This window comes from Cryobacterium melibiosiphilum (genome assembly GCF_003602235.1).
GTDB lineage: Bacteria > Actinomycetota > Actinomycetes > Actinomycetales > Microbacteriaceae > Cryobacterium > Cryobacterium melibiosiphilum.
In genome coordinates this window covers 284,571-329,801 of record NZ_QZVS01000097.1, presented here as the reverse complement: position 1 = coordinate 329,801, position 45,231 = coordinate 284,571, and the positions used below count along the sequence as shown (strand labels likewise).

The following is a 45,231-nucleotide window of genomic DNA, read 5'->3' as shown; positions in this document are numbered from 1 at the left end:
CAGCCCCGCCCGGCGCAGCGCCGTCGTCAGCCCGACCGCCAGCGCGGCCCGGTCAGCCACGCTCGCCACCGGGAGCATGCAGGGGAGCGCCGGCCAGCCAGGCCGCGCCGCGCGCGCCGGCCAGCTCGAGGTCGTCCCGGTTCTTCAGCACCATGCCCCAGGTCTGCTCGACGTGCGGCGCCGCGAGGTGGTCGACGCCGAGCACGGCCAGAGCGGACACCCAGTCGATCGCCTCGGCGATACCGGGCGGCTTCACGAGGTCGAGCGAGCGCAGCCTGGTGATGGCGGCGGCCGTTTCGAGGGCAAGTGGCGCCGAACTGCCCGGCACCCGGCGCCGCACGATCGCCGCGACGCGCTCCGGTGTGGGGTAGTCGATCCAGTGGTAGAGGCACCGCCGGGTGAGGGCGTCGTGCAGGTCGCGGGTGCGGTTGGAGGTGAGGATCACGATCGGCGGATGCGACGCGCGTACGGTGCCGAGTTCGGGGATCGTGACCGAGGCCTCGGCGAGAAGCTCGAACGTGAAGGCCTCGAACTCGGCATCGGCCCGGTCGATCTCATCGAGCAGCAGCACCGCGGGGAGCGGGCCGGCATGCTCGACCGCCTGCAGCATCGGGCGGTGCAGAAGGTAGTCGGCGCTGAACAGCTCGTGTTCGGTCAGGGTGTCGCTGCGGGCCTCCGCGACCCGGATGCCCAGAAGCTGGCGCGGGTAATTCCACTCGTAGAGGGCTTCACCGGCATCGATCCCCTCGTAACACTGCAGGCGAAACAGCGGCGTGCCAAGCACCCGCGCGAGCGTCTTGGCCACCTCGGTTTTACCCACGCCCGGTTCCCCCTCGAGCAGCAGCGGCTGTGCGAGGCTGAGCGCCAGGAAGACCGCGGTAGCGAGGCCCTCGTCGGTCAGGTAGTCGTCGGCATCGAACGCGCGCTGCAGGGCCTCGACGTCGGGGATGAGGCGGCGCACCGCGGGCCCCGCCCCGCGCCGCGGCCGGTCGTCGTGCCCGGAACCGCTCATGTGGCGTGCTCGAGCGGGGCCCCACGGGTGACGTAAGCGGTGCGGCATCCGTCGGAACAGAAATACACCGCGCCGGTCTCGGTTTCGAGATGGATCGAGGCCGGCACCGCGGCGACGGACATGCCGCAGACCGGGTCGATCGCGTCGGGCGACGGATACGACGGGGCGGGCCGGACCGGTGCAGGCCCGGAGTGGTCGTGGGCGCGCGCGGCGGCGCGCAGTTGCACGAGCTGGGCGAAGACGGACAGGGCGATCTCGGCAGCGGTGCGCGCCCCGAGATCGAGACCGGCCGGGCTGACAACCTGAGCGCGCTGCTCGTCGGTGACGTCGAGAGAATCGAGAACCGCGCGGCCCCGGGTTCGGCTGGCAACCAGCGCAACATAGGGCACTCCCGCACGCAGGGCCCTGCTCAGGGCGGGTTCTTCCTCGCGGCCGTGGGAGGCGACGATGAGTGCCGCATCGTCGCCGAGCGGCGCGGCTGCCGCGCCGTCGGTGAGCACGGCATCAAAGCCGAGGGCGGAACCGAGCGCGGCCAGGGCCTGCGCGACGGGGGTGGCGCCGACCACGATGATGCGTGGCAGCGGGATCTGCGGTTCCAGGAAAATCTCGATGGTGCCGCCGCTCAGGCAGGGGTTCGTCACCTGCACCGCGCCGTCCTGCACCGCGCCGTCCTCCGCCGGGGCATCCGCGGTGACCGACCCGCCCGTGGACCCCGCGGCACCACCACCGCCGGGGCCGGGCACAACCCGCAGCAGCAGCGGCTCCCGCGACGCGAGCACTTGCAGGCCGTAGGTGCGCACCGAGGCCTCGACACAGGCACCACCGACGAACCCGTCGATGACGCCTGAGCCGAGTATGAGGGCCGTGTCGCCGGCGTGCGCGCTCGTGGGGCGCTGCGCACGAACCACGGTCGCGCGCACAAAGGGCTCGCGGCGTGCGGCGAGCTGCTCGGCATGCAGGATTGTCGACATCGGGCCCCTTCTAGATCGGCGGGCGCGGTCGGCCCTGCATGGCCTCCCACACCCGGGCCGGCGTGCACGGCATGTCCATGTGGGTGATCCCGAACGGGGCGAGGGCGTCGACGACCGCGTTGACAATGGCCGGCGGGGAGCCGACCGTGGCCGATTCGCCGATACCCTTGGCGCCGATCGGGTGGTGCGGCGAGGGGGTCACGGTGAAGCCGGTCTCCCAGTCGGGCACCTCCATCGCGGTGGGAATGAGGTAGTCCATGAAGGAGCCGCCGAGGCAGTTGCCCTCGGTGTCGAACTCGATGATTTCCATCAGGGCCATGCCCACGCCATCCGTCAGCCCGCCGTGCACCTGGCCCTCGATGATCATCGGGTTGATGCGGGTGCCGCAGTCGTCGACCGCGATGAAGCGGCGCACCTTCACGTGCCCGGTGCCGGGATCGATGTCGACGACGCAGATGTAGGCACCGAACGGAAAGGTCAGGTTCGGCGGATCGTAGGTGACCTCCGCGTCGAGGTTGCCGTCAATGCCCTCCGGCAGGGCGACGGTGCCGTGGGCGCCCATCGCGATCTCGGCGACGGTCTTGCCGATGCTCGGGTCGCCCTTGACGAACCAGCGGCCCTTCTCCCACTCGAGGTCTTCCGGCCGGGTTTCGAGCATCGCGGCCGCGATGAACCTCGCCTTCTCGCGCACCTTGCGGGCCACGAGGGCGACGGCCCCGCCGCTGACCGGGGTCGAGCGGCTGCCGTAGGTGCCGAGGCCGAACGGCGTCTGGTCGGTGTCGCCGTGCACCACGTCGATGTCCTCCGGCGGGATGCCGAGCTCTTCGGCGACGATCTGGGCGAACGTCGTCTCATGGCCCTGGCCCTGGCTCTGCACCGAGATGCGCACCACGGCCTTGCCGGTGGGATGCACGCGCAGTTCGGCGCCGTCGTTCATGCCGAGGCCGAGAATATCCATGTGCTTGCGGGGTCCGGCGCCGACGGTCTCGGTGAAGAACGAGATGCCGATGCCCATCAGCTCCCCGCGCTCACGCTTCTCTTTCTGTTCCTGGCGCAGCTCGTCGTAGCCGGCCATCTGCATGGAAAGCCGCATGGTGGGCTCATAGTTGCCCGAGTCGTACTCCCAGCCGGTCTTGTTGGCGTAGGGAAACTGTTCGGGCTTGATGAAGTTCTTCAGGCGCAGCTCGGCCGGGTCCATGCCGAGCTTCGCGGCGAGGATGTCGACCATCCGCTCGACGAGGTAGACCGCTTCGGTCACCCGGAACGAGCATGCATAGGCGACCCCGCCGGGGGCCTTGTTCGTGTAGACGCCGGTGACCGTGCAGTGTGCGGCCTTGAGGTCGTAGCTGCCGGTGAAGATGTGGAAGAAGCCGGCGGGGTATTTCGTGGGCTGCGCCGTCGCGTTGAACGCGCCGTGGTCGGCGAGCACGTTCGTGCGCAGGCCCAGGATCGTGCCGTCTTTCGTGGCGGCAATGGAGCCCTGCATGATGTAGTCGCGGGCGAACGAGGTGGACATCAGGTTCTCGGACCGGTCTTCGACCCATTTCACCGGTTTGCCGGTGACGATCGAGCCGACGACCGCGAGAATGTAGCCGGGGTAGATGCCCACCTTGTTGCCGAAGCCGCCGCCGATGTCGGGGGAGACGACGCGAATCTTGTGCTCCGGGATGCCGGCGACCATCGCGAACAGCGTGCGGTGGGCGTGCGGGGCCTGGGTGGTCTCGTAGAGGGTCAGTCGGCCGTCGATGGGATCGAAGTCGGCGACGGCGCCACACGTTTCCATGGGCGCGGGGTGCACCCGCGGGTAGATGATCTCCTGGCTGACGACGACATCCGCTGCCGCGAAGACGGCGTCGGTCTCGGTGGCGTCGCCGGCCTCCCAGTCGAAGATGTGATTGTCGGTGCGGCCTTCGAGGTCGTCGCGAATGACGGGAGCACCGGGGTCGAGGGCGGTGCGGGCATCGATCACCGGGGGCAGCAGGTCGTAGTCGACTCGGATCAGTTCGAGCGCGTCGCGGGCGGCGTAGCGGTCGTCGGCGACGACGAACGCGACCTCCTGGCCCTGAAAGCGCACCTTGTCGGTCACGAGCACGGCCTGTACGTCCATCGACAGGGTCGGCGCCCAAGCCAGGCCGAGGGCCTGCAGGTCTGTTCCGGTGATGACGGCGTGCACGCCCGGGTGGGCGAGGGCCTCGCTGGTGTCGATCGACACGAGCCGGGCGTGGGCGACCGGGGCGCGCAGGATCGCGCCGTGCAGCATGCCGGGCAGCACGATGTCGTCGACGTAGTGGCCCTTGCCGCGCACGAAGCGGGGGTCTTCTTTGCGCTGTATGCGGCCGTAGCCGATGGGCCGGTTGTCGTCTCCCGCCGCCGGATTGGTCGGGCGGTCTTCGAGGAGGGTCATGCGCGCACCTCGTCCGCGGTCGCGCCGTGCGCGCTGTCGGCGTCGGCGTCGCTGTCGGTGTCGGTGTCGGCGTTGGAGAGGACCGGATGCTCGGCGGCCCATTTCACGGAGCGCACGATGGTGGCGTAGCCGGTGCAGCGGCAGATCTGGCCCGAGATCGCCTGGCGAATCTCGGTGTCGTCGGGGTGCGGATTGTGGTCGAGCAGGGCGCGAGCGGTGAGCATCATGCCCGGGGTGCAGAATCCGCACTGCAGGCCGTGCTCCTCCATGAAGCCCTGCTGCACGGGATCGAGTACCGCCCCGGTCGCGAGGCCCTCGACCGTCGTGATCGAATGCCCGTCGGCCATCATCGCGAGCACGGTGCAACTCTTCACCGGCTGGCCGTCCATCAGCACCACGCAGGTGCCGCAGTTCGACGTGTCACAGCCCCAGTGCGTGCCCGTCAGGCGCAACACGTCGCGGATGAAATGCACGAGCAGTACTCGCGGTTCGATCTCTTCGGTGATGTCGGTGCCGTTCACCGTCATGGTGACCTGCATGGTGTCAGCCTTCCTGAGTCGCGGGTGCGGGGGCGTTCGGGCCTTCGCTGGCGGCCGCGCGAGCGAAGGCCCGGCGCAGCACCCGGCGGGTGAGTTCGTCGGCGAGGTGCCGCTTATAGTCGATCGGGCCGCGCTGGTCGGCAATGGGGTCGCAGGCGACGGATGCGAGGCGCCCGGCCTCCACGAAGAGTGCCTCGGTCGGTTGCCGGCCCACCAGTACGGCGGCCGCTTCGGTCACGGTGCCGGTCTGTCCGACCGCGGTCAGCCCGATGGCGGCAGCCTCGATCGTGCCGTCGGGGGCCAGCGTGAGGGATGCGCCGGCGGCGGCGACGGCCCAGTCACCGACTCGCCGCTCGACCTTCTCGTAGGCGCTTCCGGTGCGGGAACGCACCGGAAGGCGGACTTCGCACAGGATCTCGTTGTGCGCGACGGCGGTCTCGTAGGGGCCACGGTGAAACTCGTCCATCGAGAGCAGGCGTTGCCCGCCGGCCCCGCGAATGACCGCGATCGCTCCGAGCACCTCGCAGACGGTGGACAGGTCTTCGGCCGGGTCGGCCTGGCAGAGCGACCCGCCGATGGTGCCACGGTTGCGCACGATCGGGTCGGCGATGACTTTCTCGGCGTCGGTGATGATCGGGAACAGCGCCTCGATCTGGGCGGATTCGAGCAGGGTCGTGTGCCGGGTGAGGGCGCCGATGCGGAGGGTGCCCGCGTCCGGTCCGCTCGTGTCATGCACGACGAAGTCCAGCTCGAACAGGTCGTTGATGTCGATGAGCCATTCGGGCCGGGCCAACCGCAGCTTCATCATCGGTAGCAGGCTGTGACCACCGGCGAGGATGCGTGACTCGGGTCCGTGTCGCTCGAGAAGGGCCAGGGCATTGTCGACGGTGCTGGCCCGCACATAGTCGAAGGCGGCCGGAATCTGCACAGTTCACTCCTCATCGTTGAGGTTCCTCCGCGAATCGAAGGATCGGGCCCGGAAGCCGGAACCGTGCCACATCATGCTCTGAACCTGAGGTTGTGTCAACGACCAATCATGTGCCGACGACCAATCAGACGACCAATCAGAGGGCGCGCAGGAGCGCACGCCAGTGCCGGCGGAAACGCACCTCGGCCGCCGTGGCGCGCATCTCCTCGAGGGCATGAAGCCGGCCGAAACCGAAGGCGTCCTCGCCGCGAGCGTGGGCCTCGGCGCCGAGCCGAACCAACACGGTCCGGGCCACAACACTGTCCTGGTGCTCGCCGAGCGCCTCCTGCAGGCCCCGGGCGAGGGCGACCATGCGGGATGCCCGTTTGGGGTCGACCGTGACCGCAGCTTCCGCGGCGTACCGCAGGCGCTTGGCACGTTTGCGCACGTCGTGCAGGGCCCGGTCCCGTTCCGTGCCCGCGGGCAGGGCCTGCGCGGTGCCGACGGCACGGCGCAGGCGTGTGACGTCCGCGTCGATTTCGTTGCGGGCGACGCGACGCGACGGAAGGTTCGCCTCCGAGCTCAGCGGTGGGTTCTCGAGCAGCTCGGCCAGGGACGCGAGCAGCTGGAAATAGCGCTCCGAGTTCAACACGTCGAGCACGGTCAGTTGCGCGCTCTGCACGCCGGAGGCCAGGAGCTCATCGATCGCGTTGGCGGTGGCCCCCGTGCTGGCCCCGGCGCCGAGCCGCGCGCCGCGCCCGGCCGGCTCCTCGGTGACCTCATCACGCAGGCGCTCGTGCAGTACCTCGGCGTCGCGGGCGATGCCGAGCACACCGGCCAGCCAGCGCAGCTCGTCGCGCAGCCGATCGGCGGTCTCGGGGTCGAGCAGGCTGCGGTAGCTCGCCAGCGCCGAGCGCAACCGCCGGGTGGCGGTGCGCATGGTGTGCACGGCGTCGGGGGCGTTCTCGCGCACGCGGGGATCCTGCTCGTGCAGCACGTGCACCTGTTCGTGCAGGTACTGAAGCAGCGCCCTGCCGGCCGAACCCTCGCGGGTGACAGGGCGTGGTCGTCGCGGGGCGACTGAGGCGTGATCGCCGGTCGTATTCACTGCATCGGTCATAGCTGCAGCTTAACCGGGTCGCCCTGCACCGGGTCGCCCTGCGCCGGGTCGCCCTGCACCGGGTGAGACGACGACGGTGCCGCCGGCCACGTGGAGGCGTGGACGGCGGCACCGATGACGCGACCCGCGGGCCGGGTCAGGTTTGTCAGGCAGACGCGAGCCACAGGTCGGGGCCGAAGACCTCGTAGTGGATGTTGGCGGCCGGCACGCCTGATTCGAGCGCTTGCGTGCGGATGGCGCGCATGAAGGGGAGCGGTCCGCACAGGTAGACCGTGGCATCCGTCGGGATGGTCACGTTGTCGAGGGACATGTAGCCGAGGTGGGCGCCGTCGTCGGCGCCGGCGACGGGGTTCTCCAGCCAGAGTTCGATGGCCGCGAAATCGAGCTGCTCGACGTCGTCGTTCATCTGCTCGCGCAGGGCCCAGCGGTCGAGGGTGCTCTCGGCGTGCAGCACGGTGACCTGGCGCTTGGAGTCCTGCTCGGCCAGGGAACGCAGGATCGAGGCGGCGGGGGTGCAGCCGATGCCGGCCGAGGCCAGGATCAGCGGGCCGTCGCTGGCGGGGAGCGTCACATCGCCGCAGGGGTGGGACAGAATCAGGGTGTCGCCGACCTGCACGTCACGGTGCAGGGCCGGGGATACCTCGCCGGCGGGGTCGAGCTTCGTCGTGAAGACGCGCACGTCGGTGCCGGTACCGGCCGACAGCGAGTACTGCCGAACCTGGGTGATGCCGTCGGGCATGACGACCGACACGCCGACGTACTGGCCCGGAAGGGACGCGGTGACCGGGGTGTCGTCGCCGGGCACGAGGGTGAAGGTCACGGCGTCGGTGCCGGCGGCTTCCCGCTTGGTCACGGTCCAGGGGGCGAGAGCGATGTCGCTGGCCAGCCCGGCGTAGAGACCGTTTTCGAGCTTGATCAGGGCGTGTGCCATGAGCCAGTAGACCTCGGTCCACGCGGTGGCGATCTCGGCGGTGATGACGTCGCTCAGTTCATCGGCGATGGCCTCGAAGAGGTACTTGTAGACGATGTCGTACTGCTCGGGGCGGATGCCGAGCGAGATGTGCTTGTGGGCGATGCGGCCGAGCAGCTGCTCCGGCAAGGTTCCGGGGTGGGCGAGCAGGTGGGTGGCGAAGTGCGCGACGCTGGCGGCGAGGGCCTGCTGCTGAGCGCCGCTCTTCTGGTTGGAGCGGCTGAAGAGTCCATCGTAGAACTCGGGGTGTGCCGTGAGCATCCGGCCGTAGAAGTTGCGCGCGATGGTGGGCATCCGCTCACCGACCGTCGGCAGGGTCGCTTCGATGAGGGCTGTGGATGATGTCGAAAGCATGCGTTCTCCTTATGTCGGAATGTCGCGGTACTTTTTAAAAGTAGCATCAAATATGCCAGAATAAGCACGTTCTTCTACATTGCGTAGAAAATGGATGCCGTCAGGCGCGGCTGTGGGCGCCCGGGCGGTCGCTTCAGGCCGGACCGGTGCTGAGCCCGACGAGGACCGGGCCGGAGACCCGACTGTGGGGGAGGGACGCAATGACCAGGCCGTCGAGCTCGCCGTAGAAGGCCTCCCGGGCGCGGCTGAGCGCCCCGCGCAGGCCGCAGCCGGCCAACAGCGGGCAGGGGCCGTTCGGAGATTCGCAGGCCGCGACATCCGTTCTGGTATCGAGGCGGCGCAGCAGCCAGCCGACCGTCACCGTGCGGCCCGCCTCGCTGATACTCACACCGCCGGCCCGGCCGCGCACGACGGTGACGAGGCCGAGTTCCCGCAGCCGGATGATGGCCTTGCTGACGTGGTTGTACGGCGTGCCGACGCCGTCGGAGACAACCTGCGCGGTGGTCAGGGCGGAATCCGGAACCGCCGCGAGCAGCATGACCACGCGCAGGCAGACGTCGGAAAACGCGGTGATTCTCATGACTCCAGCCTAGATCTGTGTGTCGCGGGGTGTCGCCCGCGCACGGGGACAGCAGGACGTGCGAGAGAATAGGGCAAGTGACACCTGCAGCTCTCACCCTGGACACCGCCGCCCTGAACGACGTGATTCTCTCCGTCGACCTGGCCGGGGTCTTCGCCAACGCCATTTTGGGTGGCGTTGCCGCACGCACGGCCCGGCTCGACATCGTCGGCTTCGTGGTTCTCGCGATCATGTCGGGCCTCGGCGGCGGCATGATTCGCGACACGCTGCTGCAGCAGGGCATGCCGGTCGCCCTCAGCGACCCGGCCTACCTCATGACGGCCGTTTTCGGCGGGGTGATCGCCTACTTCGTGACGTTCAACGGGCGCTGGTCGCGGCGGGTGCTGCTCTTGCTCGATGCGCTCGCCGTGGGTTGTTGGTCGTCGGTGGGAGTGCAGCGGGCCCTCGAGGCGGGTCTCGGCTGGATGCCCGCGATTCTGCTCGGCATCATCACGGCAGTCGGTGGCGGGATGGTGCGGGACATCATGCTGCTCAAGGTGCCCTCGATTTTCGGCGGCAATACCCTCTACGCCACGAGCGCCCTGCTCGCGAGCAGCCTGATGTGGGTGCTCAGCACCCTCGGGCTCGTGGTCGTCGGGTCGTTCGTGGCGATCCTGAGCGGCGCGGCGCTGTCGCTGCTGGCCAAACGCTACGGCTGGATTCTGCCGACCGGCTACGCGCTGCGCATTCCGAAGCCGATCCTGCTGCTGAACCCGCGGGCCTGGCGCGAACGCCGCCGCCGCGCCCGCGCCGACGACCTCGACGAAGACTAGCCCAGCGCGGTGCGTTCGACGGGCGCGCTCGGGGCGAGCGCGGCGAGGGTCACGGCGTGCAGCGGAGCGTTCGTCGCCAGCGCGCTGCCGTGCCACGGGCCCGGCTGGCCATCCACCGAGGTGAACACGCCACCGGCCTCCTGCACGATCGGGATCAGCGCGCCCATGTCGTAGGGCTGCAGGTCGAACTCGGCCACGATGTCGAGGTGTCCCTCGGCGAGCAGCATGTATGACCACATGTCGCCGTACGCGCGGGTGCGCCACACCCGTCGCGACAGCGAGACGAGCTCGTCGAGGTGCCCGGTCTGGTCCCACTGCTGGATGCTGTTGTAGCTGAGGGACGCGTCGGCGAGCTCGGCCACGGCCGACACCTGCAGGCGGCTGGGTGCGGCGTGCGGCGTGCGCTCATCGCTCGACCAGGCGCCTGCGCCGACGGATGCCCACCAGCGCTTTCCGAGGGCCGGTGCGCTCACGACGCCCACGACGGGAACCCCATCGACCGCGAGCGCGATCAGGGTCGCCCAGATCGGGATGCCGCGCAGGAACCCGGCCGTGCCGTCGATCGGGTCGATGATCCACTGGCGTTCGGTGGAGCCCTCGGTGCCGAACTCCTCGCCGAGGATCCCGTCGCCGGGGCGCCGCTCGGCCAGCAGCAGACGGATGGCCCGCTCCACGGCCTGGTCGGCATCCGTCACCGGGGTGCGATCGGGTTTCGTCGTGATGACGAGGTCGAGTGCGGTGAACCGAGCACGGGAGATCGCGTCGGCCGCATCGGCCAGCTCGAGGGCGAGCCGCAGGTCGGCGGCGATATCGGTAGCGTGTGGGCGGGGAATCTGGGGGTGCTGCAGGGGCTCGGTCACCCTCTCAAGGATAGTAATGACGGCTCCACACGCCGCACTCTCGGCTCGATTGGCATTGTGGCGCTTCGGGGTGTTAGGGTTACACGTTGCCGCGGGTTGAATCGCTGCCTCACATGCACCTCTAGCTCAATTGGCAGAGCAACTGACTCTTAATCAGTGGGTTCCGGGTTCAAGTCCCGGGGGGTGCACCACCAGCCCCGTTTCATCGGCATGCCGCCGCTGAAACGGGGCTTTTTCGTGCCTGCACGCCCGGGCTGGGTCTGAGACCCCGTCGCTCTGCGCTCGAAACTTAGCTCGTGCGCCCGAAAATTGCGCGCTTCTGCGGTCGTGCGCCTGAAAGCTGCTGGTGCTCCGCACACGTGCACACTCTGGTGCGCTCGAAACCTGCTCCTGCGCCCGATACGGGCCTGCTCACGGGTTCATGCGCTTCACAACTGCTCGTGCGGGTGGCAGGCCAGGCGCACGAGCAGTTTTCAGGCGCACGGGCCGATCAGAACGAGACTCGTGCCGCGACGTGTCACAGATGGCCCCATGGTGTCGGCCTCCGGCCACGAAGTGTCACAGATGGCCCCTTCAGAGTGGCTCGAGCTCATCGCCAAGGGGCGATCTCTGCCACTTCGCCCGCGAAGTGTCACAGAACGCCCCTTGACGAAGAAATACGGCCGCGAAGTGTCAGAGATGGCCCCTTCGTTGGCCTTCATGGGGCAATCTGTGACACCTCACGAGCACCATGGGGCAATCTGTGACACCTCGTGCCCGCGAGCCCGCGAACCAGCCCGTTGGTCGCGGTACTTGGGCCAACGCTCCGGCCCGTCGGCGAGCGAATCCCCAGCGCCCTTCGTTCCTGCTCCAGGCCAGGACTCGCGCACCACCGTGATCCGCCTGACCTGCCTGACCTGCCTGACCTGCCTGACCTGCCTGACCTGCCTGACCTGCCTGACCTGCCTGACCTGCCTGACCTGCCTGACCTGCCTGACCTGCCCGACCTGCCTGACCTGCCCGACCTGCCCGACCTGCCCGATCACACTGATCTCAACCGAGCCCGCAGGTGGCCGCCAACCCTGCGAAAATGGATGCACCACCACGAGCAGGTCAGAGGGAGTCCCCATGAGAATCACCATCACGAGCGTGCTCGTCGACGACCAGGAGAAAGCCCATCGGTTCTACACCGAGAAGCTCGGCTTCGTGACGAAGCACGATGTTCCCCTGGGCGAGGATCGCTGGCTGACCGTCGTGTCCCCGGACGACCCGGAGGGCACCGAACTGCTCCTCGAGCCGAGCGGACACCCCGCCGCGAAGCCGTTCAAGGACGCCCTCGTCGCCGACGGCATCCCCTTCACCCAGTTCACCGTTGACGACGTCGCCACCGAGTACGAGCGGCTGCTCGCCCTCGGGGTGCGCTTCACGCAGGAGCCTCTCACCATGGGGCCGGTGACCATCGCGGTGCTCGATGACACCTGCGGTAACCTCATCCAGATCATTCACCAGGCGGGTTAGTGGCCCTCAGGCCCGCCATCGGTACTCGTTCTCGGGGCGGCCCGGGGTGCCGTAGCGCGGCGACCGCAGCACGCTGCCCGAATCGGCGAGGTACTCGAGGTAGCGACGGGCCGTGACCCGGCTCATGCCGAGCTGGTCGGTGATCTCCGACGCCGACAACGGTTCGTTCTGCTGTTGCAGGAAAGCGACGACCCTGGCGAGGGTGTCATCGGCGAGGCCCTTGGGCCGGGTCGCGCTCGCGGGGGAGCGCAGGCTCGCGAAGGCCTGGTCGACCTCGGACTGGTTAGCGACCGTTGCGTGCGCGTTCAGCTGCGTGCGAAACTCGCGGTAGCTCGTGAGCTTCTTCGCGAACGTCGCGTAGGTGAAGGGCTTGATCAGGTACTGCACAACACCCGCGGCGATGGCGTTGCGCACATTGTCGAGTTCGCGCACCGCGGTGATGGCGATGATGTCCGTGGTCAGGCCGGCCGCGCGCATCCGTCGGCTGATGTCGAGGCCGTGCTGGTCGGGCAGGTTCATGTCCATGAGCACGAGGTCGATCGGCGTGCCGGCCGCCTCGGCGGCGGCGAGCTGGCGCAACGCCGCCTGCCCGGTGGCGGCGGAGCCGGCCAGCACGAACCCCTCGAGGCGCCCGATGTAGACGGCGTGGGCCTCGGCGGCGAGGGGTTCGTCTTCGACGACGAGCACCCGGATCAGGTCGGCCGCGCCCGCCGTTCCGGCTGACCCGGAAACGCCGGCGGTCCCGGCCGCTGCGGACAACGTGGGGTCAGACGTGTCGTCAGACATGGGGGATCTCCTCGGGAACGCCGACGCGGGCCGCCGCCGGGATGGTGACCGTGAAGACCGCACCCGTCAGGGCGTCGCTCATTCCGCGGCCGATGGTGAGCGTGCCACCGAGACGAACCACGGCCTGCCGCACGAGCGCGAGGCCCAGCCCGCGGCCATAGCTTCCCGGCTCCTTCGTGCTGAACCCCAGCCGCAGAATGTCCTCGGCCGCCTGCGGATCGACGCCCGGCCCGCTGTCGCCCACCTCGATGATGACGGCGCCGTCGGTTTCGCTCACCCCGACGTCAACGCGGCGCGGCCGGACCCCCGAGGCGGCAGCGGATGCGGCGGCATCGAGCGCATTGTCGACCAGATTTCCGAGCACGGTCACGAGGTCCTGCACCGAGAGGCCCGAATCGGTGAGGTTGCCGGACGCGGTGACGTTCAGCGCGATGCCCAGTTCGTTGGCCTGGGCGGCCTTGCCCATGATCAGGGCGCTGATGACCGGTTCATCGACGGAACTGAGCATCTCGTCGGTCAGCTGCTGGCTGAGCTCGAGGTCCTGGGTCGCGAACTCGAGGGCTTCCTCGGTGCGCCCGAGCTCCATGAGCGACACGATCGTGTGCAGGCGATTCGAGTGCTCGTGGGTCTGCGCGCGCAGGGCTTCCGACAGGGTGCGCATCGACTGCAGTTCGTTGCCGAGGGACTGCAGGTCGGTGTGGTCGCGGATCGTGACGACGCGGCCCATCGGGGCCGGGGCACGGCGCATCCGCTTCGCCCAGCCCCAGCCGCTGACCCAGCCGCTGCGGCCCGACGTCTCGGCGGGTTCCTGGCTGACGACGAGAACGCGGGTCGCCGTCAGATGGATTTCGTCGTGGGCGGCCCGTCCGCTGCGCAGCAGTTCGTCGAGGCTGGCCGGCAGGCCGAGGTGCGGCAGGCTGACCGGAATGCCCGCGGAGGGCGTGCGCGGCGCAATTCCGAGCAGCCGGGCGGCCTGGTCGTTATAGAGCAGCAGGGTGCCGTTCGGGTCGACGAGAACGAGTCCCTCCCGCACCGAGTGCAGCACCGAGTCGTAATAGACGAAGAGTTGCGCGAGCTGCTCGGGCCCCCACCCGAGAGTCACCCGGCGCAGGTAGCGGCCGAGCAGCAGGGACACGATCGACCCCGCCGCGAGCAGGCCGAGCGACAGGCCGAGTACGGCTGGAAGCCGGGCGTTGAGGGCGATCGTCACGCTGCTTGTGGTCGTGCCCGCTGCGACCAGGCCGTGCACGATCCCGGCGTCATCGACGATCGGCACGACCGCTCGTACCGACGGCCCCAGCGTGCCGGTGCTGACCTCGGTCAGCGGATTTCCGGCGAGGGCGGTGTCGATCGCGCCGATGTACGGCTTGCCGATTTCGGATGCCGTCGGGTGCGTCCATCGGGTACGGTCGGGGGCCATGATCGTGATGAAGTCGAGCCGCGCATCCCGGGTGACCTGGAGGGCGTAGGGCTGCAGGGTGCTGCTCGGATCGCTCGACTGGCTCGCGGCGAGGGTCAGCGGGCTGTCGGCGATCGACGTCGCGATCGCGAGCATGCGGCTCTCGGCGTCGTCGAAGCCGCGGTCGCGGGCATCCACGAAGGCTGCCGTGCCCACGAAGGCCGTGAGCACCACGATGAACAGCGCGTGCGCCCAGAACAGGCGGCGCGCAATGCTCCAGCCCTTCACCACGATGCTCCCTATGCCTGAACGTGCCCGCCTGAACGTGCCCGACTGAACGTGCCCGACTGAACGTGCCCGCCGAACGTGCCCGCGTGAAACTGTCCGCCGTGACCAATACGACCGCAACCGTGACGGATGCCGCCACCTCGACCACTGTATAACCCAGTAGCAGCACAGCATGGAGGTTCCACTCGGAACGCCCTCAAGCCTAGACAAAGGAGTCTGCCATGGCATCGTCAGCATCCGCTCGTACGACCGAGACCGGCGGCAAGAAACCCCGCAAGCGCCTCGACTCGTCACACTTTCTCTACATGGCCGTCATCGTCGCCGTGGTGCTCGGCATCGCGGTCGGCCTCATCTGGGGCGGCCCGGAGGGCTTCGCCGTCGGCCTCAAGCCCCTCGGCGACGCGTTCATCGCTTTGATCCGCATGATGATCTCGCCGATCATCTTCTGCACGATCATTCTCGGCATCGGTTCGATCGCCAAGGCCGCGACCGTGGGCAAGGTGGGCGGGCTCGCGCTCGGCTACTTCATCGTCATGTCGACCTTCGCACTCGGCATCGGCCTGGTCGTCGGCAACCTGATCCACCCCGGCGAGGGACTCAACATCCAGGGCGCGACCTACGAAGCGCCCGAAGCGGCTGACACCGAGGGCTTTCTGCTCGGGATCATCCCGACCACGCTGGTCTCGGCCCTGACCGCGGGCAACATTCTGCAGACCCTGTTCGTGGCCCTGATCGCCGGCTTCGCCCTGCAGAAGATGGGCCCGGCCGGACTGCCCATCCTGCGCGGCATCGCCCACCTGCAGGCCCTCGTCTTCCGCATCCTGATCATGATCATGTGGCTCGCCCCGATCGGCGCCTTCGGTGCGATCGCCGCGGTCGTCGGCGCGACCGGCATCCAGGCCATCATCAGTCTCTTCACCCTCATGATCGCCTTCTACATCACCTGCATCCTCTTCATCGTGGTCATTCTCGGCGGCATGCTCAAGATCGTCACCGGCGTGAACATCTTCAAGCTCATGCGCTACCTCGCCCGCGAGTACCTGCTGATCTTCTCCACGAGCTCGTCCGAGGCAGCCCTGCCGCGCCTGATCGCCAAGATGGAACACCTCGGCGTCTCGAAGCCGGTGGTGGGAATCACGGTTCCGACCGGGTATTCCTTCAACCTCGACGGCACGGCGATCTACCTGACCATGGCGTCGCTGTTCATCGCGACGGCGCTCGGCCAGCCGCTCAGCCTGCCGGAGCAGATCGGCCTGCTCGTCTTCATGATCATCGCGTCGAAGGGTGCCGCCGGCGTCAGCGGTGCAGGCCTCGCCACCTTGGCCGCCGGACTGCAGGCCCACGCCCCGCAGCTCGTCGATGGCGTCGGCTTCATCGTGGGCATCGACCGCTTCATGAGCGAGGCCCGCGCGCTGACCAACTTCACCGGCAACGCGGTGGCTACGGTCGTCATCGGCAAGTGGACCAAGGAGATCGACATGCCCCAGGTCGACCGGGTGCTCAACAAGCTCGAGCCCTTCGACGAGTCGACGATGCTCGCGCACAGCCACTTCACCGAGCCGGCCGCGCACGCCGCAGCCGAGCCCTCCGAAGCGGATGCCTCCGCCGCGTCGAAGAAGGTGACCGCCGGCGTGTAAACGCCCCGCGCTCGAACCCCGTAAGACCAGTGGATGCCGTCCGGTGCAGTGACCCGGGCGGCATCCGCTCTGTCGGCGTGAGGCACCCATTTTTTCGGTGCACCGAAAATGTTTCCCGGCGTCGAAATGTGACTGTGCTAACTTATATATGTACCAACACGAATTCACCGAGGACGCGCAGGCGTAGCCCCCATTTTCATGGAACAGCCGTATGCGTATGGTGAGGACCTGATGAAGTGATCCCATGATCGCTCCTGCTTCGCCGGTGGCGCCGAGGCAGTCAGCGCCTACCCGTCCGACACGAGCGAATGCCGCGACACCCGCACACGGGTTGTCTGCGTGCCCTCAGAAACCCGTGAGCGACATTACCCACACTCCCGAAACCGTGCCCGCGACCCCTGTTGCACCATCGGAGATCGCCGTGAAAGCGGATCACCTCTACAAAGCGTTCGGGCGACGCCCGCACGAGATGGTGAAGAGAATCGCCGCCGGCGCCAGCCGCTCCGACGTCTCTAACCTCGGAGTCGCAGCCGTCATCGACGCCTCCTTCGAGGTCAAGCGCGGCGAGATCTTCGTTGTCATGGGCCTGTCCGGCTCGGGCAAATCGACCCTCATCCGCATGCTGAACGGCCTGTGGGAGACCACGAGCGGCACCGTGACCGTCGGCGGCACCGACATCACCGGTATCTCCGCCGCCGAACTGCGCGACGTGCGCCGTCAGAGCATCTCCATGGTCTTCCAGCACTTCGCCCTGCTGCCGCACCGCACCGTGATCGACAACGTCGCCTACGGCCTCGAAATCCAGGGCATGGGGCGCGTCGAACGCCTCGCCCGGGCCCAGACGATCATCGACCTGGTCGGACTCGGCGGCTGGGCCGACAACCTGCCCTCGGAACTGTCCGGCGGAATGCAGCAGCGCGTCGGCCTCGGCCGGGCCCTCGCCGCCGACACCGACGTGCTGCTGATGGACGAGGCGTTCAGCGCTCTCGACCCGCTCATCCGCCGTGAAATGCAGGAACAGCTCATCGAGCTTCAGGAAGCCCTCGGCAAGACGATCATCTTCATCACCCACGACCTCAACGAGGCCATGTTCCTCGGCGACCGGATCGCGGTCATGCGAGACGGCCGCATCGTGCAGATCGGCACCCCCGAAGAGATCCTCACCGACCCGGCCAACGACTACGTCGCCCAGTTCGTGCAGGACGTCGACCGCGCACGGGTGCTCACCGCCACGAGCGTCATGGAGCCGGTGCGTTCCGTCGTCACCAAGACCGCCGGACCCCGGGCCGCACTGCGCACGATGCGCGACCTGCAGACATCCGTTGTCTTCGTGCTCAACCGTGATCGCAGCTTCGCCGGCATCGTGCGGGACCGCGACGTGCTGAAGATGGTCAAGGCCGGCGACACCGACCTGCGCACGATCATTCGGGACGACGCCACCACGGTCTCGCCCGACACCGCGCTCGTCGACCTGGTCGAGCCCTCGGTCGGCAGCGACCTGCCGATCGCCGTCGTCGACGCGAAAAACCGCCTGCTCGGCGTCATTCCGCGCGTCACCCTGCTCGCCGCCATCGGCAACGTCACGACCAACACGGGCACCCTGCCCATCGTCGAACCGCCGTCGACGGTGTCGATCAGCATCATCACCGAAACCCTGCGCGATACCGAAACCCACACCGAAACCCATACCGAAGCCCTGACCGAAACACCCCGCGTCACAGAAACTCCGCGCGATACCGCGCTGGAAGGAGCCGAAGCGTGAACGACTTCAGAATTCCCCTCGGCACGTGGATCGCGAGCTTCATCGACTGGATCACGGTCACCTTCGGGTTCGTCTTCGACTTCATCAAGGTGATCGTCGACGGCGCCTTCGGGGGCGTCAACTTTCTGCTCGTTGCCCCGCCGTTCTACGTGATCATCGCGCTCGCGGCGGCCCTGGGGCTCGCGACCCGCGGCTGGAAGTTCGCGGTCGGAACCGTGATCGGCCTCGGGCTCATCCTCGGCGTCAACCAGTGGGAGAACGCGATGGCCACACTCGCTCTCGTTCTCGTGGCAAGTATCATCGCCATCGCCATCAGCATCCCGCTCGGTGTCCTCGCGGCCAAGTCCTCCGCCGCGTCGAGCATCATCCGGCCGATCCTCGACTTTCTGCAGACCATGCCGGCCTTCGTCTATCTGGTTCCGGCACTGATCCTGTTTCGGGTCGGCGAGGTTCCCGGCATCGTGGCGACCATCATCTTCGCCATGGCCCCCGGGGTGCGGCTGACCGAACTCGGCATCCGCGGCGTCGACAAGGAGGTCGTCGAGGCCGGCCAGGCCTTCGGCGCGAGCCCGTGGCGCATCCTGCGTCAGATCCAGTTGCCGCTGGCGACGCCCACGATCATGGCCGGCATCAACCAGGTCATCATGCTGTCGCTTTCGATGGTCGTCATCGCCGGTATGGTCGGCGCGGGCGCGCTCGGCGGCGAGATCGTGGCCAGCCTGTCGCGCCTCGATGTCGCCCTTGGGTTCGAAGCCGGTTTCGCCGTGGTGATCCTCGCGATCTACCTCGACCGCATTACGGCCGCGCTCGGCACGGGGGACACCCCGCTCGGGCGCATGCTCGCCCGGCGCAAGGCTCCGGGCCTGCCTGCGGCATCCGTGTCGGCACCCGCACCCGCCCTGGTCTAGAGCCCTGGTCTCGAGCGCGATATCGAGCCTCTCCCATACTGACGGATGCCCCGCATCCGTTTCCCCTGTGCGCCGGCTCCCTGCGAACCGGCGTACGCACCAAGAGTCAATCCCCAGTCACCCGCAGCGGGTGGCACGAAAGGTAGACACATGAAAATTCGTTCAACACCCCTCATCGCGCTTGGCGCGGTCTCGCTCCTCGCCCTCGCGGGCTGCTCGTCATCGGCGGAAGCCGAAGTGGAGACCGCGTCCAACGGCGACCAGCAGGACATGAGCCTCGCTGTCTTCAACGGTTGGGACGAGGGTATCGCCGTCTCCGAACTGTGGAAGGCCATTCTCGACGAGAAGGGCTACAACGTCGAGCTCGAGTACGCCGACGTCGCCGCCGTCTACGAAGGCCTCTCCTCGAGCGACTATGACCTCACCATGGACATCTGGCTGCCCGACACCCACGGCGAGTACCTCGAAACCTACGGCGACGAGATCACCGACCTCGGCGCCTGGAACAACGAATCCAAGCTGACCATCGCCGTGAACGAGGATGCTCCCATCGACTCGCTCGCCGAACTCGCCGAGAACGCGGACCTGTTCAACAACCAGATCGTGGGCATCGAGGCCGGGGCCGGCCTGACCGCCGCGACCGAAGACCGCGTCATTCCGAGCTACGGCCTCGAGGGCATGGAGTTCACGACCTCGTCGACCGCGGCCATGCTGACCGAGCTCAAGGCAGCCACGGACGCCGGCGAGAACGTCGTCGTGACCCTCTGGGAGCCGCACTGGGCATACGGTTCGTTCCCGATCAAGAACCTCGAAGACCCCGAAGGCACCCTCGAGTCCGTCGAGAGCCTGCACTCCTTCGGCAGCGCCGACTTCTCCGAGAACTTCCCGGAAGCCAGCGGCTGGATCGAAGGCTTCGAGATGGACCTCGAGCTGCTGTACACGCTCGAGGAAGCCATGTTCGTCGACTACGACGGTTCGGACTATGCCCCCATCGTCGCGCAGTGGATCGAAGACAACCAGGAGTACGTGGACGGCCTCACCAGCTAGTCACCGTTCGTAGCTCAATCAAAAGGCCCGCGTCGAGTGACGCGGGCCTTTTCGTGCGTGCTCGGGCGCGGTTACTCGCGCACGACCTTGCTCCAGCCGCGCCCGTCGTGCCACGACTCGATCACGAGGTGCGTGTTGCTCGCGTCGACGTAGGTGAGCGCGACCTCGTCGAGGTCGACGGTGAAGCTCGACGCCCCGGGCGGTTCGTCCGGTAGGGCCGCAATCGCAACGAGCCGTCCGGCGATTTTGGCGTCGCCTTCCCACGCCGAGGGCTCACCGGCCGGCGGCTCCAGCGTGGGGCAGTGGATGGCGACGCGTGGGTCCCGCAAAACGTCGTGCAGTTTATGGGAGTGCGGCATCATGCCGAGGGTGATGCGCCCGTCGCTGAAGAGGAGCTCGGTGCCGCTGATACGCGGCCCGCCGTCTTTGCGCAGCGTCGCAATGGTTTTGTTGGTGCCCGCGTCGAAACGTTCCTGCACCCGGGCGGCGAACGCCGGGGCATCCGCTTCTACCTGCTGCCATGTTGCCATCGCCGAATCCTACGCCTACTCGTGGGCCAACGCGCAGGTCTACGACTGCGCGTAGTTCGGCAGTTCCTGCAAGGCCCAGGTATTGCCGTCAGGATCGGCGAAGTAGACGAAACGGCCCCATTCCTGCTCGTCGACCTCGCTCGCCTCGACGCCGCGGGCGAGCAGGTGGGCGCGCGCGTCGTCGGCGTTCGGGATGACGACCATGAGGTCCCGCTGCGAGCCGGGGGTCATGGTCGTCAGGCCGGTGCCGATGACGATGGAGCAGGCCGAACCGGGCGGGGTCAGCTGCACGAAACGCAGGTTCTCGTTCACCTGGTGGTCGTGGTCGGCGGTAAAGCCGACCTGGTCGACGTAGAAGGCCTTGGCCCGGTCGACGTCGGTGACCGGGATCGAGACGACCTCGATGCGCCAGTCCGTGATCGGGGCGGTTGCAGCGGCGCTCTGCCGCAGGTCCTCGTCAATCATGCGGTCCATGATGATCCTCTCGGGAACTCGTCAAGAGGACAGTATTGCCCGAGTGAGCGCGAGCCGCTAGGACGCGTTGAGCTCGCGCAACTGGCGCAGCCAGTCATCGAACAGGGCCGCGTCGACGTCGTCGGCGACGCGCAGTTTGACCGAACCCATTTCGGCCCCGCCGCTCGCATCGAGCTTGCCCGAGGCATCCTCGATGCGCTGGCCGCGCCAGAGCAGCAGGGTGACGAAGTTGGCGTACGCCTTGAACCCCGCGACGGGAACTCCGTCAGCCAGCCAGACCGGATGTCCATGCCACAGTTGCGCGGTCGTTCCCGGCAGTCCCTCATCGAACTTCGCGCGCAGCGTTGCGGCGATGGAACCGAGCGGCTCGGCGATGGCGGCGATATACTCGTCGATCGTCTCGGGCTTGGGGGTGGCCGGGATTGCGTTCATGGTCTCAGTCCGTGTGGTCGGGGTCGGGGTCGTCGTGACGTTGGAGCTCAGGGGGTTGCCTCTTTCAGAGTGTTTCAGGGTATTACAGAGTGACTGGCGCGGCACCCGAATGGGTCGCGCTCGTCTCTCCACCCTGTCACGTTCCGGGCCGCCTGTCACGGCGGGCGGCCCGGAGTGGCGCTCACGCGCCGGGTCGTGTGGCTCTTCGCCGGCTGTTATTCCGTGGTGGCGGCAGGGTACGTGACAGCCACGATATCGAGCACGAAGACGAGCGTGTCGGTGGCGCTAATCAGGTCGCCGGAACCCGCTTCGCCGTAACCCTGGTCGGGGGGAATGACGGCGAGCACCTGCGAGCCGACGGTCTGGCCGACCATGGCCGCGCCGAAGCCCTCGACCACGCCGGTGGTCGGGAACTGCACGAGCCCGGCGTTAGCCCAGGACGAGTCGAACTCTTCGCCGTTCTTCCAGAGCACGCCGGTGTACTCGAGGGCGACCGTATCGCCCGAGGCGACGACGGCGCCGTCACCGGTCTTGAGGGTCTCGATCTTCAGGTCGGTCGGTGCCTCGGCGTCGGGGATCGTGATGCTCGGTGCGCCATCTTCGGCCAGTTCCACGGTGGGGAGGCCGTCAACGGCGGCCTCGTCGGTTCCGGTCGCCGTCTGGGGCACGATGCTCTTGACGTCCATCACGAAGACCATGGAGTCGTCGGCGGTGATGCCGAGGTCGGTCTGGCCGGCCGTGCCGAAGGCATCGGCCGGGGGGATGACCACGGTCACGCGGTCGCCGACGACGGCGCAGTTGACGGCGCGGGCGAGGCCCTCGAGCTCCTGCGTCTCGTCGACGTTGATGTAGGCCGAGGTGGCGGTGTCGTCCCAGCCGCTGGTGATGATGGGTTCGCCCGTGGTGGCGCTGAAACCGATGAGGGAGACCTCGACGAGCCGGTGGGTCGACGCCTCTTCGGTGCCGGTGCCGGCAATGGTGACCGTGCGCTCGGTGTCGGTCGCGGTCAGCGGGGATTCGAAGCTGACGACCGGTTCGGCGCCAAAGTCACCGGTGACGTCGATGGAGTCCGAGGCGGAGCCGCTCTCGGTGCACTCCTCGGTCGACGCGTTCGCGGCCGCGTTCGTCGTGGTGTCGGTGCTCTCGGTGTCGCTGGTGCAGCCGGTGAGAACGAGAGCCACCCCGAGGATGGTGGCGATGGCGGAAATCTTTAGGGCAAGTTTGGGCACGACATTCTCTCTGCAGAGGGCGGGTGAGGCTCCACTACCCTGTCACGTTCTGGCTATGAGTGGGCTGAGGGTGCCTGGGGCGGTGGCTGGGGTGGGTCAGTCGTCGACGCCCCGGGCCGCGAGGGCCTCGCCGAGGGCATCCGCGGCATACAGGGAGCGCACGATCACCGGAACGGCGAGGGCCCGCAGGGTGCCGCGGGTGCCGCGGGCTGTGCGGGCTTCGAGAACCTCGCTCACGATCTCGGTGACGAGCGGAATGCAGCGGATGGTCAGCGCCACCAGCAGACCCACCCGCTCGGCGTCGATCCAGCGCGAAAACGGTCGCAGCAGCTGGTCGAAGGCCTCGAGCACCGCCGTGACCGTGGTCGTGAGGGTGAACAGGGCGGCGAGGGCGACGGCGATCAGCAGCCGCCCGGCCATCAACCCGGCGACCAGCCACCCGGCGAGCAGGGCCTGAACGGGGACCGCGAGCAGCAGCATCCATAAAATCGGGGCGATCTGGCGAACGGATGCCTTCAGCGGTACCCCGGCGATGATGAACAGGGCGACGACCACGATCAATGCGACGCCGAGCTGGCGGGGATCGCCGAACAGGGCGACGACTCCGACGCCGAGGGAGAGCAGCAGCAGTTTCAGCAGGGTGGGGGCCCGGTGGATCAGGGAGGTTCCCGGGCTGTAGAGGCCGATCACGAGAGCAGGGTTGTCACGACAGCAGGGTTGTCACGACAGCAGCGCGCGGTAGGCGCCGAGGGCGATCGCGGGCCGGTCGTCGGCGACAACCTCGCCGTTCTCGACCACGATGACGCGGTCGAAGTCGTCGAGCAGGTCGAGCTGGTGGGTGACGACGATGAGTTGCTGGCTGAGGGTGCGCAGGAGTTCCTGGATGCGACGGGTGTTACGGGCGTCGAGCAGGGTGGTCGGCTCGTCGGCGACCACGATCGCGGGCTCGGCGACGAGTACCGCGGCGAGGGCGAGCAGCTGCTTCTGTCCGCCGGAGAGCCGGTGCGCGGGGCGGTCGGCCAGCGCGGTGAGGCCGAACCTGTCGAGCGTGCGCGCGGTGCGTTCGGCGATCTCGGCGGCGCTCAGGCCGCGGCGGCGCAGGGTGAAAGCGACATCCTCTTCGACCGTGGGCATGACGATCTGGTTGTCGGGGTTGGTGAAGATGAAGCCGACCCGGCGCCGCACCTCGCGGGCCTGCTTTTTCACGCTGAGGCCGTCGACGGTCACGCTGCCCTCGGTCGGTGTGACCAGGCCGTTGATCATGCGCACGAGGGTGGACTTGCCCGAGCCGTTGGCACCGACGATGCCGATGCGGCTCTCGGTGAGGGTCAGGCGGATGTCCCGCAGCGTGTACCCGGACGCGGCTGCGCCCTCGAAACGGTGCGAGACCCGGTCGAAGGTGATCGAACTCACGCGGTGGTGCTTGTGCTGCCGGTGGTGCTGGCGCTGCCGGTGGTACTGCCGGCGTCGGCGGGGTTCCGGGGGCGGCCGATGCGGGCGATGAGTCCCGGGTAGGCACGGTGCACCTGGCCGGCGACGAGCACGGTGACGACGACCTTGATGAGGTCTCCGGGGATGAAGGCGACGTTGAGGCTGGCCGCGGTCCACAGTGGCAGGCCGAGGTTGAAGGCCATGACGGGGATGCCGAGCAGGTAGACGGCGCCGATGCCGCCGAGGATCGTGGCCCCGAGGGCCGGCCAGAACGGGTATTTGGGCATCAGCCGGGCGGTGAGGTGGCCGATCACGAAGGCTCCGAGCAGCCAGCCGTACAGGTAGCCGGCGGCCGGGCTGACGGTGAAGGGGCCGATTCCGCCGCGCCCACCGGCGAGCAACGGCAGTCCGACCGCGGTCAGGGCGAGGAACAGCAGCAGCGCGAGCGTGCCCTTGCGCGGTCCGAGGATCGCGCCGGCAAGCATCACGCCCATGCTCTGCAGTGTGATCGGCACCGGGCCGATGTTGAGGGGGCCGGCCAGACCGAGCGCGGCGATCAAAGCGGCGAAGATGGCGATCTGGGCGAGGTCGCGGGCAGGCAGCACGCGGCGGGCGCGGCTGGGGCGGTCACTGCGAGCGTGGATGGTGTCGGTCATGGTTTCCAACTTAGAATTCGACCGGCACCCGCCGCTGAAGAATACCTACAACAAAAGGTGCTGATCTGTGGAGGTCGTCATCTGGGGAGCGGCGCCGGCGGCGATGGCATCCGCTGCCCGCACCAGCGCGAGGTGGGAGAGGGCCTGCGGGGTGTTGCCCATCTGGTGGCCGCCCGGCACGTCGTACTCCTCGGAGATCAGGCCGACATCGTTGACGAACCCGAGCAGTCTGCTCATGAGCGCGTTGGCGTCGTCGGCGCGCCCGGACCGGGCGTACTGCTCGACGAGCCAGAACGAGCAGGCCAGAAACGGATGTTCCCCCGGCGGCAGGCCGTCGACGGTCGCGTCGGGCTGCGTTTCGGAGTCGGTGCGGTAGCGCAGCAGCAGACCGTGCCGCAGCAGAGTCCGCTCGAGGCGGGCGACGGTTCCCAGCATGCGCGGGTCGGTGGGCGCGCAGAAGCCGACCTGGGCGAGCACGAGCAGGGCGGCATCCGCTTCGGTGCTGCCGGGGTCCTCGGTGCTGCCGGAGTCTTCGGTGCTGCCGTAGTACTGCGTGAAGCTGTTCAGTTCGGTGTTGAAGCCATTCTCGTCGATGTCGCGTCGCACCTCGTCGCGGAGGGCCGTCCAGCGCTCCAGCGGGCCGGGCAGGCCGCACTCGGTGATGCCGCGCACCGCACGGTCGAAGGCCGCCCAGACCATGACCCGGGAATGGGTGAAGTGGCGTGCGGGGCCGCGCACCTCCCAGATGCCCTGGTCGGGGCGGCGCCAGTTGTCCTCGAGAAATTTCATCAGGGCGCGCTGCAGCGGCCAGGAGAACTTCGTTTCGGTGACTCCGGCGGCGCGGGCGGAGTGCAGGGCGACCATGACCTCCCCGATCACGTCGCTCTGAAACTGGTCGACGGCGCCGTTGCCGACCCGCACGGGCGCGGCGCCACGGTGCCCGGGCAGGCTCGTCAGGGAGCGCTCGGGCAGGTAGCGCTCGCCGGAGAGCCCGTACATGATCTGCACGTCGTTCGGGTCGCCCGCGATCGCGCGCAGCAGCCAGGCCCGCCACTCCTCGGCCTCCTCGGCGTAGCCGTGGGAGAGCAGCACCTCGAGGGTCAGGCTGGCGTCGCGCAGCCAGACATAGCGGTAGTCCCAATTGCGTACGCCGCCGGCCTGCTCGGGCAGAGACGTCGTCGCCGCGGCGACGATGCCGCCGGTCTCCTCATGGGTCAGGGCGCGCAGCACGAGCATGCTGCGCACGACCTGGTCGCGCAGCGGGCCATCGTGGCTGCAGGTGCGGGCCCAGCCTTCCCACCAGGCGGCGGTGGTGCGCAGGGCCGCGTCGACGTCGATCGGGAACGGGATCGGCTGGTGGGAGGGATACCAGGCGAGCTGGATATCAACCGTCTCGTTGGCGGTCACCGTGAACGTCGAGCGGTGCCGGTGGTCGTCGGCGTGCATCTTCGGCCCGCGCACGACGATCGCGTCGGGGCCGGCGACGGCAATCAGGCCGTGCCCGTGGGGTCCCGGGGAGGCGCCTTCGCTGTGGTCGAGCTGGCGCACCCACGGAACGCTCGTGGCGTATCCGAAGCGGATGCGCAGGTCCTGCGTCATCTCGACGGTTCCGCTGATGCCGCGCACGCGCCGCACGACGTCGGCCCGGCCGTTGCCGTGCGGCATGAAGTCGGTGACCTCGACCCGGCCGGCGGGGGTGGTCCAGACGGTGGTCAGGATGAAGGTGGTGCCGCGGTAGGCGCGGGTGGCGGTGGTGCCCGCGGGCGGGGCGGCGGCATCCGTCGTCAGGGCGGAGGTTGGCGCGAGCTGCCAGCGCCCGTGGTTCGGGTCGCCGAGCAGGGCGCCGAACATCGAGGCGGAGTCGTAGCGGGGCAGGCAGAGCCAGTCGATGCTGCCGTCGCGCCCGACGAGGGCGGCCGTATGGCAGTCGCTGATCAGGGCATAGTCCTCGATGTTGAGTGCCATGCAGCTATTGTGCCTCAGGGGGCACCGTGAGCGATGCGGCGGGGCCCGCCCGTGTCGAAAAGCGGTGAATTCGACGCCAAGTCGCTGAATAGCGGTTCAACTGGCGGGTATTTGTCGGCCTATCCGCTTCTCGTGCGCGGTGCCTGCCACCGTTAGCGCCCAGTCGCCCCAGCGCGCACGGGAGCGAGGGCCCGAGCCGAATCCGGTTCGGCCCAGTGCGTGACCGGGCGCGGGGCCCACGGCAGGGCTGTCGGCTCGGCGGGCTCGGTGATCGGGGTCGTCAGGGTCGACGTCGAGACGGGCGCCGCAGTGGGGGGAACGGCGTCTGACGCGGTGTCGCGGGCTGGCACCGCGGCGGAGAGAGCGGGGGCCGGAGCCACATCAGCGCTGGCACGCGCGGTAGCCGTCTGCAGGGCGGAGCTGAGCAGACGAGCGATTTCCTGGGCCTGGAGCTCGTGAAAAAAGACCTCGGTGTCGTCGCTGCTGCGGGGAACGAGCGTCCAGATGCCGTCGGTGCCGATGAGGTGGTTCAGCTGGCGGTGCAACAGGTCGGTGACGGCGTCGGCGCTGAGATCCACGGTCGCCGGGTCGGGCACCGTCGAAGCAAATGCAGGCGAAGCGGATGCCGGCGAAGCGGATGCCGGCGGCTCCGGCTCGGTGAGCTTGAGCGCGCCCAGGTTCAGGGCGCGCAGCTCGAGTTCCCGCGCTTCGGCCGCGCGGGCCGCTCGTCGTCGTCGACCAAACATGAGGGACCCCTTTCACGCGGCAGATAACCACTGTGTCCCAGTGTGCGCCACGGATGCCTCAGGGACGGCAGACACGCCGCGCCGACCCGCGAGTGGCTATACTCAGCACTCGCTTGTCGGGGCCTCGTGTCCCGAGCCCCGCGTACCGAGCCTCGTGTGCCGGGCGGCTACTTCTTGAGCGGCTTCTTGTTCTCGGTGTCCGCGCGGCGCTCGTTGGACTCGTCGATGACGGTGCCGACGGCTGCGGCGACGCTCAGCAGCCAACCGGCCCAGAGCAGCGCGAGGCGCCAGTCGCGCGGGCCGCTGCGGGTGGCCTGAATGGTGTTCCAGCCACCGGCAATTACGCCGATCATCGCACTATTAAACAAAAACTTTCGCATGTGGGCCTCCGCGTCCACCGTACCCGTTTGAGCCGAAAACCCAAGGCCTTGGCGCACCCATTGCGACCGCGCCGGGGACGTTACCCTTGACGCATGGAATTCTTCTTCGGACTCTTTCTGGTGGCCGTGCTCTTCTACGTGCTGTACGTCGTGGTGAGAAAAGCCGTCGCGGCCGGAATCCGCGATGCAGACGAGTCGCGGCGCGAGGACGTCGAAGTCCGAAACGAGGCCGGCACCTTAGGCGAGCGACCGTAGGTAACGTCTCCGCGCGACCCGTTGCGCGACCCGAAGTAGCGGGTAGAGGGCTCGCCATGGCTGCTGGGGGGCCGCCCGGGTGAGCGATCGCACGGTGAGACGCACCTCGTCCTCGTGGCGGTGCACAATGAACGCCTCCTCACCGCTGACCGGATGGCCGGGCAGGGTGCGGTAAGCGAAGCCGACCCGGTCTGGTTCCACGACGACAGCGACGACCTCCACCGGCTCCACGACGGTCACCCCGAAGGCCCGGGCCGTGACGATCACCCGGTCACCGGGCGAAACCGCGCCGGTGCAGTCGACGGAAAACCCGCTCGCGGTCTTGACTCCCCAGCGCAGCACGCCGTGGGAGGCGCGCTCCCACAGGGCGCCGCCAGTGCCGACGACCGAGGTCGCCTCGGAGCGACGGTACCGAGGATCGCTCCCGGACCACTCGACACGGTCAGGATTGGTCATGGGGCCTATCTCGTGCAGGTCCACGGTGGCTACTCGGGGAGGAGCACGATTTTGCCGACGTGGCGGCGGGCGGAGAACTCGGCCTGGGCATCCGTTATCGCCGTCAGGGCAAAAGTTGCGCTGATCTGGGGGCGGATGCCGCCGATGCGAGCGAGGTCGACCAGACCCCGAAAATGCACCCGCGTGTGCATTGATGAGCCGATCAGCTGGATGTTGTGCAGGTAGAGGCGGCGCAGGTCGAACTCGATCACCGGCCCGGCGACCGCGCCGGCGATCACCCAACGGCCGTTGTCCTGCAGCAACGGCATGAGCGCGGCGACGCCCGGGCCGCCGGCGATGTCGGCGACCACGTGCAGCCCGTCGGGGGCCGCGGCGCGGATCTGGTCGGCAACGTGGCGGGAGTCTCGGCTGAACGTCAGGGCTGCCCCGTTGGCGAGCACGACATCCGCTTTGGAACCGCTCGTGATGGCGAGCACGTGGGCGCCGCGAGCCGACGCTAGCTGGACGAGGGCGAGGCCGACCCCGCCGGATGCCCCGGTCACCAGGACCGTTTCGCCAGGCTGGACTCTGGCGCGGTCGAGCATGGCCATTGCGGTGCCGAAGGCGACCGGCAGGCAGGCGAGCTGTTCGTCGGTCAGCGGCGAGTCGTGCACGTCGTGGGCGTGCGCCGCGTCGACGGCGACGTACTGGGCGAAACCGCCGTCGGCTTCGCTGCCGAGGTAGCCGGTCGGGGAGGCATTCTCGTCGTCGGTCGGGTACAGCGCGGGGTCGATGAGCACCCGGCGGCCGAGCAGCTGGTCGCCCACGTTCGCGCCGACCTCGGTGACGACGCCGCAGATGTCCCCGCCCTGGATGCGCGGAAAGTCGAAGTCCCCGAGCCAGCCGGCCAGCGCCTTCGGGTCTTCGGGCCGGCCATAGGCGCCCTGACGGGTCCACAGGTCGGTGTTGTTGACCGCTGCCGCGGTGACCTTGACGAGCACCTCGTTGGGTGCGGGTTGTGGCCGAGGCCAGTCCTGGTGGAGCTCGAGTACCTCTGGGCCGCCGAACCTCGTGAGTACGACGGCCATCATGGTGTTTGTCTCGGTATGTGCCATTCGACAAGCCTGCCAGTGTCGGCGGACGCGTGTGCGGCCGAGGGAGGATGAGACGCCGAAAATTGGTCGAATCGTCCTCCCTGCGACGACAACCGGTGACATCGTCCTCCCCACGACACTGGCGGGCAGCGGATGCGGCGGGTCAGGGCAGCTGGTGCCCGGCTGCGGTGAAGAGGCGGTACCACTCGGGACGCGTGAGGGGGATATCGGAGCCGGCGGCGGAGTCGAGCAGGTGCGACACGTTGGTGGTGCCGAGGACGACCTGGATGTGGGCCGGGTGGCGGGTGATCCAGGCGACGGCGATGGCAGCCGGGGACACATCGTACGCGGTCGCAATCTCGTCGAGCGCGGTGTTGAGTTCGGGGTACCCGACGCGGTCGCCGAGGAACACCCCGTCGAAGAAGCCCTTCTGGAACGGCGACCACGCCTGCAGGGTGATGTCGTTGAGGCGGCAGTAGTCGAGGATGCCGTTGTCGCGGTCGACGGACTGGTCGAGGCCCGCCATGTTCGCGGCGACGCCGGCGGCGATGAGCGGCGCGTGGGTGATGCTCAGCTGCACCTGGTTGGCGATGAGCGGCTGGGTCACCGAGCGCTTCAGCAGCTCGATCTGGCCGGGCGTGTGGTTGGAGACGCCGAAGTTGAGCACCTTGCCGGTGCTGTGGAGCTCGTCGAAGGCGGCCGCGACCTCGTCGGGCTCCACGAGGGCGTCGGGGCGGTGCAGCAGCAGCAGGTCGAGGTAGTCCGTGCCCAGCGCGGCAAGGGACTCGTCGACCGTGCGCAGGATGTGTTCGGTCGAGAAGTCCCAGAAGCCGGCGCGCAGTCCGACCTTGGACTGGATCGTGACGCTCGCTCGTTCCGCGGCCGAGAAGGTGATCGCGTCGCCGAAGCGCTGCTCACACTCGTGCGGGTGGCTGCCGTAGACGTCGGCGTGGTCGAAGTGGGTGATGCCGGCGTCGCGGGCGGCACCCACGAGCGAGCGAATCTGCTCGTCGTCCAGGGGGACGATGCGCATCAACCCCAGGATGATGTTGGAGACTTCGAGGTTCGTGTTGCGTAACGTCATTGTTTTCATGGACCCAGTCTGCACGGTTCCCTCCTGCGTGCAGCCTGTACGGCCCGCCGGTGTGCGCCGTTAGGCGACGCGCACGTCGATCTCGCCGACGTCCGCTCCGTCGGCGCCGAAGACCAGGTAGCGGTTGGCGATCTTGTCGCTGAAGAAGCGGTCGTGGCTGACCACGATCACGGCGCCGGGAAAGTGCACGAGGGCGCGTTCCATCACCTGGGTGCTCGACATGTCGAGGTGGTTGGTGGGCTCGTCGAGCAGCAGCACAGAGGCGCCCGAGAGCAGGCACTGGGCCATCGCTACGCGGGCGCGCTGCCCGCCCGAGAGGTTGCCGATCTTCTGCTTGAGGTCGGCCTCACTGAACTGGAACATGGTGAGGAACCGGTTCACCGATTTGCGCGTCGACGTCAGGGCGAGGCTGCCCGGCATCGCGTTCACGGCGTGGCTCACGGTGTCGGTCTCGTCGAGCTCGTCGAGCACCTGGTTGTACGACACGACGGCGGCACCGGATGCCCACGCCACCTCCCCGGCATCGGCTTTCTCTTCGCCGGTCAGTACCCGCAGCAGCGAGGTCTTGCCACTGCCGTTCGGGCCGAGCACGACGATGCGGTTGCCACGGCGCACCTCGAAGCTGAGGCCTTCGAACAGCAGTTTGTCGCCGTAGCTCTTGGCGAGGCCTTCGACGCGGCAGAGCACGTCCTTGACGTGCAGGCCGCCATAGATGTCGGTGATGATCGTGTCGACTGGCCGCGGGGTGCGGCTCTTCTTGATGTGGGCGAGCTGGTTGCCCAGCTGCCGGCTCTCGGCCTTCGCGGCCTCACGGCGGTCGGCGATGCCCTCGGCCTCGAAGGCGAGCAGCTCGGATTCGTGCACGAACTGGGCCTCGAGGGTCTTGAGCCGGAACTGCTTCTGCACGATGTACTCGCCGAAGTTGCCGGGGTACTCGTGCAGGTGAAAGTTTTCGACCTCGATGATGCGGGTGACGACGGCGTCGAGAAACTTGCGGTCGTGCGAGACGACGATGGCCGCGCCTTTAAAGTCGCGGAACCAGGCTTCAAGCCACTCGACGCCGGCGACGTCGAGAAAGTTGGTGGGCTCATCGAGCAGCAGAATATCGGGGGCCTCGAGCACGATCTTGGCGAGGGCGGCCCGGTTGCGCCATCCGCCCGAGAGATCGTCGATCGCGCACACCCGGTGGGCGGCGTTGAAGCCGAGGGTGCTGAGCGCGGTGTCGATGTGGCGCTTGTAGTCCCAGCCATCGAGGCGGTCCATGTCTTCGAAGAGTTCAGACTGGCGGTGGATCAGCGTGTCGAGGGCCGCGCTCGCCGAGGAATCCGCGGCGATGGCCACGTCGATGGCGGCGAGCTCGGCCTCGACGGCCTTGACCTCCACGAACAGGGCATCGAGCACCTCGGTGATCGTGGACTGCCCGTTGAGTTCGGAGAACTGCGAGAAGTAGCCGATCTTGACGCCCGGTTCGAGGGTGATGGTGCCGGTGTCGGGGGAGACCTGCTCGAGGATGAGCTTGAGCATCGTCGACTTGCCCGAACCGTTCTTGCCGATCAGCCCGACCCGGTCCTTTGGTTCGAGGCGAAAGAAGGCCTCGCGCAGGATCTGGGTTTTTTCAAAACTGATGCTGACGTCGTTCAGCCTGATCAGGCTCATGCTGGTCCTCCCGGGAGTGCCGCGAGGGTGTCGCGAGTCCTGATTCTACCGAAGCCTGATTTGGGTGTCGAAATTTTGGGCGCCGAATCTGTCTGACCAATCTGGGCAATCTGGGCAATCTGGGCAATCTGACCGATCGTGCAGATTCTGACCGATCGGACAGCTACGATCGTGTCGTGACTGAAACCGAACACGCCAACCTGCCCGCCGAGAGCATCCGCTCGCGAACGGGACGGGAGCTGCGCGCGGTCGCCCTGGCCCAGTTCGCGTCGGTGGGCTTCGCGGCGACATCGCTGCAGCACATCGCCGATGCGGCGGGGTTCTCGAAGTCCAGCGTGCTCTACCATTTCGCCTCGAAGGAAGCGATCCTGACCGAGGTGCTCACCCCGGCAATCGATCATCTCGAGAAGATCCTCGACCGGTTCGTGGCAGAGCCTGACAGCGTCGAATCTCGGAAATATTTCGTGGGTGACTTCATCGACTTCGTGCTGCACTATCGCTTCGAGTTGCACACCTTCATCAATCAGGGCCAGTCCCTGGTCGGCATCGAGGTCGTCGACCGGGCCCGCGCGCTCGTCGTGCGGCTCGCCGCATCGATCTGCGACGAGCAGGCCAGTGTGGAAGACCGCTTGCGGTTCGGTATCGCCCTCGGCGGCGCCGCGTACACGCTCGTCGCCGGCATGACCTACCTCGACGACGACCTCGCCGCCGATGACGACCTGCGCCCCGCCCTCGTGACGGTGCTCACCGAACTGCTCGCCCCCGTGTCGCACACCCTGTCGAGAAAGCAGCCCTGATGGCCACCCTTCTGTATCGCATCGGACACTTCGCCTATCGCCGTGCCTGGCTCGTCATCGGAATCTGGGTGGTGCTGCTCGGCGGCATCCTCGGCGGCAGCGTGGCCCTGAACGGGCAGACGCAGGAGTCCTACGCGATTCCCGGCACCGAATCCCAGGACAGCATCGACAAGCTGGCCGCGGTGTTCCCGTCGGCGGCCGGCGCGGCCGTGCAGGTGGTCTACGAGACGCCGGCGGGGGCATCCGTCACCGACCCGGTCTACCAGGCCGCGATCGAAGCGATGGGCACGGCGATGGAGGGCGTCGACGGCGTCGACACCGTGATCCTGCCCTACTCCGAGTACGCCTCCAACGCGATCAGCGCCGACTCTTCTGCCGCGTTCACGCAGGTTCAGCTCGCCGGGCAGTCGACGGATGTCACCCCCGAGACGCTCGCGGAGCTCACCGCGACGAAGTCCGTCGGCACCGACGCCGGCCTCGACGTCGCCTTCGGCGGCCAGGTCTTTCAGGACAATACCTTCGGCATCACCGTGACCGAGGTCTTCGGGGTGCTCTTCGCCGGGGTCGTGCTGATGATCACCTTCGGGTCGCTGATGGCCGCCGGGATGCCGCTGCTGATGGCGCTGATCGGCGTCGGCGTGGCGATCGGCGGCATCTCGGCGATCAGCGCGTTCGTGCCGGTGTCGAGCACCGCGCCGATGCTCGCCCTGATGCTCGGGCTCGCGGTCGGCATCGACTACTCCCTGTTCATCCTGTCGCGGCATCGCACGCAGCTCGCGAACGGGGCCGACCCGCATGAGTCGGCCGCGACATCCGTCGCCACCGCGGGAAGCGCCGTTGTGTTTGCCGGCGTGACCGTGATCATCGCCCTCCTGGGGCTGCTCGTGGTCGGCATTCCCTTCTTGAGCGTGATGGGCGTCGGCGCGGCGTTCGCCGTGCTGGTCTCGATCGGCGTTGCCATCACGCTGTTGCCCGCCGTGTTGGGACTGGCGAAAGCGCGGCTCGCGCCGAAACCCGGCGGCCGCGCGCACCGACGCGCCACCACGCCCGACACCGGGAAGCCCACGATGGGACGGCGCTGGGTCGGCCTGGTGTTGAAGGCCCCGATCGTGGCGCTCGTCGCGGTCGTCGTGATTCTCGGCACGCTCGCCATTCCCGCGCTCAGTCTCGACCTGAACCTGCCCGATGGTGCCTCGGAACCGGCCGGGTCGACCCAGCGCGAGGCCTTCGAGATGATCGACGCCAACTTCGGTCCCGGCTACAACGGGCCGCTCATCGTGGTGGTCGACATCACCCAGACGACCACGATCTTCGAGGACCTCGACGTGATCGCCACCGACCTGCGCGCCCTGCCGGGCGTCGCCTACGTCGGCGACGGCACCCCGAACCCGACCGTGGACACCGCGATCATCCAGGTCATGCCCGAGACCGCGCCCGACGACCCGGCGACCAAAGACCTCGTGCAGGCCATCCGCGACATCGCGCCCGGCATCGACACCGAGCTCGGCACACCGATCACGGTGACCGGCGCGACCGCGGTCGGCATCGACATCTCCAACCGGCTCACCAACGCGCTGATCCCGTTCGCCCTGATCGTGGTCGGGCTCTCGATCGTGCTGCTGATGATGGTGTTCCGCTCGGTGTTCGTGCCGATCAAGGCGGCGCTCGGCTTTCTGCTGTCGGTGTTCGCGTCGCTCGGCGCGACCGTGGCGATCTTTCAGTGGGGCTGGTTCGCGGACGTGATCGGCGTCGAAAACCCCGGCCCGATCCTGAGCTTCCTGCCGATCCTGCTGATGGCGGTGCTGTTCGGCCTCGCGATGGACTACGAGGTGTTTCTCGTGTCCGGGATGCGCGAGGAATTCGTGAAGACCGGCAAGGCGCGCGAGTCGATCATCTTCGGCTTCGCGCACGCCGGCCGGGTCGTGACGGCCGCGGCCCTGATCATGTTCTTCGTCTTCTTCGCGTTCGTGCCCGAGGGCACCGGAGCGATCAAGGGCATCGCCTTCGCGCTCGCGGTCGGGGTGTTCCTCGACGCGTTCCTGGTGCGGATGACCCTGGTGCCGGCCGCGATGGCCCTGGCCGGCAACGCCGCCTGGTGGCTGCCGCGCTGGCTTGCTCGGGTGTTGCCCAACGTCGACATCGAGGGTGTCGGCCTGCGCCAGCACCTCGCCGACAGCGAGTGGGCCGGCCGGCAGCAGGCCGCCATCACCGCCGAGGCGCTCGTCGTGGGGCTGCCCGCGCCGGAGGGGGCCGCTGAGGTCGGCCCGGTCGGCCAGCTCGGGCCCATCGACCTGGTGGTGCCGGCAGGATCGATCGTGACGATGGCCGGGGAGACCGTGGATCGCCGCGTGCTCGCCGCCACCCTCGCCGGCCGCCTCGACCCCGTGTCGGGTCGCCTGCAGGTGCTGCGCGCGCCGCTGCCCAGCGAACGCGCCCGGGCGCTCCGCACCGTCGCGCTCGCCGACGTCGGCGGGGGTGCCGGCCTTGGCGGCACCGTCGGCGATCTGATCGGCACCCGGCTGAGCCTCACCCGGCCGAGCCGGCCGAATCTGCCGCTGCCGGGACTGCGCGTGGCCCGCGCCGGCGCGCAGCTCGCGGGCTGGATCGACCGGCTGAATGCGGCGCTGGGCATCCGTCTCAGCGAAGCAACCACCCTGTCGTCGCTGACCGCGCTCGAACGCGCCGCGGTGATCGTGGCGGCGGCGCTCGCCGAACGACCCGGAGTCGTCTTTGTCGATCTCGGCGATGGACCGCCGGCCGATTCGGCTGGTCGAGAACTCGTCACGGTGCTCGCGGCCCTCGCCCCGGCGACGACCACTCTCGTGCTCGGGGCGACGTCGTTCGGATTCGAACCCACGGGCGACGCCGCGGGGCTCCGCGCCCAGCAGCACCTTGACCTGACCCGGCTCGCGTTACCCAGCATGCCAATCCGAAAGGCCCTGCAGCCATGATTAACGCAGCCATGAGTAACGCAGCAATGAGTAACGCGGTCGACAATCTGTTCCGCCGCACTTCGGGCCAGCGCCGCCGGGGTCTGTACGGCCTCGTCGCCGGCCTCATCGTCGTGCCGCTCTTCGTGGCCGGCCTGTTCACCGCCGCTCTCTCCGCCGCCGACGAACGCATCGACACGATCCCGGCGATCGTCGTGAACAACGACGAATTCGTCACCACGACCCTGCCCGACGGCACCGAGCAGCAGGTGCTCGCCGGTCGCCAGCTCGTCACCGAACTCACGGCGTCCGCCGCCGACGGAGGTTCGGCGGCCGGCTTCGACTGGACCATTTCCAATTCGGCGGATGCCGCGGCCGCCCTCGAACGCGGCGACGCTTACGCGGTGCTCACCATTCCGGCCGACTTTTCGGCCTCGGTGACCTCGCTGGGTGGAGCTTCACCCACCCAGGCCGACCTCGACATCCGTACCGACGACGCCCACTCCTACCTGGCCGGGTCGGCGGCGCAGTCGGTCGGCACCGCCATGACGAGCGCGTTCGGGCAGGCGATCACCGCGCAGTACCTGACCGCGCTGTACACGAACCTTGCCGAGCTGGGCGGTTCGCTCATCGACGCGGCCGACGGGGCAGCCCAGGTGTCGACCGGGGTCACCAGCGTCGCCACCGGGCTTGACTCGCTTGCCGCCGGAACCAGCGAGGCCGCCACTGGCGCGACAGCCGCCGCGACCGGTGCAGCGTCGTTCGTGACCGGCGTGAGCGGGTACACGACCGGCGTCGACTCGCTCAGCACGGGCCTCGGCACCCTCAGCACGGGCGCGGCCGGGCTCACCCCGCTCGCCGAGGGCTGGGGCTCGTACACGGGCGGCGTTACCAGCGCCGCAACGGGCTTCGACGGGCTGAGCGCCGCGCTGCTGCAGAACCCCACCAATGCCGGCTTCGCGCAGGCTCTCGCGGAGTTCGATGCCGGCCTCGACACCCTCGCCGCGCAGGGCGCCGGCCTGAGCCAGCAGACCACGAGTGCGGTAGCCGGAGTGCAGGGCGGGATTGCAGCCAGCGCGAGCGGCGCCGCCCGGCTGTCGGCCGGGTCGGCCGAGCTACGCCTCGGCGCGAGCGGGGTAGCGACCGGCGTCGGTTCGCTCTCGTCCGGGGTTGCGGAACTGGCAACCGGGGCGTCGGCCGCAGCCGACGGTGCCCACGAACTCGAAACCGGGGCCAGCGCCCTGGCGACCGGACTCGCGGAGGGGGCGGAGAGCGCATCCGTTCTCACCGAGACCGACGCCGAGGCGACGGCCGCCGTGGTCTCCGCACCGGTCGGCGTGACGACCGAACGCAACAATGCCATCGACTCGATCGGGCCGATCATCGGCATGCTGTTCGTGCCGGTGGGTCTGTGGATCGGGGCGCTTGCGATCTTCCTCGTGTTCAGGCCGCTGACCGCCGTGGCGCTCGCCTCGACGGCGAGCACCGGGCGGCTGCTGTTTCGGGGCCTCGGCCGCGCCTTCGGGCTCGCCGCGGCGCAGGCTGTGCTCGTGACCCTGCTGCTGCACGGCCCGCTCGGCGTGTCCTGGACGCTGCTGCCGGCGACGCTCGGCTTCGCGGTGCTGCTCGCAGCGGTGTTCGTCGCGGTGCACCACCTGCTCACGGTCGCCTTCGGCCGGGTCGGCATCGTGGTGTCGCTCGTGCTGCTCGCGCTGCAACTCGTCGCGACGGGCGGACTGTATCCGCTGCAGATCGTGGCCGGGCCGTTCCAGAGCGTGAGCCCGCTGCTGCCGCTGACCTGGGCGGTGCAGGGGATGCAGGCCATCGTCAGCGGTGGTTCGAACGCGGCAGTGGATGCCGGCGCCGCCGCGGCCGTGCTGACCCTGTTCCTGGTGGGCGCGGTTCTGCTCTCGTGGTTCACGATCGCGCGCAAGCGTGGTGCCCGCTCGTTCGCGCTGGCCCCGGTGCGCGCATAGGCCAGGTACGCGCATTGGCCAGGGTGCGGCCGCGTGACCGCGCCCGAATTGGGCAGCCACTACGGCCGTTACGGTAGCGCACACCGATATCGGGCGCGGTCCTGCCAGAAACGTCGTGGGGGCCGCCGGAGGCGGGCTACGCGCGGCGGCCGAGCGCCTCAATCGCCCGGCGCGCCCGCGGAATCCGCTGCTGGCGCGGCTCGACCGTGTGCAACCGAGCGAATGCGACGGTCTCGAGCAGCAGCTCAAGGCGTTCCTGTTCGGTCTTCGCTTTGCGGGTGTTGACCTCCGCGACGATCTGCCCCGTCCAGCCGGTCGCCGCGAGGTGCTGCAGCACCTCGGCGACCGGCTCGTTGCCTCGTCCCGGCAGCAGGTGCTCATCGAAGATTCTGCCCTCGTCTGACGACGTCGAACCATCGCACAGGTGCACGTGGCGGAGCCGATCGCCCAGCGCCGTCGCGAGCTCCAGGCTGTTCACCCCGCTCAGCGCGGCATGCGAGAAATCGAGGGTCACGGCGTCGCAGTCGATGGTGCTCGGATTCCAGCCGGGTGCATAGGCCTGCAATCTGCGGCGGCCCACCTGCCACGGGAACATATTCTCGACCGCCATCTCAATGCCGGTCGCGGCGGTGATCTGCCGCAGCTGATCGAGAAAATCGACGGCATAGCCGACCTGCCACCGGAACGGAGGATGTACGACCACCGTCGTCGCGCCGACCTCCACCGCCAGCTGCGCGCTTTTCTCAAGCTTTACCCGCGCATCCACACCCCAGACGAAGTACGTCAGCGGCAGGACCGGGGCATGGATGGACAGGATGGGCAGCTCGAAGCGCTCTGACAGGGCACACAGCCGACCGGCATCCTGAGTGATCGAGTCCTCGGTGACCATGATTTCGAGGCCGTCGAAACCGGCCTGCCGGGCCAGTCGAAACGCCTGCTCGGGGGGCAGTGGAGAGACGCAGGTCGTGCTCATTCCGACGCGGATCATGAGGCTGAGCTTAGGTATCGCCGGTGAACGGCTGGCAACCGTTGGGCAACGGGTCGTGGTTGCACCCGGCTCGTATCGGTACGCCGCTCGTCTGTACCTCGCTGTCTCTGTTTCTCGCTGCCGGCCGGCTCCCGAACAGGGCACGTTCGGGTGGCTGCGGTATCCTGAGAGCCCATGGCAGGAGCGCCGCCGCTGCGCCCGGAACGGATCATCTATCTCACTCTCCGCCGAATCCCCAGCCACTGATACCGCCAGCGCCGAGTCGCCGGTGGGTACCTTCTCGCTCGTCGTCGTCTCCAACCGCTTGCCGGTCGATCACGAAGACGGCCCCGAAGCCCCCGATGGCACGGCGACGGATGTCTGGCGCACCTCCCCGGGCGGCCTCGTCACCGCGCTCGAGCCGCTCATGCGCAGCTCCGGGGGAGCGTGGGTGGGCTGGCCCGGTGTCGCCGACCGCAGCTTCGAGCCCTTCACCAACGACGGCATCAACATCGTGCCGGTGCGGCTGAGCGCAGAGGAGCTCGAGGAGTACTACGAAGGTTTCTCCAACGACACCCTGTGGCCGCTGTACCACGACGTGATCGCGGCCCCTGCCTTTCACCGCGAAACCTGGGAAGCCTACGTGACCGTGAACAAGCGGTTTGCGGCGGCCGCCGCGGCATCCGCTGCCCTCGGTGCCACGGTCTGGGTGCACGACTACCAACTGCAGCTGGTTCCCCGCATGCTGCGCGAGGCCCGCCCCGACCTCGTGATCGGATTCTTCAATCACATTCCATTTCCGCCATATGGCATCTACGCGCAGCTGCCGTGGCGAAAGCAGATTCTGCACGGCCTGCTGGGCGCCGACGTCATCGGCTTTCAGCGGCTGGCGGATGCCGGCAACTTCTCCCGCGCCGTGCGTCGCCTCTACGGCTACCCGACCCGCGGCGTGGTCATCGACGTGCCCACGAGCGAAGGCCAGGGCCGCTCAGGAGCCACCCGCCGGGTGATCGCCAAACACTTCCCGATCTCGATCGACGCCGTGGCCTATGAAGAGATGGCCCGTCGCCCCGAGATCCAGGCGCGTGCCCGCCAGATTCGCGAGGACCTCGGCAACCCGAAGACCCTCATGCTCGGCGTCGACCGCCTCGACTACACCAAGGGCATCGGCCACCGCATCAAGGCCTTCGGAGAACTGCTCGCCGACAAGCGGCTCAACGTCGAAGACGTCACCCTCGTGCAGGTCGCGAGCCCGAGCCGTGAGCGTGTGGAGACCTACAAGGCCCTGCGCGACGAGATCGAACTGGCCGTGGGCCGCCTGAACGGGGATTTCTCCACCATCAGCCACACCGCCATCAGCTACCACCACCATGGCTACCCGCGTGAAGAAATGGTCGCGCTCTACCTCGCCGCCGACGTGATGCTCGTCACCGCCCTGCGCGACGGCATGAACCTCGTCGCCAAGGAATACGTCGCCGTGCGCTTCGACGGCGACGGCGTGCTCGTGCTGAGCGAATTCGCGGGGGCCGCCGACGAGCTCAAGCAGGCGATCCTGATCAATCCGCACGATATCGAGGGCACCAAAGACGCGATCGAACGTGCCGTGGTGATGCCCAAACGGGAACGCACCCGGCGGATGCGGGCACTGCGCAAGAAGGTCTTCGACAACGATGTGGCCGCCTGGTCGGCATCGTTCCTCAGAACACTCACCGGAGGAGCCGCCGTGCAGGCTGGAATACCCCAATCCCTGCGGGTGGCGCTCGGCGAGATGGCCGCCGCCGACTCGCTGCTCGTCGCGCTCGACTTCGACGGCACGCTCGCACCGCACGTCGACGAACCCGAAGACGCCCGCGCCGTCGCCGGCACCCGGGAGGCCGTGCAGCGCCTGCTCGACCAGGACGGAGTGCGCGTTGCGCTCGTCTCCGGCCGCGCCCTCGCGAGCCTGCAGCACGTCGCCGACCCGCACCAGGACGTGCTGCTGACCGGCTCGCACGGTATCGAAATGCGCCTGGACACCCCCGACGTCGAGATCAACCTCCTCGCCGGTGAAGTCGAACAGCTCGACACCCTGGCCCGGGTTCTCGAGGGCATCTCCGGATCGGTGGCCGGCACCACGATCGAGCGCAAACCGGCCGGGATGGCCATCCACACCCGCTTGGCCACCACGAAAGACGGCGAACGTGCCCAGCGCGAGGCCCGCGAACAGCTGGGCGAGCAACTGCCCGGTCTGACCGTGCGGGAGGGCAAGAACGTGCTCGAATTCTCGGTGCGGTCGCGCACCAAGGGTGACGCCCTCGACGTGCTGCGGGCCCACACCGGCGCCGAGCGGGTCTTATACGCCGGCGATGACGTGACCGACGAGGACGCCTTCGCGGTGCTGCGCGACCTCGATCTGGGCCTCAAAATCGGGCCCGGCCCGTCGCTGGCCGGCCACCGTGTGCGCAGCCCCAAGGAGGTCACCGAAGTGCTGAACCTGCTGGCCGACCTGCGGGAAGCGGCGCGGCCGACGAGTTCATAGTGGGGCTGCAGGTGTCGCCGAACGTCGCCCGTGAACAGACCTGCGGGTCAGGCGTTCTAGACTCGTGGCATGTCTGAGATCGATCTGAAACCACGCAGCCGCGACGTCACCGATGGCATTGAAGCCACGACGTCTCGAGGAATGCTCCGCGCCGTTGGAATGGGCGATGCCGACTGGGACAAGCCCCAGATCGGTATCGCGAGCTCGTGGAACGAGATTACGCCCTGCAACCTCTCCCTCGACCGCCTCGCGCAGGCGGCGAAGGAGGGCGTGCACTCCGGCGGCGGCTATCCGCTGCAGTTCGGCACCATCTCGGTGTCCGACGGCATTTCGATGGGCCACGAGGGCATGCACTTCTCCCTCGTCTCGCGTGAGGTCATCGCGGACTCCGTCGAGGTCGTCATGCAGGCCGAGCGTCTCGACGGCTCCGTGCTGCTGGCCGGCTGTGACAAGTCCCTGCCGGGCATGCTGATGGCCGCCGCGCGCCTCGACCTCGCGAGTGTCTTTCTCTATGCCGGTTCGATCGCTCCCGGCTGGGTCAAGCTCAGTGACGGCACCGAAAAAGACATCACCATCATCGACTCCTTCGAGGCCGTCGGCGCCGTGAAGGCCGGCCGCATGAGCGAAGCGGATGCCAAGCGCATCGAGTGCGCGTTCGCTCCCGGCGAGGGCGCCTGCGGCGGCATGTACACCGCCAACACCATGGCGAGCGTCGCGGAAGCCCTCGGAATGAGCCTGCCCGGCTCGGCGAGCCCGGCATCCGCCGACCGCCGCCGTGACTACTTCGCGCACCGCTCCGGCGAGGCCGTCGTCAACATGCTGCGCCTCGGCCTCACTGCCCGCGACATCCTGACCCGCAAGGCCTTCGAGAACGCGATCGCCGTGGCGATGGCGTTCGGCGGCTCGACCAACGTCGTGCTGCACCTGCTCGCGATCGCCCGCGAGGCCGAGGTCGAACTGAGCCTCGACGACTTCAACCGCATCGGCGACAAGGTTCCCCACATCGGCGACCTCAAGCCCTTCGGCAAGTACGTCATGAACGACGTCGACCGCCAGGGCGGCGTGCCGGCCGTCATGCGCGCGCTGCTCGAAGCCGGACTCATCCACGGCGACGCGCTCACCGTGACCGGCAAGACCGTCGCCGAGAACCTCGCCGAGATCGACCCGCCCGAGCTCGACGGCGAGGTGCTGCGCACCCTCGACAACCCGATCCACAAGAGCGGCGGCATCACGATCCTCAAGGGCAGCTTCGCCCCCGAGGGCGCGGTCGTGAAGACGGCCGGATTCGACGCATCCGTCTTCGAAGGACCGGCACGCGTGTTCGAACGCGAACGCGCCGCCATGGATGCCCTCACCGACGGTGAGATCAAGGCCGGCGACGTCGTGATCATTCGCTATGAAGGCCCCAAGGGCGGCCCGGGCATGCGCGAGATGCTCTCGATCACCGCCGCCATCAAGGGCGCGGGGCTCGGTAAGGATGTACTACTGTTAACGGACGGACGATTCTCAGGCGGCACAACCGGACTGTGCATCGGCCACATAGCACCCGAAGCGGTGGACGCAGGTCCCATCGCCTTCGTGCGCGATGGTGATCTGATACGGGTCGATATCGCAGCTCGCTCGCTCGACCTACTGGTCGCCCCTGATGAGCTCGCCGCCCGCCGCATCGGCTGGGCCCCGCTTCCGCCGCGCTACACCCGCGGCGTTCTCGCCAAGTACGCCAAGCTCGTGCACTCTGCCGCCGAAGGCGCCATCACCGGCTAAGTCACCGGCTGGTACACGCTTTCGGGCTGACTGCACCTCCCATCGAATCACCGACGTAGGGATCTTCCTTTCATGAACGCGGAATCTTCAACCGTGCCATTGCCCGCTGCCAGCGCGAACTCCCCGGCCGGAGCGCCGTCTGCCGTTCCCACGGCCCCCGTTTCGACCCAACCCGAGGTCCTCTCCGGGTCGGGCGCGATCATTCGCACCCTGGAGCTGCTGGGCGTCACCGACGTCTTCGGCATCCCGGGTGGCGCCGTCATCCCGCTCTACGACGAGCTCATGACGCAGGACAAGATTCGCCACATACTGGTGCGCCACGAACAGGGCGCCGGCCACGCCGCCCAGGGCTACGCCTCGTCGAGCAACCGGGTCGGCGTCGCCATCGCGACCTCCGGCCCCGGCGCGACCAACCTGGTCACGGCGATCGCGGATGCCTACATGGACTCCGTTCCGCTGCTCTGCATCACCGGCCAGGTCTTCTCCACCCTGATGGGAACGGATGCCTTCCAGGAGGCCGACATCATCGGCATCACGATGCCGATCACCAAGCACTCGTTCCTCTGCAAGCGCGCCGAAGATATCCCGGCGGCCATCGCGGCCGCGCACCACATCGCATCGACCGGCCGCCCGGGCCCGGTGCTCGTGGACATCACCAAGGACGCCCAGCAGGGCCTCGCGCCGTTCATCTGGCCGCCGAAGCTCGACCTGCCCGGCTACCGGCCGGTCACCAAAGCCCACGGCAAGCAGGTTCAGGCCGCCGCTCAGCTGCTCCGGTCCGCGAAGAAGCCCGTTCTCTATGTCGGTGGCGGTGTCATTCGCGCGCAGGCTTCGGCCGAGCTTCTCGCGCTGGCCGAAGCGACCGGTGCCCCCGTGGTGACGACGCTGATGGCCCGCGGCGCGTTTCCCGATTCGCACCCGCAGCACCTCGGCATGCCCGGCATGCATGGCACCGTTCCGGCGGTGCTCGCGCTGCAGGAGAGCGACCTGATCGTCTCCCTAGGCGCCCGCTTCGACGACCGGGTCACCGGCAAGATCAGCGAGTTCGCCCCGCACGCAGCCGTCGTGCACGTCGACGTCGACCCGGCCGAGATCTCGAAGATCCGCAACGCCGACGTGCCGATCGTCGGTGACGCCAAGGAGGTCATCGCCGACCTGACGATCGCCTTCGCCGACGCCCTTCGAACCGGAACAGGCACCGAGAGTGTGGACACCGCCGACTGGTGGACCTACCTGAACGGCCTGCAGGAGGAGTTCCCGCTCGGCTTCAGCGAACCGGCCGACGGCCTGCTCGCCCCGCAGTACGTGATCAAGCGCATCGGCGAGCTCACCGGCCCGGAAGCCGTCTACGCGGCCGGGGTCGGCCAGCACCAGATGTGGGCCGCGCAGTACATCAAGTACGAACGCCCGAACGCCTGGCTGAACTCGGGCGGCGCCGGAACCATGGGCTACTCGGTTCCCGCCGCGATGGGCGCCAAGGTCGCGCAGCCCGACCGCGTGGTCTGGGCGATCGACGGCGACGGATGCTTCCAGATGACCAACCAGGAACTGGCCACCTGCACGATCAACAAGATCCCGATCAAGGTCGCGATCATCAACAACTCCTCGCTCGGCATGGTGCGCCAGTGGCAGTCGCTGTTCTATGACGGACGCCACTCGTTCACCGACCTGAACACCGGGCACGGCACCGCGATGGTGCCCGACTTCGTGAAGCTGGCCGAGGCGTATGGTGCGCTGGGCATCCGTGTGACCAGTGCGGACCAGGTGGACGACGCCATCAAGCTCGCCCTCGCGACGAACGATCGCCCCGTGGTGATCGACTTCATCGTGAGCCGCGACGCGATGGTCTGGCCGATGGTGCCGCAGGGCGTCAGCAACAGCTATGTGCAGTACGCGAAAGACCACGCACCGACCTGGGGAGAAGAATAACCGTGACGACGCACGTACTGAGCCTGCTTGTCGAAGACAAACCGGGCCTCTTGACCCGCGTCGCCGGGCTGTTCGCCCGCCGTGGTTTCAACATTGAGAGCCTCGCCGTGGGCCACAGCGA

General features: G+C 68.2%; 40 protein-coding genes and 1 tRNA gene (1 of these 41 cut by a window edge). 15 read left to right on the top strand and 26 right to left on the bottom strand.

The window, feature by feature from the left end:
• Positions 1-52: 52 nt before the first annotated feature.
• From D6T64_RS22020 to D6T64_RS21985, 8 genes are all read right to left on the bottom strand, one after another.
• Positions 53-1,012 (bottom strand): AAA family ATPase, encoded by a 960-nt coding sequence (locus tag D6T64_RS22020; RefSeq protein WP_119976810.1) that lies wholly within the window; start codon positions 1,010-1,012, stop codon positions 53-55.
• A complete protein-coding gene (locus D6T64_RS22015; RefSeq protein ID WP_119976809.1) occupies positions 1,009-1,983 on the bottom strand; it encodes an XdhC family protein in 975 nt (324 codons plus the stop codon). The genes D6T64_RS22020 and D6T64_RS22015 overlap by 4 nt, the downstream gene beginning before the upstream one ends.
• A 10-nt stretch (positions 1,984-1,993) precedes the next feature.
• Positions 1,994-4,387: an aerobic carbon-monoxide dehydrogenase large subunit gene (locus D6T64_RS22010; protein WP_119976808.1), complete on the bottom strand. Its 2,394-nt coding sequence runs from the start codon at positions 4,385-4,387 to the stop codon at positions 1,994-1,996.
• On the bottom strand, positions 4,384-4,926 hold the full coding sequence (locus D6T64_RS22005) for a (2Fe-2S)-binding protein (protein ID WP_119976807.1): 543 nt from the start codon (positions 4,924-4,926) through the stop codon (positions 4,384-4,386). Before D6T64_RS22005 ends, D6T64_RS22010 begins: the two co-directional genes overlap by 4 nt.
• Before the next feature lie 4 nt (positions 4,927-4,930).
• Positions 4,931-5,854, bottom strand: coding sequence for an FAD binding domain-containing protein (locus tag D6T64_RS22000; RefSeq protein ID WP_119976806.1), 924 nt, complete (start codon positions 5,852-5,854; stop codon positions 4,931-4,933).
• Positions 5,855-5,990: 136 nt separating this feature from the next.
• Positions 5,991-6,953, bottom strand: a complete 963-nt coding sequence (locus D6T64_RS21995; RefSeq protein WP_119976805.1) for a CHAD domain-containing protein — start codon at positions 6,951-6,953, stop codon at positions 5,991-5,993.
• A gap of 145 nt (positions 6,954-7,098) precedes the next feature.
• The gene (locus D6T64_RS21990) at positions 7,099-8,277 is read right to left on the bottom strand and encodes a globin domain-containing protein (RefSeq protein ID WP_119976804.1); all 1,179 of its coding nucleotides are present in this window, start codon (positions 8,275-8,277) and stop codon (positions 7,099-7,101) included.
• A gap of 133 nt (positions 8,278-8,410) precedes the next feature.
• A complete protein-coding gene (locus tag D6T64_RS21985; RefSeq protein ID WP_119976803.1) occupies positions 8,411-8,857 on the bottom strand; it encodes an RrF2 family transcriptional regulator in 447 nt (148 codons plus the stop codon).
• Between the two features lie 77 nt (positions 8,858-8,934).
• On the opposite strand from D6T64_RS21985, the gene D6T64_RS21980 reads away from it, so the two are divergent.
• On the top strand, positions 8,935-9,669 hold the full coding sequence (locus D6T64_RS21980; protein ID WP_233551517.1) for a trimeric intracellular cation channel family protein: 735 nt from the start codon (positions 8,935-8,937) through the stop codon (positions 9,667-9,669).
• Here the strand turns inward: D6T64_RS21980 and hisN are convergent.
• Positions 9,666-10,529: a histidinol-phosphatase gene (hisN, locus tag D6T64_RS21975; RefSeq protein ID WP_233551515.1), complete on the bottom strand. Its 864-nt coding sequence runs from the start codon at positions 10,527-10,529 to the stop codon at positions 9,666-9,668. The two genes, D6T64_RS21980 and hisN, sit on opposite strands and share 4 nt — an antisense overlap.
• 115 nt (positions 10,530-10,644) lie before the next feature.
• On the opposite strand from hisN, the gene D6T64_RS21970 reads away from it, so the two are divergent.
• Both D6T64_RS21970 and D6T64_RS21960 read left to right on the top strand, forming a co-directional pair.
• A tRNA-Lys gene (locus D6T64_RS21970) sits at positions 10,645-10,720 on the top strand.
• Positions 10,721-11,636: 916 nt separating this feature from the next.
• Positions 11,637-12,026 (top strand): VOC family protein, encoded by a 390-nt coding sequence (locus tag D6T64_RS21960; RefSeq protein ID WP_119976802.1) that lies wholly within the window; start codon positions 11,637-11,639, stop codon positions 12,024-12,026.
• A 6-nt stretch (positions 12,027-12,032) separates the two neighbouring features.
• Here the strand turns inward: D6T64_RS21960 and D6T64_RS21955 are convergent, their stop codons facing one another.
• Together D6T64_RS21955 and D6T64_RS21950 are read right to left on the bottom strand one after the other, a co-directional pair.
• Entirely contained in the window at positions 12,033-12,812 is a 780-nt protein-coding gene (locus tag D6T64_RS21955) for a response regulator (RefSeq protein ID WP_119976801.1), read from the bottom strand.
• Positions 12,805-14,502 (bottom strand): sensor histidine kinase, encoded by a 1,698-nt coding sequence (locus tag D6T64_RS21950; protein ID WP_119976800.1) that lies wholly within the window; start codon positions 14,500-14,502, stop codon positions 12,805-12,807. Before D6T64_RS21950 ends, D6T64_RS21955 begins: the two co-directional genes overlap by 8 nt.
• Positions 14,503-14,720: 218 nt before the next feature.
• Between D6T64_RS21950 and D6T64_RS21945 the strand changes: the two genes are divergently transcribed.
• The 4 genes from D6T64_RS21945 to D6T64_RS21930 all read left to right on the top strand — a co-directional run bounded on the left by D6T64_RS21945 (position 14,721) and on the right by D6T64_RS21930 (position 19,853).
• Positions 14,721-16,136, top strand: coding sequence for a cation:dicarboxylate symporter family transporter (locus D6T64_RS21945; RefSeq protein ID WP_119976799.1), 1,416 nt, complete (start codon positions 14,721-14,723; stop codon positions 16,134-16,136).
• Positions 16,137-16,605: 469 nt separating this feature from the next.
• Complete coding sequence (locus D6T64_RS21940; protein ID WP_119976836.1) at positions 16,606-17,898, top strand: quaternary amine ABC transporter ATP-binding protein; 1,293 nt, start codon at positions 16,606-16,608, stop codon at positions 17,896-17,898.
• Positions 17,895-18,806, top strand: a complete 912-nt coding sequence (locus D6T64_RS21935) for an ABC transporter permease (RefSeq protein WP_119976798.1) — start codon at positions 17,895-17,897, stop codon at positions 18,804-18,806. Before D6T64_RS21940 ends, D6T64_RS21935 begins: the two co-directional genes overlap by 4 nt.
• 150 nt (positions 18,807-18,956) lie before the next feature.
• Positions 18,957-19,853: a glycine betaine ABC transporter substrate-binding protein gene (locus tag D6T64_RS21930; RefSeq protein ID WP_119976797.1), complete on the top strand. Its 897-nt coding sequence runs from the start codon at positions 18,957-18,959 to the stop codon at positions 19,851-19,853.
• Between the two features lie 71 nt (positions 19,854-19,924).
• Here D6T64_RS21930 and D6T64_RS21925 read toward each other — a convergent pair whose 3' ends face one another.
• The 10 genes from D6T64_RS21925 to D6T64_RS21880 form a co-directional block, all read right to left on the bottom strand.
• Positions 19,925-20,383 (bottom strand): pyridoxamine 5'-phosphate oxidase family protein, encoded by a 459-nt coding sequence (locus D6T64_RS21925; protein WP_119976796.1) that lies wholly within the window; start codon positions 20,381-20,383, stop codon positions 19,925-19,927.
• Between the two features lie 39 nt (positions 20,384-20,422).
• Positions 20,423-20,857 carry a glyoxalase superfamily protein gene (locus D6T64_RS21920; RefSeq protein WP_377010381.1) on the bottom strand — a complete coding sequence of 145 codons (435 nt, stop codon included), beginning with the start codon at positions 20,855-20,857 and terminating at the stop codon, positions 20,423-20,425.
• 57 nt (positions 20,858-20,914) lie between these two features.
• Positions 20,915-21,289, bottom strand: coding sequence for a DUF1801 domain-containing protein (locus tag D6T64_RS21915; RefSeq protein WP_119976795.1), 375 nt, complete (start codon positions 21,287-21,289; stop codon positions 20,915-20,917).
• Between the two features lie 215 nt (positions 21,290-21,504).
• Entirely contained in the window at positions 21,505-22,518 is a 1,014-nt protein-coding gene (locus tag D6T64_RS21910) for an FKBP-type peptidyl-prolyl cis-trans isomerase (protein WP_119976794.1), read from the bottom strand.
• A 96-nt stretch (positions 22,519-22,614) separates the two neighbouring features.
• Complete coding sequence (locus D6T64_RS21905; protein ID WP_119976793.1) at positions 22,615-23,208, bottom strand: energy-coupling factor transporter transmembrane component T family protein; 594 nt, start codon at positions 23,206-23,208, stop codon at positions 22,615-22,617.
• 30 nt (positions 23,209-23,238) lie between these two features.
• The gene (locus tag D6T64_RS21900; RefSeq protein ID WP_119976792.1) at positions 23,239-23,931 is read right to left on the bottom strand and encodes an energy-coupling factor ABC transporter ATP-binding protein; all 693 of its coding nucleotides are present in this window, start codon (positions 23,929-23,931) and stop codon (positions 23,239-23,241) included.
• Positions 23,928-24,605: a biotin transporter BioY gene (locus tag D6T64_RS21895; protein WP_119976791.1), complete on the bottom strand. Its 678-nt coding sequence runs from the start codon at positions 24,603-24,605 to the stop codon at positions 23,928-23,930. Before D6T64_RS21895 ends, D6T64_RS21900 begins: the two co-directional genes overlap by 4 nt.
• Positions 24,606-24,650: 45 nt before the next feature.
• Positions 24,651-26,570, bottom strand: a complete 1,920-nt coding sequence (locus tag D6T64_RS21890; protein ID WP_119976790.1) for a glycoside hydrolase family 15 protein — start codon at positions 26,568-26,570, stop codon at positions 24,651-24,653.
• A 152-nt stretch (positions 26,571-26,722) separates the two neighbouring features.
• Positions 26,723-27,316 (bottom strand): hypothetical protein, encoded by a 594-nt coding sequence (locus D6T64_RS21885; RefSeq protein WP_119976789.1) that lies wholly within the window; start codon positions 27,314-27,316, stop codon positions 26,723-26,725.
• A 167-nt stretch (positions 27,317-27,483) separates the two neighbouring features.
• Positions 27,484-27,669 (bottom strand): hypothetical protein, encoded by a 186-nt coding sequence (locus D6T64_RS21880; protein ID WP_233551513.1) that lies wholly within the window; start codon positions 27,667-27,669, stop codon positions 27,484-27,486.
• A 120-nt stretch (positions 27,670-27,789) separates the two neighbouring features.
• Here D6T64_RS21880 and D6T64_RS22755 point away from each other — a divergent pair, with 120 nt between their 5' ends.
• On the top strand, positions 27,790-27,951 hold the full coding sequence (locus D6T64_RS22755; protein ID WP_158594940.1) for a hypothetical protein: 162 nt from the start codon (positions 27,790-27,792) through the stop codon (positions 27,949-27,951).
• Here the strand turns inward: D6T64_RS22755 and D6T64_RS21875 are convergent.
• The 4 genes from D6T64_RS21875 to D6T64_RS21860 form a co-directional block, all read right to left on the bottom strand.
• Positions 27,934-28,407, bottom strand: a complete 474-nt coding sequence (locus tag D6T64_RS21875; protein ID WP_119976788.1) for a DUF1990 family protein — start codon at positions 28,405-28,407, stop codon at positions 27,934-27,936. The genes D6T64_RS22755 and D6T64_RS21875 overlap by 18 nt on opposite strands.
• A 29-nt stretch (positions 28,408-28,436) precedes the next feature.
• Positions 28,437-29,501, bottom strand: a complete 1,065-nt coding sequence (locus D6T64_RS21870; RefSeq protein WP_199719258.1) for a zinc-binding dehydrogenase — start codon at positions 29,499-29,501, stop codon at positions 28,437-28,439.
• 142 nt (positions 29,502-29,643) lie between these two features.
• Positions 29,644-30,573 carry an aldo/keto reductase gene (locus D6T64_RS21865; protein WP_119976786.1) on the bottom strand — a complete coding sequence of 310 codons (930 nt, stop codon included), beginning with the start codon at positions 30,571-30,573 and terminating at the stop codon, positions 29,644-29,646.
• A 60-nt stretch (positions 30,574-30,633) separates the two neighbouring features.
• Complete coding sequence (locus D6T64_RS21860) at positions 30,634-32,229, bottom strand: ABC-F family ATP-binding cassette domain-containing protein (protein ID WP_119976785.1); 1,596 nt, start codon at positions 32,227-32,229, stop codon at positions 30,634-30,636.
• A 176-nt stretch (positions 32,230-32,405) separates the two neighbouring features.
• On the opposite strand from D6T64_RS21860, the gene D6T64_RS21855 reads away from it, so the two are divergent.
• The 3 genes from D6T64_RS21855 to D6T64_RS21845 are packed head-to-tail and all read left to right on the top strand — an operon-like array spanning position 32,406 to position 37,932.
• Positions 32,406-33,026 carry a TetR/AcrR family transcriptional regulator gene (locus D6T64_RS21855; RefSeq protein WP_119976784.1) on the top strand — a complete coding sequence of 207 codons (621 nt, stop codon included), beginning with the start codon at positions 32,406-32,408 and terminating at the stop codon, positions 33,024-33,026.
• Positions 33,026-35,977 (top strand): MMPL family transporter, encoded by a 2,952-nt coding sequence (locus D6T64_RS21850; RefSeq protein ID WP_119976783.1) that lies wholly within the window; start codon positions 33,026-33,028, stop codon positions 35,975-35,977. The genes D6T64_RS21855 and D6T64_RS21850 overlap by 1 nt, the downstream gene beginning before the upstream one ends.
• Before the next feature lie 11 nt (positions 35,978-35,988).
• Positions 35,989-37,932, top strand: coding sequence for a YhgE/Pip family protein (locus D6T64_RS21845; RefSeq protein ID WP_158594939.1), 1,944 nt, complete (start codon positions 35,989-35,991; stop codon positions 37,930-37,932).
• A gap of 136 nt (positions 37,933-38,068) precedes the next feature.
• Here the strand turns inward: D6T64_RS21845 and D6T64_RS21840 are convergent, their stop codons facing one another.
• Positions 38,069-38,905: a sugar phosphate isomerase/epimerase family protein gene (locus tag D6T64_RS21840; protein ID WP_325049819.1), complete on the bottom strand. Its 837-nt coding sequence runs from the start codon at positions 38,903-38,905 to the stop codon at positions 38,069-38,071.
• Between the two features lie 283 nt (positions 38,906-39,188).
• On the opposite strand from D6T64_RS21840, the gene D6T64_RS21835 reads away from it, so the two are divergent.
• The 4 genes from D6T64_RS21835 to ilvN all read left to right on the top strand — a co-directional run.
• Positions 39,189-41,417 carry a bifunctional alpha,alpha-trehalose-phosphate synthase (UDP-forming)/trehalose-phosphatase gene (locus D6T64_RS21835; protein WP_233551511.1) on the top strand — a complete coding sequence of 743 codons (2,229 nt, stop codon included), beginning with the start codon at positions 39,189-39,191 and terminating at the stop codon, positions 41,415-41,417.
• A gap of 69 nt (positions 41,418-41,486) precedes the next feature.
• Positions 41,487-43,181: a dihydroxy-acid dehydratase gene (gene ilvD / locus D6T64_RS21830; RefSeq protein ID WP_119976780.1), complete on the top strand. Its 1,695-nt coding sequence runs from the start codon at positions 41,487-41,489 to the stop codon at positions 43,179-43,181.
• A gap of 72 nt (positions 43,182-43,253) precedes the next feature.
• On the top strand, positions 43,254-45,110 hold the full coding sequence (locus tag D6T64_RS21825; RefSeq protein WP_119976779.1) for an acetolactate synthase large subunit: 1,857 nt from the start codon (positions 43,254-43,256) through the stop codon (positions 45,108-45,110).
• A 2-nt stretch (positions 45,111-45,112) separates the two neighbouring features.
• On the top strand, positions 45,113-45,231 hold the start of the coding sequence (ilvN, locus tag D6T64_RS21820; RefSeq protein ID WP_199719257.1) for an acetolactate synthase small subunit. The gene runs 415 nt beyond the window's last position; only the first 119 of its 534 coding nucleotides appear in the window; its start codon is at positions 45,113-45,115; the stop codon falls past the right edge of the window.

Coding starts and splice junctions, on each gene's coding strand:
- D6T64_RS21880 (WP_233551513.1), bottom strand. CDS start 27,669: ATGATCGGCGTAATTGCCGGTGGCTGGAACACCATTCAGGCCACCCGC.
- D6T64_RS21925 (WP_119976796.1), bottom strand. CDS start 20,383: ATGGCAACATGGCAGCAGGTAGAAGCGGATGCCCCGGCGTTCGCCGCC.
- D6T64_RS21825 (WP_119976779.1), top strand. CDS start 43,254: ATGAACGCGGAATCTTCAACCGTGCCATTGCCCGCTGCCAGCGCGAAC.
- D6T64_RS21845 (WP_158594939.1), top strand. CDS start 35,989: ATGAGTAACGCAGCAATGAGTAACGCGGTCGACAATCTGTTCCGCCGC.
- D6T64_RS21885 (WP_119976789.1), bottom strand. CDS start 27,316: ATGTTTGGTCGACGACGACGAGCGGCCCGCGCGGCCGAAGCGCGGGAA.
- D6T64_RS21995 (WP_119976805.1), bottom strand. CDS start 6,953: ATGACCGATGCAGTGAATACGACCGGCGATCACGCCTCAGTCGCCCCG.
- D6T64_RS21990 (WP_119976804.1), bottom strand. CDS start 8,277: ATGCTTTCGACATCATCCACAGCCCTCATCGAAGCGACCCTGCCGACG.
- D6T64_RS21985 (WP_119976803.1), bottom strand. CDS start 8,857: ATGAGAATCACCGCGTTTTCCGACGTCTGCCTGCGCGTGGTCATGCTG.
- D6T64_RS21940 (WP_119976836.1), top strand. CDS start 16,606: ATGGTGAAGAGAATCGCCGCCGGCGCCAGCCGCTCCGACGTCTCTAAC.
- D6T64_RS21930 (WP_119976797.1), top strand. CDS start 18,957: ATGAAAATTCGTTCAACACCCCTCATCGCGCTTGGCGCGGTCTCGCTC.
- ilvD (WP_119976780.1), top strand. CDS start 41,487: ATGTCTGAGATCGATCTGAAACCACGCAGCCGCGACGTCACCGATGGC.
- D6T64_RS21875 (WP_119976788.1), bottom strand. CDS start 28,407: ATGACCAATCCTGACCGTGTCGAGTGGTCCGGGAGCGATCCTCGGTAC.
- D6T64_RS21870 (WP_199719258.1), bottom strand. CDS start 29,501: ATGGCACATACCGAGACAAACACCATGATGGCCGTCGTACTCACGAGG.
- D6T64_RS22005 (WP_119976807.1), bottom strand. CDS start 4,926: ATGCAGGTCACCATGACGGTGAACGGCACCGACATCACCGAAGAGATC.
- D6T64_RS21890 (WP_119976790.1), bottom strand. CDS start 26,570: ATGGCACTCAACATCGAGGACTATGCCCTGATCAGCGACTGCCATACG.
- D6T64_RS22755 (WP_158594940.1), top strand. CDS start 27,790: ATGGAATTCTTCTTCGGACTCTTTCTGGTGGCCGTGCTCTTCTACGTG.
- D6T64_RS21895 (WP_119976791.1), bottom strand. CDS start 24,605: ATGACCGACACCATCCACGCTCGCAGTGACCGCCCCAGCCGCGCCCGC.
- D6T64_RS22015 (WP_119976809.1), bottom strand. CDS start 1,983: ATGTCGACAATCCTGCATGCCGAGCAGCTCGCCGCACGCCGCGAGCCC.
- D6T64_RS21960 (WP_119976802.1), top strand. CDS start 11,637: ATGAGAATCACCATCACGAGCGTGCTCGTCGACGACCAGGAGAAAGCC.
- D6T64_RS21945 (WP_119976799.1), top strand. CDS start 14,721: ATGGCATCGTCAGCATCCGCTCGTACGACCGAGACCGGCGGCAAGAAA.
- D6T64_RS21850 (WP_119976783.1), top strand. CDS start 33,026: ATGGCCACCCTTCTGTATCGCATCGGACACTTCGCCTATCGCCGTGCC.
- D6T64_RS21920 (WP_377010381.1), bottom strand. CDS start 20,857: ATGGACCGCATGATTGACGAGGACCTGCGGCAGAGCGCCGCTGCAACC.
- D6T64_RS21860 (WP_119976785.1), bottom strand. CDS start 32,229: ATGAGCCTGATCAGGCTGAACGACGTCAGCATCAGTTTTGAAAAAACC.
- D6T64_RS21915 (WP_119976795.1), bottom strand. CDS start 21,289: ATGAACGCAATCCCGGCCACCCCCAAGCCCGAGACGATCGACGAGTAT.
- D6T64_RS22020 (WP_119976810.1), bottom strand. CDS start 1,012: ATGAGCGGTTCCGGGCACGACGACCGGCCGCGGCGCGGGGCGGGGCCC.
- D6T64_RS21840 (WP_325049819.1), bottom strand. CDS start 38,905: ATGAGCACGACCTGCGTCTCTCCACTGCCCCCCGAGCAGGCGTTTCGA.
- D6T64_RS22010 (WP_119976808.1), bottom strand. CDS start 4,387: ATGACCCTCCTCGAAGACCGCCCGACCAATCCGGCGGCGGGAGACGAC.
- D6T64_RS21865 (WP_119976786.1), bottom strand. CDS start 30,573: ATGAAAACAATGACGTTACGCAACACGAACCTCGAAGTCTCCAACATC.
- D6T64_RS21955 (WP_119976801.1), bottom strand. CDS start 12,812: ATGTCTGACGACACGTCTGACCCCACGTTGTCCGCAGCGGCCGGGACC.